Below are 57,671 nucleotides of genomic sequence, written 5' to 3'. Positions count from 1 at the left end.
AACATCGACCAATTGTTCTGCAAGATTGTCTGTTAACATAATCGGATAGCCCGCATGCATGGCTCCACCTTTAATTTGTCGATCTGTTACATAATAATAAGGAAGTTGATGGGCCTTATTCGGCATCGCTTTATCGGGAGATAGTCCAGCTAACTCATCATAATGTAAAACAATTGAATCCCATGTATTCATTAATTCTTCAGGATTTGCCAACTCCTTTATCACTTTCGAAGGAACTACGAGGTTAATCCGATCCGATTTTAATTCCGCAAATGGTGTAGACGGAGCCTTTCGCATCTGGTCCCATTCTTCCTTCGTTGTTTTCCCTAATTCATAATAAGGGGCTTGGACAGCACCGCTTATTTTCACCTTTACTTGTGTATCTTCTTTCGGCTTCATCGGGATCAGATAGATCATACCACCGTATGGACTACTGACCCGGTTAATACCTGGATCAAGTTTTTTATGATGGACAACGAGTGGTACTCGCTTCCATTCGCCCAGTCCTCGTAGATCATCATCATGAGAGCCAATTTGAACGGTTAAATTTTCCGTTCCCTCTGGAACTTCGACCTCAACAACTTCCCCTGGAGTCGCATACAATCCCGTGCTTATCCAGTTTTTACTCGGTAAAGCTCGAGTGTACATTGTGTCCGGAAAATCAAAGTCAACCTCGATCTCTTTTCCATTAACGACTTTCGCATCTTCCGAAACTACGCCTGGAAAATCATCCGCGTAAATTGACTTCGCATTTCCCTCATCAAGTGTAAAATGACTAAATTGAAAATTGTACAAAGCACTTTTGTAAGGGCTCTCTTGTCTTTTCATTGGAAATGATGCCGGTTCCAATGCTTCTGATTCTTGAGTTGCCCACGAATATAAGTCAGATTCAGAGGACAAGCTTTCTAATGCTTCAATCACCACATCTGACAATAATTTCTGCTTCCGATTATCATCTGCATCAGCATCCCCTATTTCGATATCATCAAGCGTGATGCTGCCATTTTCTAATTCCTTAGCTTCATGAAGCCGATTAAGCAAATGCTGGTTGTAAGCATCCTTCTCTGTCATGGTTGTAGGCGTGCTATAAGCAGATACTCCTGAATTCAATAAAGACAAGCCGACTTGATTAAGAAACTTTTGAACAGCAAAATGTTCGCTTAATCTTGCTCCCCTGTAATTACCGATGAGTAATCTTCTTTCAAGTGGCGTATCTCGTGTGATCCCTACTAAAGAGCCGCCATTTTCGATTACTACCGCTGTTCCACCATTTTTGATGTATTGATTTAGAGAAGGAATATCCTCTTCTGCCATCGATCCATCAATAATGGCTACCGTCTCATTCTGAGGATCCAAATTTGCAGCCGCCCAACTATCTACTTTTGTCACCTCAATCGGAAGAGAAGGATTAACTGAAAAACCAGGAACTGTTGTCACCAACCTAATTTTCTTATCCTTAGATTGAAGTGCTTCCTCATAGCGATTTGTGTAATCTTTTCCAACTCCATTGTTTGAGTTGCATTCATCCGTTAACCACAAAAGAATATTTCGGGCGAAAATTCCTTTTTCATTTTCATGGGGTTGAGAAAGATCAAGGTATTGGCCACTTCCGGCAACCACTACACGACCTTTACCGTAATGAGCAGCCGCTACCGCTGAAATGGCCTCGGGTGCCACAACAGGGAAAGATTCTGTTCCAGTCGCTGCCACCCCACCACCTGAATAAACAGGGATACCTTGTAAATCCTGATAGAGTATAGCTAAATCTTCCTGTAGATTTTCTGTTAGTTTGATAGGAACATCCAATGGTGAACCTCCCCTTTTTGTTGCGTCCCCTCGTTTTTCTGCACTAGCGGAAAGGGCAACGGAACTAAATACTAGGAAAACAAGGCAAATTTGCGTAATCCTTTTTATCAACATACATCTTCTCCTTAATAAAAATTTCCCCCTTAAAAGTAAGTGCTCCTATCTATTTTTCAGTAGGGGTTTAAACCTCAATAAACTCATTTCTTAGCAAGTAGTCTATTGCCACTTCTTAATCAATGAATTCGCATTACTTTTTAAGACGTTATAGGCGTATTCCGGAATTTGCTCTTTATCCTTTTGATGATCGAGTAATTGTTTAAAGCCATCCGTATGTTTAATCACCTTTTCCGATTCACCCTTCTTTTCGAAGTGTTCCACAGATTTCAGATGGACAGATAATGGATGATAGACATTTTCAGGTAAATTTGCTTGATAGGAATCAAGTGTGTTCAGAAGCAGTGAGGCCGAAGCATCCTCAACATTTGATTCTCTTAACTCCCAAATTGGTACCTCAGGATCAGGTAAATCCAGAGCATCTACTTTCGCTTGCCCATTGTCCGTGATACTCCAACCCCATTTTTGGAAGAAGGAAACCAAGTTATAACCTGATTGTTTCGATGCCATGTAAAGAAGCATATCTTTCTTTTCTTGATCCGTTGATGGAAGTACCTTTTCATCCATTTCACGATAGGCAATATGCAGATCCGTATAGAAATCCCATCCAAAGGCCAGCTGAAGTTGTTTAAAGAACACAAGTTGGTCCATCAGTTCGAGATCTGTGTATTTTTTAGTTGTGGAAGGATCGGCAACAAATTCCAAAGCCCGATCATAATGGGATTTTCCATCATTACTTTTCTCAATCAGTCTTTGTACATCGGTAAACTTCTCTTGAATATAAAGGGTATAAATATTAACAGAGACTTCGGTAAGGTCTCCCCATTTCCATGGGTTTTGTTGATATTCATGACCCATTTCATGCCAAAATCCCCAGCCTCGTTCCAAGGCTAACTTGGGATCAACCACATGGGATGCGGCTGGATCAATCGGGATCATCATTGGATATCCGGCATGCATATACCCTGCACTGATTTGCACATCTGCAACATAGCGATGTTGCCTGTCCAATCCTTTATGCGGCAGGGGCAATGCTGGATCAATACCAACAAATTCATCATAACTCGCCGTTACTTGATCCCAATGCTCAATTAATTCCGTAGGGTTTTCCATTTCCAATAGTGTTTCTTTAGGTAATGTAAAAATCACATGTTCGCCAATTAATTCTCCCCACGGAGCTGGGTTATTCTTGATCGAACGATGCCACTCCTCATTCGTTGTTTCTCCTTTCACAAAGGTCGGTGAGGCGACAGCACCACTAATATGAATTGGTGCTTTGAATCCTGATTTTGCTGTTTTCGGAATTAGATACACCAATCCGCCGTAAGGACTCTTAATTTGATTCGTACCTGGCTCAAGTTTTTGCTGTAAAGCCACCACCGGCATCCGGCTCCATGATGGTTTTCCAGTTAGAACATCCGTATGTGAACCAACTTGTACATATAAATCTTCGACTCCTTCGGGCACGTTAATTGTGATGACTTCTCCAGCTGGCGCATAAAGTTCTGTACTAATCCAGTTTCCGGGTGGATATCCCATACGAAGATGACTAAGATCTTGATAATCAAAATTAACTGTAATCTCTTTATCTTCAATCACTTCCGCATTCTCGGCTACAGGCCCTGGAAAATGATCGGCATAAGGAGATTTTTCACCATTAGGGTTTAATGATGCCTCATTTACTTGATAAGCCAATAGGGAACTAGAATATGGATAATCACTTTTTACAAATGGCCAATTAATCTCAAATTCTGTTAAATCTTCTTTCATCTGTTCAAGTAAAGGATGTCCCTCTATTAAACTGCCAATTGTTGCACTCACAACTTGGGCAATAATCTCTTTCTTTTTATCGGGACTTGCTCCATCTGAGCCGATGTTAAGTGTGCTGGGATCTAATGTTCCATCCTCAATAGCTTTTGCTTTTTCAATAAGAGTTGGTACAAAATAATTTTGAATTTTTTCTGGTTGCATTTGTGGATAAGTCTCTGTCTTGGTGGTTGCAATAATATTTGTGAGAGAAAGACCTACTTCATTTAGAAATGTTTGTATGCCATAATCTGTAAGTCTTGGGGTACTATTTTCTTTTGCCATCCATTCCTTTGGATGCCCTTCCATTACCCAACCTTTTTCACCGAAGATGACAGCTCCACCTTCCCTAACATAATCTAGTAAAGCCTGTACTTCTTCTACCGAGAGTGGTTGATGAAAGTTATTAACGAAAGCAACTTGATGTTGCGATGGGTTAAGATTTACTGACTGGAAATCAGTTACATATTCTATATGAATCGGTAAATCCTCACTCGCGGGTATTTCCCGATTCGTCACTACCGTGATTTTTCGCTCTCCCTTTAACGCTTTTTCATAGGTTGGATAGGTAGAATCTTCGCGATCCTTTTCTGTCACCCATTTTAAAATATTGGTTAAAACCTTTGTTTTTACAACATCGGCATTGGAAAAGTCAAAGTACTCACTCAGCCCCGCTGCTACTACTCTTCCTTCTCCATATCTGGCCGCTCCAACAAAAGGAACAGAGTCTGGATTAACGGCAACAACAAAAGCATTATCGCCGATCGCGCTTATTCCACCTGAATGTGAACTTGAATAAACAGGAAATCCTTCCAAATCTTCATAAAACATAGCAAGGTCGTTTTGGAGTTGTTCAATCTCCGTATTTAATGACGACCCTTTTTCAAATAATGTTGGAGCTTGAGCTTTCGCATCCGATATCGTAACCGGAGACATGCATCCAACTAAACTTCCAGCCAAAATTACGTTCATCCATTTTTTCCTCAACATAATCCCTCCAATGATTTTTAGTAGGCATGATGTCATAACCAGTTGGAATCAACTTAATGAACGATAAAACTTCTCCATGTCATAATGTCACTACCACTTAAAACTTTATCTACTTATTAAAATGGATACCTCCTTTTCACCTCATGTATTAAAGCGTTTACACAAACTAAATATATTTTAATATGTGTTGCATTGCAATCCTATTGGTAGAAAATGGTAATAAATAACTATGACATTGGCGGCTTTATCCCTATAAAGGCTATTCGTCTTCAGCAGAATAGCCCTTTTTCAATAACTCATTGTCTAGTAATCTTCGCTTTTCCACGGATTTTTTTCAACATATCGGCCGTCATGTTCTCCAAATCATATTTTGCATGAAATCCCCATTCTTCACGCGCCGTAGAATCATCAATGGAATTCGGCCAACTATCAGCAATCGCCTGGCGGGCAGGATCGATCTTGTAATCTAGCACAAATGTGGGGATGTGTTTGCGAATTTCTGCCGCGATCCCTTCTGGTTCAAGACTCATTGCAGCAATATTATAAGCATTACGATGTTTTAACCTTTTCGGATCCGCTTCCATTAATTGCACAACCCCCTGAAGGGCATCAGGCATATACATCATATCCATATAAGTGCCTTTTTCAATAAATGACTCGTATCTCCCTCTCTCAATAGCGGCATGATAAATCTCTACTGCATAATCCGTTGTTCCACCTCCAGGAGGAGCTATACAAGAGATAAGCCCCGGGAAACGTACTCCGCGCGTATCAACTCCATACTTAGCAAAATAATAATCACATAAAAGTTCACCAGCAACCTTGTTGACGCCGTACATGGTGGTTGGCCTTTGGATCGTAGCTTGAGGAGCTTTATCTTTAGGAGTTGACGGACCAAAAGCGCCAATGGAACTTGGTGTAAATAGTTGGATTCCAAGCTCCTTGGCAGTCTCAAGTGCATTGATTAATCCCCCCATATTTAAATGCCATGCAGCCAGCGGATTTTTTTCCGCAGTAGCTGATAGCATTGCTGCTAAATGAATGATCGCATCTACCTTATATCTTTTAGCCAATTGATACATGTTTTCTCCATCTGTTACATCTAAGATTTCAAATGGTTCCAGTACTGCCGCCATCGTCTCATTCCTGCGAATATCTGTAGCAATGACATTGTCTTTTCCGTAAAGATCTCTAAGCAACATCACCAACTCAGTACCGATTTGTCCAAGCGCCCCTGTTACCAATATTTTCTTCATTGGATTTCCCCCTGCTCCAACTTGTTTAGATGATTCCAATTTCCTTGCCAACCTTTTCATAAACAGCTATTGCTTGATCAAGCATTTCCTTCGTATGAGCGGCAGTTGGCATATTCCGAACACGGCCGGTTCCTTTTGGCACAGTTGGGAAAACGATCGATTTTGCGTACACTCCTTCTTCATAAAGCCGTTTACTAAATAGTTGCGTTTTCTTCTCTTCACCTATCACACATGGGGTGATAGGGGTTTCACTATGCCCGATATCAAACCCTAAATCTTTCAATCTCCTTTTCAAATAATCACCATTTTCCCAGAGACGTTCATTTAATTCTTTGCTTTCCATTAATAACTCAATCGCTTTTGTGGCTGCAACAGCATCGGCTGGTGTAACCGCCGTAGAAAACAAGAAGGGACGGGACCGCACCTTTAGCCAGTCAATCAACTCTTTCTTACCGGCGACATATCCCCCAACAACTCCAATCGCTTTCGATAATGTGCCGATCTGGAAATCCACCTTATCTTGTAATCCAAGGTGCTTTACAGTACCAGCTCCATTACCAAGTACACCGGACCCATGAGCATCATCGACATACGTAATGAGATCAAATTCTTCGGCAATATCAACTATTTCTGGTAGCTTAGCGATATCCCCATCCATCGAAAAGACGCCATCCGTTATCACCATGATCTTATTATATTGGCCAGATTCCTTTGCTGCTTGCGCTTTTTGCCGTAAATCACCCATATCAGAATGATTCACGCGAATAATTTTTGCTTTAGATAAGCGACAACCATCTATAATGGAAGCATGATTTAATTCATCTGATAAAATTGCATCATGCTTATCCATCACTGATGAAATCGCTGCCATATTACAGTTAAAACCGGATTGATAGGCAATTGCCGCTTCTGTTCCTTTAAATTCAGCGATCGATTCTTCAAGCTGAGTATGAACGGATAACGTTCCATTAATCGTACGAACCGCTCCAGCGCCTACACCCCATTCTTGAATCGCCTGGATGGCTGCTTCCTTTAATCGCTCATCTGTTGCAAGGCCTAAATAATTATTTGAAGACAAATTGATTAAACTTTTACCGTCTAACTTTATGATTGGGCCATTCGAACTTTCTACCACATCGATATCATTATAAAGACCTTGTTCTCGCAATTCATTCAGATTTCCCTTCAAAAAGGCATGCAAATTTTGACTTGTCATTCCAACCCCTCCATATCGTAATCATTGTTTCCACGTTAGTGCACAAAATACATATGTCCTCACCAAAAACACAAATGGTTCTTGATAATACTGATTTATACACATACTATACCACATCAACTTAAATTGTCCATGAATAGAGGACATTTTTAACAAAAAAAAGAGGGATCATAGTCCCCCTTCATCCCCTGCTGTTGTTTAACCAGCAAATACCATCATTGTTGGGATTTTGCATCCTTGATACGGATCTCCGTTTCCTCCTGCAGCTCTCGCAAAAAGGTGTTAACATCAATATCTGTCGTTAAAAACTCATTTAATTGTTCACCTAAAACCTGTTTCGCTATTTCCTCATATTTAGACCGGCCATCTGGTGCTGGAGGCGCGGGATATTTATAAAGGGATTCCATGTTTTTTTCAGCTAATAAAGGATTACGAATATCTTCAGCCATCGAGAAAAATTGTTCATCGGTATAGACTGATTCCTCTGGATAGCGTATCTTATGGGCCACCTGTTCATTGCTTAATAAAAATTCAATCACTTTGAAAGCCTGTTCCTTGTGTTCACTTGCCGAGGTGACTCCTACCCAATAACCATCCGAAAATGCGGATACATCGCCTTGATCTTTCCATTTGGGAAATGTGACAATATCCCAATTCATTCCTTGTTCCTGTGCTTCAAGCAGACCGGTCCAGTCTAGTCCAAGAAAATACATTGGAACCATGGCTAACGTTTGTTCTGCAATGAATTGATCAATCGCGCCATCCCCATGAAGCGGATCCCCTTGTTGAAATTCATTTACTTTTTTATAAGTCTCTAAAATATCTTTTATCTCCGGAATGGTGGTGAACTGAGGTTCATCTGTATCAGCATTCACTAACGTAATCCCTAAAGGTGGAAATAAATAGCGATCCGGTGATGGCATCACCATTCCCGTATAATAGGTACCGCTTCTTTCTCCTGTGACCTTAGCGGCAAGTTCAATTACCTCATCATACGTCATATCATCTGTTGGATAATCGACACTGAATAAATCAAAAATATCTTTATTATAGTGTAAGGCCGCCTTATTGTGCATATAAGGGATTCCCCATAGTTCCTCTTTACTCTCCGAAAAAGCGCGGATATGATCAAGGAAATTTTGATCAAAACGATCGATATTTTCAAAACCATATTTTTCGATCAACTCTGTCATATCGTACGCAAGATCAACTTCTTTAATGACAGGGATGTAGCGAAAATCAGGGCCCATCACAATATCGGGGATGTTACCACTTGCAAATTGTTCTTCAAAACTATCTTTATATGGCATAATCGGGATGAGCTCCAATGTCACATTGGGAAATGCCTCTTCCACAGGCCCTTTAATGGCCTCGTTGAATACTTCCTCCCCCCGCCAATCATTCATTTTTAGGGTAATCGGTTGATCCATATCAATTTCAGGTAATTCCTCCACCTCCGCACCATCATTCGTATTTGACTCAGACGCATCCGTGGATTCATTGCCTCCTTTACTGCAAGCAGTTCCGAAAAACAATAAGAATAATAGACTAATCATCCAAAGCTTTTTTGTGTGGAAACGACTCATTCTCATGACAAATCTCCCTGTTTTCTAGTTTTCTTATACTTCCCGCCTAACATGACGTCATGACCAGACAACCATGAAAATGCTTTTCTATCGTCCGCCCCCTTTTTCTGTACAATTGTTGTAACCTGCAAGCATAATTTATACAGCGCTTACATCCCAAAAATATTGAAAGTAGTCCTACTATTACACTATGACCTGCCTTTTTCCTTTATGCCATAGACAAACTGAAAAAGGCTGGTTATAGCATTAAGCTCAGGAAACATCCGCCACTTTTGCCTTTTTCTGGTAACGAAAGGTTAGAAACCCATAACTAAAGGCGCCTAATAAAAGTAGGCTGGTTAGCCAATAAAGCCATCTAAGTCCAATAAAGTCTAATACAATAAAGCTAATTAACGGTCCTAAGGCAGAACCGAGATCCACCACCAATGTATAGTAGGTCATCATTTTAACGGAAGTTGGTCCGTTTGCTACGTCTGCTGCTAGAGAATCACTTGTCGTAATAAAAATAGTTGCCACTAATTGAAAAGCAAAGACTAGAATTAAAAAAAGCGGAAACGGTAAAGACAATGGTATGAATGCAAAGAGGACTGCCCCTAGAATATAAGCCAATAAAAGCATAGGCATGCGCCCATTTTTTCCATCTGACCATCTTCCTATTAAAGGGGCCGTAAACGGATCTGTTCCTAATTTAACGGACTGTACAATTCCTGCAACAGCCGCTGCCCCCAAAGAAAAGCCTAAAATGATAAAATTTTGATCCATTTGATATTCCATTAGTTTACTAATCGTTGAAAAATATATTCCATAGACTACCAAGGCAACAAGCAAACCATTGAATAATATTTTTAATTGAGTTTTATTTTTTAGGATCGATCCTTTTTTATCTACGGAACGATTTTTTTCTACTTCACTTAGGGTGTTTGGAACAAAGCGAACTGCAAATGGTAGGGTCAAGATTCCTAATATCGCAAAAACAGTCGTAATCCATTGGATGCCAATCAAGTCTGCAAATAGACCACCAATTAACATCCCAAAGAGTGTGCCCAAGCCCCAAAGCCCATTGTAAAGGCCCATAAATTGCCCTCTTGTCTGGCGATCACTTGAAGAAAGAACGGTTAAATAGCCGCCTAAGCGAAGTAAAGACCAAGAAATCCCCCAAAGAATTCGCATGATTAGTAAAAGCCAAAAACCCTTAAGTGTCCCATATGAATAGGTTGATACAACTGCTAAAATCACCGCAATCAGTACCCCAGTCCGTTTGCTAATTCTTTGGTAACACCAACCTACAACAGAATTAATTGGTAAGCGAATAATCCGGTTTATCGACAAAATAATACCTACCTGCCATAATGCAGTTAATCCAAAAAACTTCCAATAAATAGGCATCACAATTAACAACATTTCATTTCCGAGAACACTAATCGCCGTAATGATGGCAATAATAATGACAGGGGCTTTATTTACGGCTTTTTTGTGCATAAATGTTACTCTCCCTACTGAATTGAATATAGGAGTATTTTAATAGTAAGATATAGCTTTTACAACCTATTCACGGAAAAAGGAGGATTAATCCACTCACCCTTTGCTAGATCTCGGGGCCGAATCATTACTTCACCATCATATACTTGAACATACAACCCTTGGCAACCATTTGAGTCTATTACCTTTTCATGTCCTTGTTCATCTGGGCCATAGGTGTTATAAATAGCACCTGAATTTGCCATAGCAAAGCGACCTTTCACAAACATTTTTGGGAAATGCAGATCCCAATGTGTATGACCTGAAAATAAGATTATCTGCGGATAAGACGATAATAAATCATGTAATTCCCGTGCTTGAAGGACACCATTTTGATAATAGGGTAAATCCGTTCCAGCTAATGTAAATGGAAGAGGCTGATGCAAAAAGACAAAAATAGGTAACTTCATTGTTTTGTATTTTTTTAATGTTTGTTCCAACCAGTCTAACTGTTCCTTACTCAATACAGCCGAATCCTTCGTTGGGGATCCTATTGGCCCCCAGCTTTCTGAACCAAGGAATAGAAAAGGAAAACCTTTGACAATCCTCTCATAATAAAGCTTCTCAAGGCCGGCAAAGTTGAGAAATCGCTCAATGGAAGGACGGTTCCCGTCATTTTTAAAATATTCATGATTCCCGATTGTAAAGAAGGTGTTAGAGGGGTAGAATTCCCCCTCCATCACCTCGCGCACTTTTTGATAGCTTTCTTCTTTCCCATCACTAATCATATCGCCATTCACCACTAGAGCATCTGGAAAGGGATTGATCGCTTTTAGTTTGTGTAAGGCGCTCCGTAATTTTTCATGAGATTTCTTGTCCCCTACTGTTACCTGAAAATCACTGATCACGAAAAATTCCAAAATAGGTGTCCTCATTTTCTTCTCCTATTCGAAAATTGTCATCCCAAAGCTTTGCCGTTATTTACTCTCCTCTAGCAACTCACTGATCACAGGACTTTTCGTAATTTCCATGACTTTTCCACCTGAACGAATCGATTCGGTTGCTGCACAGCCTACGGCCACACTCATTCTTCCCGCAACAGGAGATGTCAGTGGTTGTTTATTGTGTAAAACTAGATTAATGAAGTCTTTGGTAATCTTAGGATCTGCGCCCCCATGACTGCCTTGCTCTTTTTTAATATCATAGGTTTGATCACTAAGTTCATTCCAAGAATTTGATTTTCTTGTTTTTACATATACTTTTCCTTCTAATTCGGAGTTTTCCATTCTCCCTTTTGTGCCAATAAAGACATAGTTTCGTTGATAATCTGGCGTAAAATGGCATTGAAGATAAGAAGCTTTAATACCACCTTCTAGCTCCATGATTAGCATATTGTTATCTTCTACATCAATTTCTTCACGGAAAGCACATTCTGTCAATGTATGAGGACTATATTCGGTACAAGTATCTTTCAAATCACATTCCGGACATGTGAGTGTATTCGGCATATCGCCGCCAAAGAAATCGAGACTTCCGAATGCTGAAACTCTTTTTGTATATTTACCTGTAATCCAATGAATCACATCCAAGTCATGGGAGCCTTTTTGTAATAGCAATGAGGTGGTATTACGGCTCAATCCATGCCAATCATGATAATAGAAATAACCACCAAACCCAACAAAATGTCTGACCCAAACCGCTTTAATATCACCGATAATCCCGGAATCGACAATCCCTTTCATTGTTTGATACATGCTCATATAACGCATATTAAAGCCGACCATCAAATGCTTTCCTGTTTCATTGGCGGTTTCAATGATGCGGTCACAGCCCTCTACGGTAATCGCTAAGGGCTTCTCACAATACACATGTTTCCCCGCCTTCAAAGCAGCTACAGCATGTTCTTCATGTAGAAAATCTGGTGATAGGACTGCGACAGCATCAATATCCTCTTGCTTTAGTAATTCACGATAATCCGTCGTCACAAAGGCATCAGGGTTTATCTCTTTCTTAAAATTAGCCAATCTGTCCTCTGAAATATCTGCTGCAGCCACAACAATCGATTCTCCATTAGGATCATGCCAATTTTTCGCAATCCCACTTCTTAATCCAGCTCCAATAATCCCCATTCTTACTTGTTTCATGTTTTTCACTCCCCTTGTTTTTTTAAAAACTGCATTTGAAACTATATTTAACTCCTTACAGGAGGCCGACCACAAATCATTACACCCTAGCACTGGAGTAGAAATAGCCGCCACTTCTTATCTTCTGCTTGCCACTCGATTTAAAGCCTTTTCAATTGCCTGATTCACTTCTTCTCGTAAATCAAATAGATAGCTAGCCTCTTGGGGATATTTTGTAAAACTAATCTCACCTTGGTACTCTATTTTACTAAGAACTTCTTCTTTTCCTTCTAACTCTGCAAGCCACTGGAAAGCCCGTAAATCCTGCAAGGCTTGATAAAAGACTTTTAATCGAATTGATGGGTACGCTTCTCCCTTTTTCCCAGGATATACAAGAAAGGGATCACCTGAAGGGAAGCCTTTTTTAGCATCTGTAATCTTGTATGGGTCAATAGGTTCCTTGGAAAATTGGCTATTATAAAAGTTATAGCCCCAATGAAGGAATCCTTCGATATCATATTTAAATAATTGTGTCGCTATCACTCTATTTCTTGCAGAGGGCATCGCCATGAACCGATTGCTTACATCTACGTTTTGTGAGCAACAGTAATACGTCCAAAGACCAGGAACTTGGTGATCAATAAAAGGTTGGATATGGTTAGAAGCAACAACTGGCTTCGCAACCACTCCCTTTTCATAAAAGCTATAATTGCTTAAAGCATCAATAACATGAAATCCTTTTAAGTAAGGTGCTACTAATTCTTTTGCTTTTGAATACATCTCAAGGTTTTGACCACCTGGCTCATCCGAAATATGGAAATAAACCTGTTCCTGTTGCCAATTTTCCTTTAAAAAGGCGGTTAATTCTGGTAAAAAGGCTTGTAAAAAAGCCTGATATTCCTCACTATCTGCTTTCACATGCCAACCAAACTTCTTCGTTAATTGTCCATTCTCCTGCACCATTATTTTCGGGGTAAATTCCGCCCCCCATTGGGTAAATAAATGGGCAATCTCAATATATTGAATATGATGGCGCTCACATATTTCCAACCATCTTTTTAAAAGGGAGAAATCAAATGAATACTTTCCGTTCTCATACTCCATTTGTACTAATTGAACGGTTGTTCTTTCTCCCCCTACCTCTGTATCCAGCGGTTGGGTGAAAATGGGGGTCAAAATCATATTAATGCCATATTCCCCGGCTGTTTGAATAAAGTTCTCCACAATGTTCCAATGTTCTTCAGAAAATGCCTCCACCTGATAGTAATCGGCTAAGCAATCGGCATGAAACCATTCCGTATGGATCAGCCTTTGGGCAGGGAGTTCATGAGGAAGAACACGAATTTCAACTGTCTCTTGGTAAAGAGATTGTTGTTCCTCATCTAAAACGGCAATTTTTATCGTCTGATTCCCTACAGCTTGGCTTCCCGGCTGGATATCGATCCAAATAGCATTCCATCCATCTGTTTCTAGTTGTACTTTTTCAGCTGTGACCGGCTCCAACAGATCGGGATATAATCCCGGTTCTATTGATAAATAATTGTCATCATGTCGGTCAGGATATGCCGGTAAATCAGATGGAACTTTTTTCACCTGGCTAAGTTTTATATCCACTGCATCCGCTTCCACTAGGAGCTGAACCGTCTTGTTTTCTAAACCTTCATACTGATAGGCTAATTGGAATGAATATAGCTCTTTTTGAAAGAGACTTATTCTATTTCTCTCCCATACCCGTGGTTGCTTTTTCGGAAAAACCTTTTCCAATGAATCTGTCAATTGGAATTGTAACATATACTTATTTACCCCTTTTCCTCTTGCGTAATTTTGGTTTTTCTTATTAATTCTTGGACAATATGAGGCTGAATTGTCCCTGTCCCTTGTTCCATAGCATTGGCTGTACCACATGCACAAGCCCATTTCAGACATTCTTCAAGTGAATATTTCTTCTGCAAAGCATAAGCCATTCCAGCCAACATGCTGTCGCCAGAGCCAACTGGGTTTACAACCTGTACAGTTGGGATCTCGGCCTTTAGAAAATGATCGTTCCCCACTAGAATAGCTCCTTCTTTTCCAAGTGATACAAGTACATACTGTACACCTTGGCCACAAATCTTTTTAGCGGCGGCGATCATTTCGTCCAACGTTAAATCAGGTTGATTCATATAGTTACAGAGTTCGTCTTTATTCGGCTTAATCAAAAATGGCTTTCCTTCTATACCTTTTTCAAGGGCCTCTCCACTTGTATCTAATAGAATAGGAATATGTACAGCTCGTGCCCATTCACCTATCTCTCGATAATAGGAAGCGGGAATGCCAGAAGCCAAGCTCCCAGATGCAATAATCATGCCCGCTTCACTCATCAGCTGTTTTAAGACCTCCTCGAATTCTTCCTGTTCCTCTTCAGATACAACTGGGCCTTTTTCCATCAACTCTGTTTGTGTTCCTAATTCTTCATCTAGAAAGGCTAGACAAGTTCTTGTCTCACCCTTTATCTCAATAAAAGTATGCTCAAGTTCTTCTTGTCCAAGCTGATCCATAATCCATTTGCCATTATTCCCACCTAAAAATCCTGTACAAACTGGGTTCTCGCCTAACTTTTTTAAGACACGGGATACATTTAGTCCCTTTCCACCTGCTGTTTTTCTTCCAGGCTCTACACGATGCCCGTGTCCAATTTTAAAATGGTCTACTTTATAAGCGATATCTACTGCTGGATTTAAGGTGACCGTTACAATCATTGACTTAACCTACGCTTTCTGTGCACTCTGGCACATCGTTATCTTACTTTCAACCACTTTCTTAAGATCCTCAATCGCTTCACTGAAATATTTACGTGGGTCATTTTCATCCACATGAGCAGATAAATAGTTTCTTAGCCCTGCAACATAAGCATTCTTTAATTCTGTTGCGACATTCACTTTACAAATGCCTAAGTGAATCGTTTCATGGACTAAGGCGTCAGGGATGCCAGAAGCCCCATGAAGAACAAGTGGAATATCCACAACCTCACGAATTTCTTTCAGACGCTCCAAGTCTAATTTTGGCTCTCCCTTATACAAACCATGTGCTGTTCCAATTGCAACTGCTAAAGTATCAATGCCTGTACGCTCCACAAACTCCCTCGCTTGATCAGGGTTGGTATAAATTGCATCCTTCTCATCTACACTCATATCATCCTCGATTCCACTTAAGCGACCTAGTTCAGCTTCCACGAGTACACCCTTCGGCCGAGCATAATCGACCACATCTTGAACGATTTTGATATTCTCTTCAAAGGAATGGTGACTCGCATCAATCATCACCGATCCTACTCCCATATCAATCATTCTTTTAATATCCTCAACATTTTCATGGTGATCCAAATGGACATCAAACGGAATGCTATACTTCTTCTTAGCGGCCTCCATGATTCCGATCAAAAATTCTTCCCCCACATATTTAACTGTTCCAGGTGTTGCGGCCAAAAGCACGGGGGATTGCATTTCCTCTGCTGTTTCCAGTACAGCCTTTGTAATCTCCAAATTATGGACATTAAAGGCAGGAATCGCATATTTCCCTGCTTGTGCTTGCTGAAAAAGATTCATTGTTGATGTTGCCATTTTACAATTCCCCCTCAAAAGGATAAATTTGCACGCCTTGAACAACTCGACTAATCACGCCTGTGGGGGATGGGTTATCCGGTGAAATTCCACTATGAAGTGATTTTTCATAAGCAAATAATTGGGCGAAAATGACAAAGGGTAGTGCAAGGTTAATATCGTCTTTGTCAGATAGTGGGATCGTGACTTGATAATCACTATATTTTTCCACGTCAGCATCTTGACTACCAGAAATAGCGACAATCTTCCCTCTATCTTCTGCCGCATAAATTTCTTTCAAAATATCAAGATCATACTTTCTTGTATACGGATGATTAGATAAATAGACAACGACCATCGTATTAGAACTTAAAATTGATTTTGGTCCATGGCGGAAACCCAAGGAGGTATCAAACATCGTTGGGAAACGCCCTGCTGTTAACTCTAAAAACTTGAGTGCCGATTCCCTGGATAATCCTTCAAATACCCCAGAACCTAAATAAACAATTCGCGAAAAATCCTCTTCTACTAATTTCGGAATGAGGTTGGCGCATATCTCTAACATTTCTTTTCCGGCTGTGGAAACATCCAAGATGGTCTGTTCAAAACCTGGTTTGTTTTCGCTGAATAGATATAAAGCAGTTAAAACCATCGTCGAATAACTACTTGTCATTGCTAATCCCTTATCATTGGATTCTTCTGGAAGAATAAGAACAAGTTGTCGTTCCTTCCCTTGTTCCCTCTTAGCAAGCGCCCCAGCTTGATTACAAGTAATGGTAATCTCATAGAATTCATCCACAAGCTTTTCCGCGAGTTCCACTGCAGCCACACTTTCAGGACTATTACCAGAACGTGCGAAGGAAACTAGAATAGTCGGAATCTCTTTATCTAAAAATAAATAAGGATTGGCTGTTAAATTCGTTGTGGAAATCGCCTCAGCCTCCCACCCTTTATTTCGAATCGCTTGTCTAACATACGGATAAATCGTTTCTCCGATGAATGCGCTTGTACCCGCACCCGTAAAAATCACACGTGCATGCGGATGCCTTTGCCCAATGGCATGGAGAAAGTGCTCCATTTTTTCCTTTTCCTTAGAAAATTGTCTGATTGTTTTAACCCATAGATCAGGTTGTTGCTCAATTTCTCTTCTTGTGTGAGTCAATTCTTTTTGAACTTTACTCAATTCATATCCTTCCTTCCGTGTAATGTTGTCATGACCAGATAATCCTAACACTACTCAGCGTTAAGTCAACTCCACTGAGTAGGTAAATTTGTCGCCTCGAGCGATAGTAGATGTGTATTCTACAACTGTTTCATGCTCAAATGTAAGCCTCTCAATTAATAAACTTGGCTCATTCTGACTGATTTGCAGTAACTCTGCTTCTTCCTGCGTCGTAGGTACTGCTCGGAAGCGTTCATTCGCTTTGGTTAGCTGCACCTGATATAAATCGCGGAATATCGTGTACATCGGTTGTTTTTTCAGTGCTTCTACTTGTAAATCTGGGAACTTTCTCACAGGCAGGTAGGAAGTCTCGTATAGCATAGGTGTGTCATCTGCTAATCTTAAACGTGTAATTTTATATAGCTGCTCTCCTTCTTCTAACTCCATCTTGATTGCTAATTTGCTATCGCAATCAACCTGTTCAAATGCTAAAACCTTTGTAGAAGGTACTTTGTTAATCTTTTTCATTTCTTCAGTAAAACTATAAAACTTTACCAAACTCTGATTAATGATTTTAGGCGAGACGTATGTCCCTTTTCCATGCTGTTTGTAAATGTAATTTTCCTTCTCTAACTCCTGCATGGCTTGCCTAACCGTTGTACGACTGACATTATACATTTCGCATAATTCACGCTCAGAAGGAAGGCGATCATGCTCTTTTAATTCCCCTGAATCTATTCTATCCACAAGAATGTCCATTAATTGATAATACAAGGGCAGCCGGTTGTCTTTCTGCATCATGATTCTCCTTCATTCCCTCACGTCATCTTGTCACTACCAGTATATTCATTTTATCATTGTCTATGAAGGAATGGAAGGGGAAACGCTTTAAATTTTATTTAAAGTCTTCTAGATGTTACTAAACTTTGAGTCTTTCCACACGATACCGACCTTGGAACTGAATTATCGAGCTTTTTCACGGGATTACGCAACCTCGGCACTGAATTACGGAACCATATCCAGAAGGGAGCGTTTTGGTACCCCCTTCTAATAAGACTTCCTATAATGGCAAAGATTGTTCTAATTCATCGTAAATACTGTCTATATGAGAATGATCGAAGCATTTTGAGTACAAGTCTTCTAACTGATCTTGTAATTCCTTTGCTTCTGCCAAATGTTTTTTCCCTTGTTTCATTTGTTCACGATATTTTGCTTCAATATGAGCAATTTCCTCCGCAAAAGCTTCATCTGTTCCCGGTGCTACTGTGAGTTCATACATATCAATGATGACATCTCCGGGGCGATCAGGAAAATATTCATGCGGGGCTGTACTATCAAAAACCGCCCAACCTAGTTCCCTTATTAAGACCATGTCCAGACTTTCTGGATCAAATCCGCATTGATAAATTTCTAAATCATACCCACGTTTTTCTGCTTCCGCAACGACTTTCTTTAATAACGTTGATTTTCCCGTTCCGGCTCGCCCTTTTAAGAAATATCTATTTTGCAAGCCTTCTGTAATGTTATCCACGAAATCAACAGCCCCTACGGGAGTAGCCGCTCCCAAGAAACGTCGCAATATCGTCGATTTTTTCGCAGTAGTTTTTTCCGTATCTGTAAATAAATTAGCAAGAAGATTTTCAGTTACTTGATCAGCTTGCGCGAAGTTCATTTTTCCAATGTAAATACCTTCCCAATCATCATGTATGCGCAGAGCCTTCCCATATGCTTCATAAGCTTTTTCATATTGTTCCTTCATTTTTCTCTGTAATAATTCAATTTCCGGTTGATTGGCTTCTAATTTTGCTGTGCGATCTTCTTGTTCAAGGTCAATCGTTTCCCATTCTGGCCCAACATACTCCTCACCTATGATACGTGGTGGATCCGCGTCGATCATCGCAAATCCTTTCTCCCGAATAATAAAACCTTCAATTTGATCAGGATGATTGGCTCTGTGAATGATTTCAATTAAACCTATATGATTTTTCCATTTATTTAACAACTGCTCCATTATCGCCGATTTTTCATTTTGAGACCTTCCAGTTAATAATAAAACCCGCTCGACATTCACTAAATTCGAATCATAGAGACTGTAGAATCCCTTGGCTGTATTGCCTCCTGCAAAATAGCGCAAAATCTTCCCGCTCATTTCATCATCTCCTATCTGATGAACTTCCTCCACTCTAGCCTATGCGATTATATGCACTTCTGACATACAACATGTTAAGAAAAGCGCAAGGGCTTTTTCATTTCAGGCAAGAATGGCAATAAGGCGGAAATTTGTGTTTATCATGGTACATGCCGTTTCACTGATTGCCTTTATGCCGTATATTGTAATGAATTTCAATTTCTGATCTTATTCAGTTAAATGCTGGGGACTAAGTATCAGCTGGAATGAGAAGTACTCCTGCCGGTACAGTCTTAGCAAGTGATGGAACTCATTTCTCAGCTGCGGATCTGGTCTTCCATCTTCAAGAACGTAAAGAAAGGAGAAAAATAATGTCATCCCATTCTAAGAAAAGAAGCAGTTATCGAGAACCAAAGCCTTACTTGGCTCCATATGTGGCAAGGGGAACAAATAGAGAGCTAACCGCTTCATCTTTACAAAACGAACAAACATTTCCGGCAGCCGCTGAATTGGATATTACCCAGGCAACCTCAGCATTCAGGGCAGTGAGAACTGGGCCGATGCCGTTAACGGCATTAACATTTACAGAAGTTTTATATACGACTGAAAGGCTAGACGTTAACAATGAATATGACACCGCGACTGGTAACTTTATTCCGCAGAATAGCGGCCTATACTCTTTTCACGCAAGCGTTGAGTTTTTCCCTACTACTACAGGTCAACTCTACTTTATTCAGTTATTGCTGAGGGTAAATGATAATCCTGTAGCTGATGCGTTTGATTATTTTCCTAGCAATGAAGGCTATACGAGTGTCTCTGCCATTGTTGATTTACAAGCAGGTGATGTCGTAGATGTCATGGCTAGGAGCGGTGTTGCCGGAACAATTAATAATTTCTCCAACCCAAACCAAGTACGATTTGAGGGAGTTCGAATTAATTAAAGGATTGAATATTTTGGGCTGATTCCAGGGGGAGTCCGCCTATTTTTATTCAGCTCTTTGATAATCGTAGAATTATCGTAGGAGAAGACGTTAAATTTGCTAGCCGCTGGGCGCTGGAGTTAGACAACTCCAACACTCAGGTTTATCCCAAAGAAATTTTTACACTTTCTTACCTTAAAAAAGACGGCATTGTGCTTTCCAATGTCGTCTTTCTTCTTAATCCTCTCTTTTCCTTGAACGAGAAGATCGGCTTTTTTGGATGAATTGGATCGCTTCTCTCGTTTCATCAATTGAAGCAATCGCTTTTTCGTATTGCTGAGAAGCCACACACATAAAGAGAATATCGATTGCATGAAGCTGGCCAATTCTAGAAGAAGTTGCTCCGCTACGGAAAGTCGGCTCCTTCGTCGCCGAAATATATAAACGTATATCCGCCTGTTCTGAGACGATCGATGAGCCATATTTTGTCAGACTAATCGTCGTCGCATCCTGTTTATTAGCCAATTCTAAAATTTTTGCTACTTCATACGTATTCCCCGAGAACGAAATCCCTACGACTACATCATGTTCCTTAGCATTCGCCACAGTCGTCGCCGCCATGTGGACATCGTTGAACGCTGTCGCATTTTTGTTAATTCTAAGAAACTTTTGCTGGGCATCTTCCGCAATAATATAAGAAGCCCCTACACCAAAAAAGTGAACCGTCGGCGCCTTTTCAATCACCGTAATAGCTTTCGATAATTCATCTGCACTTAATAATTCTGCCGTTTCTTTTAATGTTTGGATACTATTCGCCGTCATTTTTTCAATAATCGAATACTTCGATTCATTGGGCTCAATATCACGAAACTCATGGGCGGGTTCCTTTTGTAAATCACCTGCAATGCGCAGTTTCAATTCCTGTAATCCTTTTAAATCAAGGGATTTACATAATCGTATGACTGCCGCACTGCTGGTTGAACTTCTTTTCCCTAATTCACTTGCTGTTAATGAAATAGACTCCCGAGGATTTTCCAACATATAAGTAGCAATCTTTCTTTCTGAAGGAGGCAATTTCGGCAGCATTTCAGATAACATGACTAATCCACCTGTTGCAAATGACATAGACTTCAATCCTAACTCAATTTTTTCATTTATGGGAAAATTCCTCATAACGACCATATATACAAGATCCTACCATTTTCTCTCCTTCTCTTGCAACTACGCTCTCTCCAATCGTAACCACCACTTTGAATCGACCTCTTCCAGATGAAAAGAGAGTATTCGCAAATGGAACTGCTTGGTTTTGGTTCTCAAGAAAGTTTTTATTTATACAGAAGATATGGCTGTCTTTGCTGTTGGAACTGTTCCACTTCAACTTCGCAACTTTCCAGAAACGCTTTTGTTTGACCTTGAAAAATAATATCACGTAGCTTTTTGGTTCCAGCTAATAGATCGAAAAAATACTTACCGTACTGTTGTCTGAATTGAAAATCATGTGGATACATTTCAGCAATCAACTCTATAATCGTTAAGCCCGTTTGCAAAGAGAAAAAAGATTTACGATCAACGATATGCAATTGTACCCCTTCACAAACTTCTCCTTGGTATTTTTGCACATTCGGTACATAAGAAACTGGACGGGCTAAAACGCCAGATAGTTGTTTCTGGTTGAAGGCTTTTGCCAATTGATATCCATCAATATAGGGAGCACCAATATACTCAAATGGCTTCGTCGTTCCTCTTCCTTCCGATATATTAGTCCCTTCAATTAAACATGTGCCTGGATAAAGAATGGTCATATCAATTCCAGTTGTATTCGGGGAAGACGGCACCCAAAACAGGTCGGTTTCATCATAATAAAATTGTCTTTCCCATCCCTCCATTTTAATAACCGTTAAATCACAATCTATTCCCATCTCATGCTTATAGAATTGTGCAATCTCACCGACTGTAAGCCCATGTCGATTCGGTATAGGATAAAGCCCAACAAACGAGCGCACATCTTCCTCTACTAAATTCCCTTCAATGGAAACGCCCGAAATAGGATTCGGACGATCGAGGACAACAAATTCCTTACCATAGTCGGCACATGCCTCCATCACGTAAGCCATCGAGTAAATATACGTGTAATACCTTGACCCAATATCTTGCAGGTCAAACACAATGACATCGACAGGATCAAGCATCTCTTTACTTGGCTTTTTCGATACTCCGTATAGGCTATAGACAGGTAAACCAGTATAAGGATCGATGGAAGATTCTACTTGTTCCCCTTCTTTGGCATCTCCACGAATCCCATGCTCAGGTCCATATAAAGCCGTCAAATGAATGTCTTGGTGTTCATGAAACAAGTCAATGGCTGGAATAAGCTTTTCATTTACTCCTGTTAAATTCGTTAATAAGCCAATACGCTTTCCTTTAAAAGCTTGGTAATCTTTTTCTAAAAATAAGTCTAAGCCAATTTTCATCCTCTCACCACTCTCTTTTAAACCTAGTTTTATAATTCATATCCTGGGATAAAACCACCTTTTCGTACGTTAGTTCCAGTTGGAAACTTTAGCGTTTGCGCATATTGCGTTCGATTTACACACCCACGTACCGTTCCTAACGCTTTATAATAATCATAATAGCGGAAAGAGGAAGAGTTCATAATAAACCAATAGTGGGACAACGCTTCTAAATACGTATCGAATTCCTCTGAAACATCGACATAGATATCAGGTACATACCCTTCCATATCTTCCCAATTCTCACTATGATAAATCCCGTAGTAATGGGGGGGGAGTCCCTCAAGGTCAAAACCAGGAAGACCTGCCTTTAGCTGAGCTGCTTGCACAATTTTGTAACAAAGGGCATGATCAGAATGGATGCTATTTTCCCAATGAGTAATTACCACATTCGGTTTAATCTTTCTTAATAAGGTTGCCACTCGTGTCACAATTTCGTCATTAAAGGTAAGCTCTGCATCCTTATAATCCAACGTAATCGTCTTTACGCCAAGTACTTCCGCAACCTTCTCAGACTCTTTTATTTTTTGCTCACGGTATTCTTCAACCGAGATATGAGGCGGATTTCCTTTCTCCCCCGCTGTTAAATGAACAAAAGTGACTTCATGTCCCGCTTTTGCATATTTATGGGCAATCGCACCTGCTTGAAGTTCTACATCTCCGCAATGGGCTCCTACTAACGCTAGTTTCATAATAATTCCTCCTAAAAGTAATAAAATCTACTGTTCATTGAACTATTTTTCTCATTTAAATACTTTATAACTTGTGATACCTATTTCCCTTTTTTAGTGAACTAACTTCATTAGCAGTTCTTCGCTCAATAGACGTTTTACGCAATTATCGATGATGTTTAGTCAATATTCTTTTTCATGACATGAAAGGTTCGAGTGATTTCAAACCCTGTTTTTTTATAAAGATGACCGGCGGCACTTTTTTCACCCGTCCAAAGAAACCAAGCACCATGCAAGCTTTGTGCTTTCATTTGTTCCAAGCACAGATTCAAAAGAATTTTCCCCAATCCTTTTCCTTGTTCCTCTGGCTCTACTCCAAATGGACCGAATCTATCAGGGACACCCTCGTATCCACCGAAAATGCAAAAGCCTACCACATTTCCACCATTTCTGGCAACAAGAATATGTTCCATCGGCAGACCTTGAAGAACCCCTTCTCTGATTGCACGTCCCCAGTCTGGGTTGAATTTCAGATTTGCAAACTGAATGACTTCATACAGGTCTTTATCTTCAGCAAGCGAAAAAGAATAGCCTTCGTTCTCCCTTTGTTTAATCAATTCTTTGACATTTTCCGGTATTTTGAAATCAACAATATTGCGATCCATGGCAACTGGAGAGTACAGTTTTGAAAATCCTTCTGCTTGCAAAAATTGATACGCCTCGGGATAGGCCTCTTCGTCAATACCAGGCATAATGTAGTTCGGTGCGTAAGAGGCGAAAAACAGCTGCTTCCGTCCATTTTCTTTCAAAAAGTTAGAAGCCTCTTTCATTAGTTGTGCCCCTACGCCAGACTTACGGTATTCTTTATCAACAAAGAAGAATGGGATCCATCCATTATCTGGCTCTAAATCAGTGTCAAACATTGGTAATAATCTTCTGACCGCATAGACGCATCCAATTAATTTGTCATTTTCAAACGCTAACCTCATCCCTTTTGGATCAAAATTTGCATCCAACAGGACGAGATTGCGAAAACGTTTAGGAGTAATAGGATCCTTCCATAAACTTTCATTCCATAATTTGATAATTTTCTTTTCGTCACCAGATTCGTAGTGTCGATATGTGTACATTGTTCATTTCTCCTTTCACAGCATTTTACTAATCTTTGTGTTTGGGATGATTGGACTTGGGAAATGACTAGCTAGGGAAGCAATTTTTCCTTCGACTATCTTTCTTCACTATATAGAGACAGCTTGATGCTTGATAAGCCCAAACTGTCCATAGAATTTTTTTATTTTTCTTTTGCCCAACGATCGTAAGCATCCTGGTGAATTTCTATATATTCATCAATTCCTAGTCCCTCGAGTGTTTCTATATATTTATCCCACCCAGTTTCAATTGATTCTGCTCCAGTGATAAATTTTGCCTCCATCTGTTCAAAGTACGTATCAATATCCGGTTTTAATGTATTGATCCTGTCCTGCTCGTCTTCCGTAAAATACACAAGCGGATACGGCATTTCGGCGTGAGGCAAAAGTTCATTTGCTAGATTTTTATTAATCTCGTGAATCGTTGGATTGTCTTCCTTACCAAAAATCTCCTGACTCAGTACCATCGGGACATTCGTTCCAACTCCCGGAGCATATTGAGAGTTTGTCTCCGTTGTACTTAAACCGTCTTTCGAAAGTAGTTTCCATTTCGTTTTATCCTCATTCCATTCATAAGATTCACCCTCAATTCCAAGTCTCGCTAGAATCGAGCCTTCCTCTGAGTAGGCATAATCCAACCAGCGCATTGTTGCCTCTGGATATTTATTTTCACTTGTAATGGCTGCTCTACCCCTGCGAACTTCTGGCATTTCAATCGTAAGTTTTTTATCATTGACCGAACTTGTCAAAGGTGGTAATGGTGGATACTTTAACGCTTCTGATGAATCTTCAAATCCAAGCATCACAATCGGCCATGTCGAGTAGATTCCCACCTTAGGACCTTTTGCGACAAATTGCTCCCAAGTATGAGAAAACATATCATTATCTAATAATTTTTCGTTATACAGATTATTCATAAAAGTGACATATTCTTTAAATCCCTCTTGCATGAACGCATAATCGACCTTACCATCTTTTTGAAAAATTCCATCTGACTGGATGACGCCAAAGTTCGGAAGAAGTCCAACCCGCAGATCCGCTGGAGAATTGGCCGTTAATGGAATGACTTCCCCCACATTCCCAGGGTCTTTTTCTTTAAAATCCTTTAATAGTTGGTATAAATCGTCGACTGTTTCTGGAGTTTTTGCGCCAATCTTGTCCATCCACGGTTTATTCATCCACATAATTGGAGTTTTCGATTGTGTTGTTGTGTCCAAGCCAGGTAGCGCATAAATATGCCCATCAGGTGCCGTAATGGATGGTTTAATTTCCGGGTGCTCCTCCATTACTTTTTTAAAGTTTGGTGCATATTTATCAATCAAATCTTCCAATGGAATTAACATTTCTTGGGTTCCATAACTTACTTCTTCTGCTGAAGTCAACTCCGCACCGTAAAATACATCTGGTAGTTCCATGCTAGCAAAGGCCAGCTGTTTCTTTTGTTTATAATCATCCGAGGGAGCGGTTTTAAATTCAAAATCAATATTTGTCTTCTCCTTCATTTCTTTGAAAAAGCCCATATCTTTCCAGTCAGGTTGCACAGGTGAACTTTGCCCCATCATCGTTAATGTAATAGGTTCCTTTACAATCGGATAACCTGTTTCATTAAAATTTCCATCTGCATCTTTATCCGCACCCGTTTTAGTTTCATTTTTAGCACACCCCGCTACTAAGGCCATACTGGTTAAAAGTACCGTCAAGTAAAATAACGCTTTTTTCCTTTTCTTCATTTTAATTTTCCCCCATAATATTTTATTGACATACTCCACTCTTGGAGCAATGTTCACCCTTTAACAAACTTCAGACGCTACCCCTTTATAGAACCTATTAGAACACCTTTCAAGAAAAAACGTTGTAGGAAAGGATACACGATTAATAAAGGGGCAGCTGATACAATCATGACAGCATATTTTATAATATCAGCAATCCTTGCATGTTCACTTAAGGCCTCTGCACTCCCACTTTGCATCATCATATCTGCCGTCATTTGTTGTTGAATCAAAATTTTCCTTAAAAATAATTGTAATGGGAATAACTTTTCATCTGAAAGGTAAATCATCGCCCCAAAATATTGATTCCAATGACCAACTCCATAAAATAATGCCATCACTGCAACAATAGGCGCAGACAGTGGTAATACAATTTGGAAAAATGTTCTGAATTGTGAAGCTCCATCCATTTCAGCGGCTTCTTCCAATCCTTTTGGGATCGTCACTTTAAAGAAAGTCATGGTGACAATAATATTCCACATCGCAGCAGCACTCGGAATCACCAATGACCAAATCGTGTTGACCATACCTAAATCTCTGACAAGCAAGTAAGTAGGAATTAATCCGCCTTCAAAAAACATCGTGAACACAAATAATGCCATGATGACTTTTTTTCCAATCAATTCTTGCCTAGAGAGTGCATAAGCTGCCGGTAATGTAACAGCTAAATTAATAAAGGTGCCTAACAATGTATAAAAAATGGTATTGCGATACCCGATCCAAATGTCGGTATTTTGAAATACACGCCGAAAACCCTCAAAGGTGATCCCTTTTGGCCATAACCACATTTGTCCAGAGTTTACAAAAGAAGGATCACTAATGGATGCGCTAATAATATAAATTAGTGGATACAGAATAATAATTATAAAAAACCAAACTAGGACCTTATTGCAAATATCAAAGATTCGATCTGACTTTGTTTGTTTAATTTCCATATCGATGCTCCTTTACCATAGGCTTGTCCCCGTTTTTCTAGCCAGCCTATTAAAGGTTATGAGAATAATAAAATTAATAACTGAATTAAATAAACCAACTGCTGTGGAATAACTATACTGTCCATTTAACAAACCTGCTTCATACACATAGGTTTGAATCACCTGGGAAGATTCCAGATTCAGTGGATTTTGCATTAATAGAATTTTTTCAAAACCAACAGACATAAAGTTACCCATATTTAAGATTAATAGAATGATAATTGTCGGTAGGATCCATGGAATATTAATATGCCTTATCCGCTGAAGTCTGGATGCACCATCTACTTTTGCTGCTTCATGCAGTTCTGTATCTACACCTGCGAGCGCTGCCAAATAAATGATTGCTCCCCACCCAAGATTTTGCCATTCATTAGAAAAGACAAAGATGGTTTTAAACCATGATGGTTCTGTCATGAAACTAATCGGTTCAAACCCTAAAAATTGGATAATGTTGTTCACAATCCCGGTGACTGGGTTGAGAAAGGCAATAATCATACCCACAAAAACGACGACTGATATAAAATGGGGTGCATACGTAATCGTTTGCGCTATTTTTTTAAATTTGCCTTCCCTAAGTTCATTTAAAGATAAGGCGACAATGATCGAAATTGGAAATAGCAATAATTGATATAAACTGATCCCTAATGTGTTCTTTATAAGATCCCAAAAGTAATGGGAATTGAAAAATCTCGTAAAATGTTCTAATCCAACCCATTCACTACCTAATATCCCTTTTGATGCGACGAATTTTTTAAAAGCAATTTGCAATCCATACATGGGATAATACTTAAAGACTAGGAAATACAGTAAAGCTGGGGCTAATAAAACGTACAATTGCCAATTTCTCTTTATTTTCCTTCGCTTCAGCCCATTTTTCTTTGGAATTGGGCCTACCGCAGTCATTTCATTCCCATTCAAACGGTGCTGTTGATTCATCTGTTTGTTGACAACTCCTTTCTCTTTTATATTGGATTAGCGACCAATCCTATAAATATTTTATTGATTTTCACGACGATCCTCCTCGTCTGAATAAACTAATTTCATATCCTAAATAACAACTGAGCCCATTTCCGACTCCGAATTTACCAATACCCTGTTTGTCAACAAAATACTTTTTTGTAAAAATCATCTCCTTCTTTATTACAGGCCAAAAGACTACAGTTATACGCTTACACAAAAAAAAGCTATCAACTAAGACTTGTCTATTAAATATCTAATTAAAGAATAACATAATCAGATAAGAAATGAAATATAATTTTGGTTTTTTATATATTTTTATGTTTTTTCATAACATTGCCGTATATTGTTTTCATGCTTAAGTCTGTTGATACACCAATAATTGGAATACAAACCACCATTCAAAAGTTTGAGCTTCTTATTCATAGTAAAAAAGTAACCACTTGACTGAATTTTCAATTCAGTAGTGAATTAATATTTTATTTGTATTATACTTTAATAGAAATTAAAATTCAAAAGGCAGGTGAGAACTAATTTATATAGAAAAATGGTGCGTTCATTCTTCCGTCATGTTAAAAGCGGGAATGAATAATAAGACTAGATTACAAGGAGAGGAAGTAGAATGAAAAGTAGCTTTTCGATCTTTACCTTATTTGTAGTTATTCTAGGCAGTATTATAGGATCATTTACTAAGGAATCACTCGCAATGAAGACGGATGAGAGCTCGGCATCCTATATTGATGTAACGACAATAACGGAAGATGGCAATACCGTAAAGGGTTCTCCAATGATTACAGCTGTTCCAGATCCTAACAAAGGACCTGTTAAAAGTGTCACATTTTATGCAAAGGCAAAAAATGAACCGGAGGATAATTATTATCCCTATATTACGCAATACTCTAATTTCTCGTGGAGTTGGCCGACAGGAAATCCCTGGGTTCCCGATGGAAAATATCATTTAAAAATGGTCATAAATTACTCCTCAGAGGAAGTAGAATCCATTACAAGGGAAATTATTGTCGATAATTATAGTGAGCCGAACGCACCAGCCTCTCCAAATGAATTAACTGTTCCATCTAGAACAACTTCTAGTGCAACCTTGTCATGGGTAGCATCCACTACAGTCCCTGTTTATAAATACATGATCTATCAGGATGGGAAACATGTAGCTGAAACAACAGAGACCTCTTATACCGTTGATGGATTATCAGCAGGTGAAAAATATACCTTTCAAATCAAAATAAAGGATATTTATGATAACATCTCACTCGATGAAAGCTCTGTCACCATTATCATTCCGTCAGATAACGAAAATGTTGATCCTTTACCTGTTATTGGTACAGTGGAGGCATCCGGTCCAAAAGGAGAAACACCGGGAAGTGACGGCTATTCTGGATTGATACAGTTAAGTGTAACAGCTAATGAAAACGTGCAAAGCGTAGAGTTTCTTGGAAAAATGTTGAATGATCCGGAATCAGCTTATCAAAAATTTCCAAAAGCAAATAAAGAAGGAGATACATTTTCTGTCCCTTGGGATACGACATCCTATCCTGAAGGAAACGCTATAATTAAAGCAATTGCCACGGATTCTGCCGGCCAGGAGAAGACAGTTACTAGTGTTTTTCTTGTAGACAATGTCTCCGATTTTGATACGGATCCAAGTTGGGAACCAGCAGATAGCCCACCTGCAAACCGGATTGTTGGCTATTTGGCTGGCTGGTCTACCTCTGGGTCTTTTAATATATTAAGAGATTTAGATGCAAGTCGATTAACCCATCTCAATTATGCATTTGCAGTGATCGGGACCGACCTTAAGCTGAAAGTGGAAAATCCGATTCAAGATGAAAAAAACTTTAAAGATCTTGCTTTGTTAAAGAAAGAATATCCACATCTAAAAACAATGATTTCAGTTGGTGGTTGGGGTGGTTCAGGAAATTTCTCTGAAGCAGCAGCGAACGAGGAATCGAGAACTATTTTTGCAGAAAGTGCTGTTGACTTCATGATCGAAAATGGTTTTGACGGAATTGACCTTGATTGGGAATATCCGGTTACAGGTGGGGGTCCTGGGACTTCGCCAAATCCGGCAGACCGCGACAACTTTCCACTATTATTAGAAGAGCTGCGTGAAAAATTGGACGAGCAAGGTGAAAAGGATGACAAACACTACTCTCTAACAATCGCAGGTGGCGCCACTGCAGCCTTTGCTGACAATACGCAACTTGGAGTATCACACAAATATTTAGATTATGTGCAAATTATGACGTATGATATTCATGGGACATGGGAGACAAATGCTGATTTTACAGCGCCACTATTTGACGATGAAGGAAAAACGTATAGTGTTGACAAAGCCATTCAGGCATATCTGGATTCTGGAGTTCCTGCTGACAAACTTGTGATGGGTATGCCGTTTTACGGTTATACATACAATGTGACATCAGCAGAAAATAATGGACTACGCCAACCTGTCAATGGAAGTGGTTCTATCACGTATAACAAAATAGTAAAAGATGATCTATTAAACAATGGTTATGAACGTTATTGGGATGATGGCACACAAGTACCTTATTTATTCAACAAAGATGAATTAATATTCATTAGCCATGAAGATGAACAGTCAATCGGGGTAAAGTCCGAATATATTAAAGACCGTGGATTAGGTGGGGCCATGATCTGGGAGCTAAGTCAGGATCATGGAAACAACCTGTTAGCAACCGCCTACAATGTATTAAAAGATCCCATATCGGACAAAACCGTAGCTGATTTGTTGAAACTTGTTGAGCAATTCGAGAGAGATGGAGAATTCGCAAAGGAGGAGCCTCCCCACCATTTAAAGGTCCATTTAACTGCAGTGGAAGTTTTTGAAAAGAAGGAAGATCCTCAAAAGGTAGTCAAACACTTGGAAAGCTTTAAACTGTTACTTGATCATCAGAAGGAAAACAAATCGATTTCTGAAAGAGCCTATAATAGACTCAAAGCCGAAACTGAATCTATTATAATGAAGTGGCAATAAGGTAAAACTTCAAGTGGGGGTTCTTTAATCCCCCACTGATTGGAAAATGATCTTAGGCTAAAGACGCTCCCCCCTCACGTCTTCACCTAATTGTTTTATTGTTCGTTGACCAATACGGTATTCTTCTCGACTTGATCGTTCATCTTTTGATCGTTTAATTGGAGATTATTCGTTGCATTCAAAACAAAGACAGCTAACATCCCAATATATAGTAGAAAGAAGCCAATCACCGTTAATGATAATAATGCTGTCACAGAAAGGATTTGAATAAATAAACCAATCGTATATCCTTTATACTGCATAAAATGCTTGATTGATTGATTCATGGCAGCAAAGGTACCCAAATCCTCGATCACAAGAAATGGAATGGCATACACTTGCGTCGCTAAAAAGGTTAAACAGAAATAAGTTTGAAAGGTTGCAAAGATAAAAATAAAATAACTATCATTGATTTTTAGGTAATACCACCATTCAGATATGGGAATGAGGACGGCAAGTAAGAAAAAGCCGCCTAATAGTAAGGCTCGCTTATAATAACGAAAGAAAAAACGGACAAACAAGGCAAGCGACGCCTTGTTTTTCGTTAATAGATGATGAATGACGGCATAAACGGCTACCGTAACCGGTACAAAAGTAAGCGCAAAAAAGACAATAGCCAAATGATAGGGAAGGATAAAAAGCACGGGGACGAGAAATAAAGACCAACCTATACTAACGCCCATGACCGTTAAAATATTGATAAAAATCTGATGCCCTGTCTTTTTTAGTAGCTTGCTAATCGATAGCATAAAGATCACCCTTCCTAGAATTGCTTAAATCCTTTGCTGTGTTTCCGGATCAAACAACTGCATTTTCTTTAAGTTAAAATATAAATCGGTTTGGGTAAGTGGTTTATATTTCGCATCTGCACTTACTCGGCCAGTTAATTGTTCATCTCCAATATCAAAATAGATAAGCAATTCTGCTCCTAAATGCTCGACCACTTTTAAATTCGCTTTCACTACATTCTCAGTTGGAACGGTCGCCATAAGTTGTGTCGCTAGAATATCTTCCGGACGAATCCCTAAGATCACTTCTTTTCCATCGTATTTCTTGTAACCTACTAATTTCTCATTAGGTACGGTAAATGTATGTGTCGCTGTATGGAGTTGATTGCCCTGCAAACGCGCCTTGACAAAATTCATAGGCGGTGAGCCGATAAATCCAGCTACAAACATATTGTTGGGATTTTCATATAACTCTTCAGGTGTGGCAATTTGTTGAATTTCCCCGGCATTCATGACCACAATCCGTTGTCCCAGTGTCATAGCTTCTACCTGATCGTGCGTCACATAAATAATCGTCGCCCCTAATCGTTTATGCAGTTCCGATAGTTCTACTCTCATTTGCACCCGTAGCTTCGCATCCAGATTACTAAGGGGCTCATCAAACAGGAAAACACTTGGATTTCGAACAATGGCACGCCCCACTGCGATTCTTTGTTTTTGTCCACCACTTAACTCTCGTGGTTTCCGATCTAGTAGATTCTCAATGCTAAGGATTGAGGCAGCTTCTGTAATTTTCTTTTCTATTTCCGCCTTCGGAGTTTTTAAATTTTTCAAACCGAATGCTAGATTTTCTCTGATCGTCATATGCGGATAAAGAGCATAATCTTGGAATACCATGGCAATATCTCGATCCTTCGGATGGACTTTATTCACCAAACGCTCGCCGATATATATATCGCCGCTTGTTTGCCGCTCTAAGCCGGCAACCATACGAAGGGAGGTTGTCTTTCCACAGCCGGACGGACCGACAAACACTAAAAATTCCTTATCATGTACAACAAAGTTGGCATCATTGACCGCCAATACTTTTCCTTTATTCGCATCTTCAAATTCCTTTACGATATTTTCAAATTTCACTTCAGCCATTGTTTTAACCCTCCTATCCTTTCACAGCTCCAATGGTAATTCCCTGTAAGAAATATTTTTGTAATGCTAGGAAAACAATGATCATGGGGACAGCACTGCATACGGCACCCGCCATCATCGCTCCATAATCCTGCAAATTTTCGAACCGAAAACTCGTCAATCCCACTTGAAGCGTTCTCATACTATTTGTGTTTGTAACTAAAAATGGCCAAAAAAAGTTATTCCAATGAGCTACAAAAGTAAAGATACCTAAAACCGCAAGGCCTGGTTTAGAAATCGGCAAAATGATTTTCCAAAAAATCCCGAATTCACTACAGGCGTCAATTCTTCCTGCATCAATCAAAGAGCTTGGTAGGGAGCCCATAAATTGTCTCATTAGAAAAATACTGCCGACTGCCACCATTCCAGGTACGATAATACCAAAATAAGTGTTCTCCATTTGAAAACTATCGACAACGAGAATATATAACGGAATCAGCGTGACTTGCCCAGGAATCATCATCGATGATAATAAGACCCAAAAAATCGCATTTCTACCTGGGAAGCGCAACTTCGAAAATGCGTATCCTGCTAGAGAAGCAAAAAACACATTAATCACTGTACTGACCGTAGCAATAATTGTACTATTTAAAAACCAACGTCCTAGACCACCAACCTGAAAAATTCTCTTATATGCATCCAAGGTAGGATTTTTAGGAATAAGTTCCGGTGGTACCGATGTAATAGCCGATGAATCTTTAAATGAAGAAGAAATCATCCATAGCAATGGAACAAATGTAAACACGGCCCACAGAACAAGTAATAGATAGATAATGGTGAGGCCGATACGCTTCCAAATCTTTCTTTGTAAATCCTTTTTTTCGTCCAGTCTTACTTGATATTGGGATTCTGTTGCGGGTTTCAACTCCATCTTTATCCCCCCTAGTATTCAACATCGCTGGCCATGTATTTAAACTGCAATACAGATATCACAATAATGATAAAGCCTAAAATAAAAGCTTCTGCTGCAGCAAGGCCAAACTGATAATATTCAAAAGCATGCTGATAAATAAGAAAAGCAATGGTCGTTGTCGCAAAGTTCGGTCCCCCTTGTGTCATTACATAGGTTGCTTCAAAAACTTGGAAAGAACCGATCACACCTGTGATGAGCATATAAAGGGTTGTAGGCTTTAATAAAGGCCAGGTGATATTCTTTAGCTTCGACCACCAGCTTGCCGCATCAATATCCGCCGCTTCATATAGTGACCTTGGAATCCCTCCCATGGCCGCTAAATATAAAATGACTCCACTTCCATGTCCCCCAATATAAGTCATTAACATAAGAGAAAATAAAGCCGACTTGGAACTTGCTAACCATAATTGATGATCAAATCCAAAACACCCCAACACAATATTGACAAGTCCTGATTGGGTTGGATCAAACATCCACAACCAGATCAAGGACATGGTAATTCCTGATGTAACAGCTGGTAAATAGAAGGATGCCTTAAAAAAAGTTTGCGATTTTTGGTTGAGCGGAAAAATCATTAAAGAAAGAAAAAACGTGATAATAATATTAACAGGGACTGTTCCTAATGTATAAATGGTCGTGTTTTTCATGGCCTTCCAGAAAATTTCATTTTTCAAAAGATACTTGTAGTTATCCAGTCCAATAAATTTCGATTCCATAATCCCGTATTCTTGGAAACTCATCACAAACGCTGTGATAAGGGGGTATACTGTAAAAATAAGAAATAGCAGTACAGGTAAGGCGATAAAGGCATAACACCAACCATAATCTTTTATAAATTGTTTAAAACTTCCCCATGACCCATTAGGCCTAGACTTCATCACGGAAGTGGCCATTACTTCATCTCCTTTCTAAGCAAAAGCGCAAGCGCCTGTTAAGCGAGTACAAATTTATTGATAAAGGATGAACAGCTAAGTGCGCGACGTCCTTTCGCCTCGTCTGCACTAGTAAGTCCTTGTACTTCGCGACGCTGTTCTGACCCACATCCTGTGGGCCTCCGTTTTTTCCGGCAAAGTTGTTCTGACTCCTATTTCCTGAAATATAGAATTATCTACCTCCAAACGGTAGATAATTCTATATTGTGCTAACAGCTTCTATTCAAGAAGTTGATCGGCTACTTTCGTCCACTGTTCCACCGCTTCTTCTGGTGTTAATTCACCTGATATAAATCCTTGGAATTTCGGTGTAATGCCATCATTTTTAAGTTGTGCGTATTTTTGTGCTAGATCTGGATCTAGCTTGGCTCCTGGGACCACATAATCCAATGTTCTTTGGATAAATTGACCATTCTCTGTTTCAAGTTGGAGCAAGTCTGCATACATTTCCTGACCTGATTTTCTAGCAGGTGGGATAAACATCGTTGCTGCCGCAATGCTCGATTTCGTTCCTGTTAAATGTTTTAATACTTTGGCTGCGTTTTCAGTATGCTCATCACCTTTGTATTTTTTCTGCTTGAATAACCACATTCCACCACCGCCACCAGTTGCGACTTCCTTCTCTCCTTCATTATGCGGGAATGGCAGTAAGACAAAATCAATTTTTTCTCCATCTATTTTTCCTGCATCGATTTCTTCATTACGGTTGTCATTAAAGCGAACTTGATAAGGACCTGTACGCCCATAAATGCCTACCTCAATATCGCCAAACATATCAATAACCTTTTGGGCATCAAAACCTGCTGTTTCCTTTGGCATGACGCCTTCATCCATCATCTTTTTCATAAAATTCATTGTTTCGATTGCTTTATCGCCATCCCAATGGAATTTTCCATCTTCATCAACAGTACGTAAAACTCCATTATTTCTCATCAGATGTTCATAGGTTTCTGTATCACCAGCAGTAGCAAAACCATAGATTTTTTTACCATCTTTGTTTTTCATTTTTGAAATCTTTTCAGCAATTTCGTAAAATTCTTGCCACGTCCAACCATCTTTCATAATTTTATCGACATCCGCTCCAGCTTCTTCCATTAATTTGCGATTTCCACCCCAAGTATGAATAGAAATCCACTGGGAAATGGCCCAAAGCTTATCATCTGTCGAAAAATTATCGATGGCGAATTGCTCCATATCTTCCAAATCTTCATCCGTCATATAATCATCAAGAGGGACAGCTAATCCTGTGTCAATAAATTTTGTCTCCATCACAGAGAAAAAGATATCCGGAGGATTACCAGAGTTTAAGGCGACATCAAATTTCTTCGGCCCCTCTTCCCAAGACAGTATTTCATGCTCTACTTTAATATCTGGATTTTCTTCTTCTACTTCTTTAATCAGTTCGATTAAATCATCTTCATAGCTTTGTTGTCCTGTCTCCTCATTTTCACGATAATGGGGATAAGTCCAAACAGTAATGACATCTTTTTTTCCTTTTTTCTTGCCTCCACCGCCAGATCCGTCTGCCTCTTTCCCACTACAGCCTGACACGATTAACAGTAATGCTACAATTAAAATTGAGAACTTTTTCATTTTCCTCCCCCTTGCATTTCGTTTCGTATTCCATTCTGATTCACTACTGCTCCCTCACCCCCTTTGATGACAGGTAAGAATGAATGAAGTTGTGCAGTCTAGGTCTTAATCGAAGAATGCCATTCTGATTTTTTGCATGCACCCGATTTGTTAATAAAATAACCGTTATATTTAACTGTGGATCGAACCAAATGCTCGTTCCAGTGTATCCTGTATGCCCATATGCATAAGGAGATAAGAGATCCCCACTCGCTAATGTTCCTTCACTTTGTAATTGCCAACCTAATCCTCTTCCCTCTTGGTCATATGGGGTAAAGTTCTTTCTAGCTAACTCTAGAACTGAATTCGATAAGATCCTTTTACGGTTGTAAACCCCTTCATTTTCGATCATGGAAGCAAATTTCATTAAATCATTAAGCGTAGAGAAGAGCCCAGCATGCCCGCTCACTCCACCCATCGCTTCCGCATTGTCATCATGAACCATTCCATATTTAAAATCACGGAGTTCATCAGAATATGTCGTTGCAGCAAACCGGTCCTTAGGAAAGGGCAAATTAAAGCCCGTTTCCTTCATATCTAGTGGCTTAAAAATATGTTCATCTACAAAACTAGCAAAAGATTGTTGGCTGATCTCTTCAATGATTTTAGCTAATAATATGAAGCCTAGATCACTATAAATAACCCTTTTCCCAGGTTCTTCTACTAAGGTCTCATTACATATTCTTTCGATAATTTGCTCCTTTGATATTTTTTCTAGATAAAACCTTCGATGAGCAGCCAAACCAGAAGTATGTGTTAATAAATGCTGGATCCTGACCTCTTCCTTCTCGTTTTCCCCAAAGCGTGGAAGGAAATAAGAAACCCGGTCCTTTAAATGAAATGCCCCTTCACCTAATAGCTTTAATATTGCCGGAAGTGTTGCGACTACCTTTGTTAAAGAAGCAAGATCATAAATTGTTGCTTCTTTAACTGGTTGTGGTGCTGGATGCAAAGTCCGTGAGCCGATACTCTCCTTCACAATCGTTTGGCTATTTCTAGAAATCGATATGGCGGCCCCAGGGATATTGGCTTCAGCGATTTCTCTTTCTAAGAAGGTTAAAACCTTTTCTCTTAATTGTTCATCTAGCGTATTAAGCATTTGATTGTTGTGCAAGTTCAATCGCCTTCCTTACAAAGCCTTTTGCTTGATCTATATAGGCAACAGCCTCTTCATATGAGACTTCAGCCTCTAACATGACGATGGCTGGCTTCACCTTTAAATTTGTTTCTTCCAATGCCTTTTTCGCTTCTTCAAATGTCTTCCCAGTAATGGTCATCAGCATGGTTCGCGCTCTATCTACTAACTTACTATTCGTTGGTTGGACATCAATCATAAGATTCTCATAGGCTTTCCCCATTTTAATCATCGAAACCGTCGTGAACATATTCAGCACCATCTTATGAGCCGTGGCTGCCTTTAATCTTGTAGATCCCGTCAACACCTCTGGTCCGACTACCACTTCAATGGAGTAGTCTGCCAGTTTTCCAATCGGTGTATCATGATTAGAAGTAAGTCCAATCGTTTTTACACCAATCGATCGAGCATATTCAAGTGCCCCAATCACATAGGGCGTTCTGCCACTTGCTGCAATTCCAACTACGATATCCTTCGTGGTTAGCTTCCTTTCTTTTAAATCTTGCGCTCCGCCTTCAGGATCATCCTCTGCCCCCTCTACCGCGACAAACATCGCCTGGTTGCCCCCCGCAATAATCCCTTGCACCATTTCTGTAGGAGTGTAAAAGGTCGGTGGGCACTCTGCTGCGTCTAAGACTCCTAACCTTCCACTCGTACCTGCTCCAATATAGAACAGGCGTCCACCTTGTTGTAAAGCATGATGGATTTGATCTGTTGCTTCCGCAATCGAAGGCACGACAGATTGGATCGCTTCAATGACCTTTTCATCTTCCTCATTCATAAGTTGAATCATTTGCAGGGTAGACATTTGATCAATATCCTTTGAGTTTTCATTTACCTGCTCTGTTATTAATTCCGAAAGTTTTATTTCCATTTCAACACGCCTCTCCTAATGTCTCGGGGTTGTTTAATGGCTCCCTTAACTCTTTATTCATTCCAAGTTTTGTAATCTTATTTCGACTAGTTCCGTCCAATCTTTTGCAGTAAGAGCTAACTTTACAATACCATGAGTGAAATTAAAATTCAATATAATTCAGTGTATATTGTATGATCGTTTCAAAGAAAACCTATTTTACTTATTCAAACTTATCCCCAAGTGATGGAACCTAGGACAACAGGTTTCGAGGCACCTGTCGCTTTAGGTACATTTGCAGGATGATGATGAATCGTTTCATTGCCAAGAATGGCAAAAGCAATCGCCTCTTTCGCCTCTGAGGAAAATCCAAGATCCTCCTGTGTACGAATCACCACTCCTGGTAAAAGCCTCTGCAGAAATTGCAGTAAAGTCTTATTTAAACTTCCTCCACCCCCTACAATCATTTCATCAATTGGGAACTTAGGAAAAATAAATCTCTCATAGGCATCTGCAATTGATTTTGCTGTGAAATAAGTTACCGTTGCGATTACATCATTCGCTTCTAACTGCTGATGATCTTGGATAATTTTTTCGGCAAATGAGCGACCAAATCGTTCCCGCCCTGTTGACTTAGGCGGTTGTTTAGTGAAGAAATCCATCTCCATCCAAGTGTCTACCAATGAATGTTGTACTTGGCCTAAAGCGGCCCACTTCCCCCCATCGTCAAAAGGTTGACCCTTTATAATTTGACAAACCTCGTCAATCACCATATTTCCGGGACCTGTGTCAAAGGCTAATAGATCATCCAATTTTCCCCTTTTTGGAATGGCTGTTACATTGCCAATTCCACCAATATTTTGCAAGGCGACTCCCTTTTCATCACTTCGGTATAGAAGATAATCGGTATAAGGAACAAGTGGGGCTCCTTCTCCACCTGCTGCCATATCCATAGAGCGAAAATTGGCGATCACGGACACCCCAGTCTCATAAGCGATCACTGCCGGCTCGCCAATTTGCAAGGTCGATCGCTCATATATGTCCCCTCCATGGGGCAAATGGTAAACGGTCTGTCCATGTGAAGCGATAAAATCTAGTTTTTCCAATGGAAGATGAGCTTGTTTGCATACTTCCTTCACAGCTTTTGCCAATAAATAGCCTAGTCGAAAATTTAACTGACAAACGAGGGAGACATTTGAACGATCGGGATCCATGCATTGAAAAATAGTCTCCTTGTCTTTCTTGGAAAAAGTCATCGTAATAAAATGGAGTAATTCAACTTCTGTCTCAAGTCCCGCCCCATTGATTCGCACAAGCGCTGCATCAATCCCATCAATCGATGTGCCCGACATGAGTCCAACCGCTAATTTAGACATAAAATCCACCTCCTACCCCTCTGTTATATAATGAGATGCTAGGGGAAATGCACCCGTTGCAGAGATGTTTGTTTGATCTCTGATCCACTCGATCTCGCCGACCAATGAAGATAGAACTCTTTCAAATTCAGATTGAACATACATATTCTTTTCTAGAAGCGAGCCTTTACTCGCAACCTTTAGAGGAAGATCCAATTGCAATTTTTGACATAAGAGCGCTGTTTGTTTCGCCAATTCTTCTCCTGCCTGGTAAAAGTATTTCCTTGCCTCGTGATTCCCTTTTTCGGCCTCATTAAAAATCGAGATTGATAATGCGGCGATTTCACCTTTATTTGCCTGGTAAATAAATTCCTTGATCTCTTCCGCTCTCTTCGCACCAATTTCACGTAGTAAAGCTTGTGATAAGGGAGAATGTGGGCTATTGTGATCCGCTTCTTCAGTTATTTGTCGAAAGGCTTGCATCACAACATGGTATGAGCTTCCTTCGTCACCAAGAAGATGCCCCCATCCCCCCGTATATCCTTCCTTTTCTCCTTTACGGCCGTAAGAGATCGAGCCCGTTCCTGCAATCGTTAGAATCCCATTCTCATCACCCAATATCGCATGATAAGCTAAGATCGCATCATTCACTAGAATAATTGGAAGGGTGGTTCTCTCCTGCAAATAGCGCTCAAGTTTCGATCGATGATTTTTCGCCTCAATCCCCGCAATCCCTGCAACAATGACTTTACACCTTTCTCCATATGTACTATTAAGACACTCTGTAATCGCTTTCCATAAATGGTTAGAAGCTTTCTGAAAATCTACTTGCATATTTCCAAATCCTGTTTCCACTGAAAAAAGAATATTTTTTTGCTGATCCATAATAATCGCGTTTGTTTTCGTCCCACCTGCATCTATTCCGATAATGTAGGTCATAAGCAATCTCCTTCAGCAAGCAATTTTACATTTCAAATCTATGAATACGTATATAAAATTATATTTCAAATCTATTTTAATATGACCAACTTTTTATTTCAAGCTCTTTTAATATGATTCTTTTAAAATGTTGGCCGAACCAAAAGCGCAAGCGCCCGTTTAGCGACGTACAAACTTTTTTAGGGGCCTGACGAGATAAAGGAAACACCATGAGCTTGAAAAGCGAATGGATGTTGACTTATCGTAGGAGGGCACCGAAAGTTTGCTAGTCGCTGGGCGCTGGAGCCAGACGTCAATACCCACTTTTAGAATTTATCCACAAGCTAGAATTTTATAGTACGCTAAGCAATAAAAAAAGCAATAAAATGGTTTGACCCATTTTATTGCTTTCTTCATTCGCCCACTTCATCCAATTTTTTATTCCACTTGCGCAACTCCAATTCTATTTCAGCAAGTTGTTTTTCCAAAGGATGCAAGTTCCCCTTCACATACTCAAGTTTCTCTAAATCATGCTGTAATCGGACATAATCCGCCTTTAAATCCTCAATTTTATAGATGATTTCTTTTTTATGCATATGATCACCTTCTCCTCTTAGACTCATTTTATCACAATTTTTCTATTTAATTGGATGCACGAGTAGTTTCTCCAACATACACATCCCGACCTGCTCCTAGTCCTGACAAGATGGTTCCTACCGCAACAAGAAGGAGGAATGATAATGGTAAGGTCCATGATTGGGTATAATCAAATAGTATACCGATCAATATTGGACTAATGGCGGCCAATAAGTAGCCGACCGACTGAGCCATCCCTGATAATTGAGCAGCCTGTGTAGAATCAGCTGCACGCAAACTAAATAACGTGAGAGCCAAACTGATACATGCACCTTGGGCAATTCCCAAGAGCAACACACAAGCAGAGAGAAATATAGTACTACCGCCGATTAACAAGCCAATAAGACTAACAATATAAAAAATCCCGACAACCATGACAATCGGACGCTGATTTTTCATTTTGCCTGCCAACACAGGGGTCACAAAGTTAGCCGGTAAGCTGCAAAATTGCATAAAGCTTAGCATCCAACCTGATGCAGCAATGCTAAAGCCTTTATTGACTAATATCTCCGGAAGCCAAGTGATAGGACCATAAAATAGGATTGATTGGAGTCCAAGAAAAAGGGTCACTTGCCAAGCGATCGGAGAACGAAACATGCTTGTGATCGATAAACCTGCCGGCTGCAACCCATGTTTTCCCGCAAATTTCAGCACTTGTGGGAACCAGATTATCGCTGCAATCAGGGCCATCATCCCCCACACAAGCAATGCTTTATGCCACCCGAGCCCAAGACCTTTGGCTAAAGGAATGCTTAAGCCCGAAGCGGTCGCTGCACATAGTCCCATTGAGGTGGAATAAATACTCGTCATAATTCCCACTTTATAAGGGTAACGTTGTTTGACGATCGCAGGCAATAAAACATTGCAGATCGCAATGCCAATTCCAATCAACGCCGTACCAAGAAAAAGAAGATTTAAATTTCCAGACGAGCGAATGAGGGCCCCTATTAACAATACCAACAAGCTTACAAAAATAGTCGCTTCATTCCCCCACCTTTTTCCGATAATGGGCGCAATGATCGAAAATAAAGCAAATGCAAGCAACGGTAAAGTCGTAATCATTCCAGCTACCCCATTGGATATGTCGAAATCCGCTCGTATCGTGCCAATCAAGGGACCGACCGATGTAATCGCTGGCCGCAAATTAAAGGCGATAAAAATAATACCGAGAATTAAAAGTAAACTTTGCATAGAAGATTCTCGACCCAAATCCTTATGATTCATCCCAACAAAACCTCTTTCTTTATAGAAAAATGCAAGCTGACTCCACTTGCAACCCATTTTAATAGAACAATTTTAACAAAGATCAAACATTTGTAAGAAAAGATTTATTCTTATACGATAACATAGATAAGGCTTATTTTTGAATAATTAAGATAAAAATGTTGATAGAGGTGATCATGTGAGAGCAATTTTAGTTGAAGAGAAAGATCAATCATTATATATTGGGGATTTTGAAAAACCGACAATTGGCCCCAATGAAATGCTTGTCAAAGTAAAGGCCACTGCTTTAAACCGAGCTGATTTATTACAAAAACGGGGTTTGTATCCACCACCATTAGGGGCTTCCCCGATTTTAGGCCTTGAAATGAGCGGCATTGTCGAGGAGCTTGGGGCTAAAGTTACTGGTTGGAAAAAAGGGGATCGTGTTTGTGCTCTACTTCCTGGGGGAGGCTATGCCGAATATGTTTCCATCCCCGCCGATATGGGTATGCGTATTCCCGAACAACTTTCCTTCGAACAAGCGGCCGCCATCCCTGAAGTTTTCCTCACTGCTTATTTAAATATGTTTTGGCTAGGAGACTTGCAACCTGGGCAAACGATTCTGATTCATGCTGGGGCAAGCGGGGTAGGAACAGCTGCTATTCAACTAGCTAAAGAAATAGGAGCCAAAATTATTGTAACAGCGGGAACACCCGAAAAAAGAGAGCTATGTCTTTCTTTAGGAGCTGATTATGCGATTGATTATAAAGCGGGACCATTTTCGCAAAAAGTAGAGGACGCTACAGATGGCCAAGGTGTTCATCTCATTCTTGATTTCATCGGGGCAAGCTATTGGGAAGAAAATATTCGCTCTTTACAATTCGATGGTAAACTCATAATTATTGGAACAATGGGAGGCGCAAAGGTTAAAGAGGTTGACCTTGGGAAGCTCTTATCAAAAAGAATTCAAATCATTGGGACAGCTTTACGAACACAGACGCCGGAAAAGAAAAGCCAATTAACACAAGACTTTTCCAGCTTCGCATTAGATAAATTTGCCTCTGGAGACATGCAACCGATCCTAGATTCTACTTGGGATTGGAAAGACGCCAATCAGGCCCATGCCCATATGGAACAAAATCGAAATGCAGGAAAGATTGTGTTACGAGTAAATCCTTAATCAGAAGCTTATATTCTCCATTTTAGGTTAACCGAGTTATAAAGATCATGATGATCACTACAGTGTTGCTATGCCGTACACAAGCAAGGAGAGAATATAATGAAAATAACCGAACTTGATGCACAGCAATTAGGAAGAGTACTCATTCAAACATCTATGATCGCTATTCATCAGGGAGATAAGAATTTGCAGGAAACGATACTTGAACTAGATTCCTTTTTTAAAAATGCAAAGGAGTGGGAATTTGCAAAAGACCTTTTTACCTGTCGCACAGATGAAATAGCAGATAAATGGTATGGCGGCAAAGGCGATATTATCGGATTTTACTTTCAAGAAAAATAATTCGCCCTTTATATCTTGAATTTTCTTCTCGACCATGATTCCCATACTATCGCTTAAAATTACTTGATCCTTATCATCTGCAGAAACCTCTTTTTTTCCCTCCAATGTTTTGAATCTTCTTTAATAGCTAAAGCTAATAGGAGATATGAACAGAGGAATGAGTGGAAATGAATGTGGTTTTAAATGTATTTAAGCGATTTTTCTTAGAGCGGTTCCATGATGAATCAGCGTTAATGGCGTATTATTTTATGTTGGCCATTTTCCCGTTTTTGGTATTTTCTTTTGCCATTATTAGCCTGCTCCCTGTCCAGTCGGAAGATGTGCTCACTATATTAGAACCTTATATTCCAAAAGGTAGCTTCAGTTTAATTGAAGATAACATCATGGGCATTGTCGGTAGAAATCAGACAAAACTCGCTTCTTTTAGCTTACTTGCAGCTTTTTGGATCGCTTCTATGGCTGTTCAGGCGCTTGTTCGCTCGATGAATGAGGCCTATCGTGTAATCCGCGAGGAATCTTTCTTCCTAGCCTTAGGAAAAGACCTGATTTTAACGGCAGGGTTGATGATCACCTTAACTGTTTCTCTATTGATCCCAATTGGAGAAGAAATCAGCCGAGTCTTCTTGGTTGCCCACCTACCATCAGCATTTTACCACTGGTGGGCAGTTGTGAAATGGGGAATTGGTTCCATCTATTTACTATTCTTTTTTCTCCTTTTATATAAGACCGTGCCGAGTTCTAAAATTCGTTTTTCTCATGCTCTACCCGGGGCCATTTTCTCCACTATTGGATGGCAAACTGTCACGATTGGCTTTACCTATTATGTCAGCTATTTCGCCAGTTATACAAAGCTTTATGGCTATATGGCCAATATGATTGTCCTAATGATTTGGTTTTATTTTACCGCTGCTGTGCTGTTAATAGGCGGCCTCATCAATGCCTCTTGGATCGATAAACATGCATAAGCTTATTGTAATAAAAAAATCCCCGGATGTCTCATCTTTGAGAATCCAGGGATTTTTTATATTTGCAAACTTTGTTTTGGTTGATTATAGACATCTTCGTCTAATTCGCCGGTCATTTTTCCTGTCAGTACTCCTGCCGTCATACTTCCACTTACATTTAAGGCAGTTCTTCCCATGTCAATTAAGGGCTCAACCGAAATTAAGAGACCGACGATTCCAATTGGTAAATCCATAGCCGAGAGAACAAGTAACGCAGCAAATGTGGCTCCTCCCCCTACTCCGGCTACTCCAAATGAACTGATCGCTACAATCAAAATCAATGTCCCGATAAATACAGGGTCAAGGGGATTAACGCCTGCTGTAGGGGCAACCATGATGGCTAACATAGCAGGATAAATACCCGCACAACCATTTTGTCCGATCGATAATCCAAAGGAACCGGCAAAATTAGCGATCCCTTCCGAGACACCTAATGCTTGATTTTGTGTCTTAATGTTTAAAGGTAATGTCCCGGCACTTGAACGAGAAGTAAAGGCGAATGTTAAAACCGGCATCACCTTTTTAATATAGGTAATGGGATTCTTGCCAACTAATAAGAGTAAAAGCATGTGTACAATAAACATCACAATGATCGCCACATAAGAGGCAACCACAAATTTACCTAGTTTGACAATCGCTGAATAATCACTTGTTGCGGTTACTTTTGCCATCAAAGCTAAAACCCCATACGGTGTTAAACGAAGGATCAGGGTAACCATCCTCATCACAATCGTGTAAATCGTTTCAATAATCTTTGCGAAAAATTCACCGTGCTCCGGCTCTTTTCTTCTTACACCCAAATAAGCTATTCCGATAATAGCGGCAAATATCACCACTGCAATCGTAGAAGTGGGTCTTGCTCCTGTTAACTCCATAAATGGATTCTGTGGGAATAAGCTAATAATTTGTTGTGGGATCGTCATATCTTCTACGTCTCCCACCGTTTGTTCTAACTGTGTATTTCTTTCCGATTCTGCCTCCCCAGCCTCAAGCTCAATGCCTTCCAAGTTAAACCCTAATGATGTTACAATTCCAATCGCTGCCGCAATCGCCGTTGTCCCAATTAAAATTCCAATCACTAAGGCGCTAATTTTTCCCAAGTTACTTGTTAGCTTTAATTTTGTAAAAGCTGACACAATCGAAATAAACACAAGCGGCATGACAATCATTTTCAGAAAAGATATATAACCACTACCTACAATATCAAACCATTCAATCGAATGCTTTGTCACATTCGAATCTGTCCCAAATACAAGGTGAATATAAAGTCCAAGAACAATCCCTAGGCCTAATGCAGAAAAAACACGTTTTGAAAAAGAAAGATGCTTCTTTTGCATATAAAATAAAAGCCCTATTAAAAGTAGGAGTAGGATAATATTGGCAATCACCCACAAGGTATTCATCAAATGACTCCTTTCCTAAGCAGGTATAGATCCTCCATAATATATTCCCACATTTTCGGATTCATAACCAAGATTGTGGATTGAAATAAGAAAGCTTTCCTTCTTCTGCTTGTAACAAGACAGGTACCCCAAAAGGCAAAGTAATCGCAGGTTCACAATGTCCCGCCCTTACATTCATTACTGTTGGCTTTCCAAATGGAGCAATAATTCTTCGAAATACATCTTTTACTTGAAAACTGTTCAGGTTGCTCGATTGGCAATCAGTCCAGCTCCCTAATAGAATTCCTTCCGTCTCATCAAACTTTCCGGCTAAAGCTAACTGTGTCAGCATTCGATCAATTCGATAAGGCTCTTCCCCTACATCTTCTAAAAATAAGATTTTCCCTTTGGTATTGATTTCAAAGGGCGTACCTAGCAAGCTGGTGATAAGAGCTAAATTTCCTCCTGTTAAGATTCCTTCCGCCTTTCCAGGTACAAGGCATTCCATAATTTCTCCAGGAGGATTTTCTATTCTTCCACTAGAATGGGCGTTTGTTAAAACCGAGAGCAACGATTGAATTGTAAAGTCAGATGCGGAAATCAGATCTGATGCAGGCATGGGACCATGAATGGTCACAAGATCACTTTTCTGTTGTAAAGCAATATGTAAGGCTGTGATGTCACTATAACCAATTAGCATTTTTGGATGATTGGCAATCATATCGAAGTCAAGAAAAGGAAGGATTTGCATGGCTCCATACCCACCTCGCAAACAAAATATCGCGTCAATGTTGGGATCGGCAAACATCTGATTCAGTTCATTCGCACGCATGATGGCAGGACCTGCCAAATAGCCACCCTCATTTTGATAACAAGTCAATCCCACTTTTACTTGGAAACCAAGATTTTTTAAAACAGCAATCCCCTTATTTAATTTTCCTTCATCTGTTGGGCCAGCTGGAGCCGTCAGACCGATTTTATCTCCCACTCCCAATCGCTTTCTTATTTCCATTCTGTGCACTCCTTTGTTTATTGCTCCTATCTTCATAGTATTCTTTTTTGCCTTATCCATGCTCTAACTTTGTCTTTAGCGAATGTTAATCGGGCCCAAAATTGAAGAGAATCGGGCGGAAGTTGAGGATTATCGGGCCAACCTTACCCCTAATTGGGCGAAGAATACCAATAATCGGGCCGGATTCACACTTAATAGGGCCGTAGCAACTTATTCCTCAAAGTTTTAATACAAAGTAGATATCTTGTCGTTCTACCTTTACCTATGACCTTGAGGTTTAGTTCGGAGAGAAACTTTTTAACAACGGAGCTAGATGGTATCCGCAAAAATTCCCGACATTCCCGATTTGTAATTTCAGATCCAACTAAGTAATAATAATCAATTAACGCATGAATTGGGGCGGTATCATCTACTTTTTGACACCTTTGACAGATCCATACCCTTTTTTTCACAATAGAAAAGCTTTTGCACCCCTCACAATATACCCCCGATAAGAGCTCAGCTTTATCCACTTTATATTTCTTCATAACGTCAGGATTGTCTGGTGTATGGAGGTTTATTAGCAACTGTGATAGTTGAAGCATGTCTTTCCTGGTAAAGATTCTTTTTGGATGCTGTCGATAAAAATTGTCGACCCTTTGTCTAATGGCATCCGGGCGAATAACCTGTTTTGCAACAGCGGGATAATTGGGATTAGGTAAAATAATGGATGATTGATGGGTGAATACCACAATTGAAGCAGTCGGAGGAATCGGAAAAGAAAAACTGCGAAGTAATCTCATTAAATGAAAGAGCTGGTTACTTACTTGTTGAATGGGGTTAGAAAATGATTCCGTGATTTCCGGCAACTCTCTTATCAATTGATTTTCTTCAATTAAAATGCGACCTTTTAAATTTTTAGCTTCTAAAAGAAGAATCGTTTCAGGAGATAAAAGCAAAAAGTCAATCTGGTAGTAGGAACCATCTGGCAGAGGTAAACGAAGACTTTGAAAAATAAAAAGTTCTTCATGAGGGATATGAGAAAGGTAATAATCAAGTGACTGCTCACCATAAATACCTGCATTGCAACGAGCCAACTGGGCTTCCACTTGATACCAACTAGGATGACTTTTTAGCAATCGCCGCAATAAAGACGTAAGTTTTTCTTTTTCAATCGAAACTCCTCTTTTCTTTTTAATTCTACTCAAAATACCACCTTCTTTAAGATATTTATTTACCATGTCCTACTTCGACAAAAAGTGGAGAAGTCCTTTATTTTAGAAACGAAATTTCCAAAGATTGGGCCGAGCGTGGACGTAATCGGGCGGAAGTTGAAGACTATCGGGCCAACCTTACCCCTAATCGGGCGAAGAATACCAATAATCGGGCCGTGTTTTTTTTATTTCTGCAAAGATGACAATCCCCCTTCACTTTCGTTAAAATAGTGAAAAGGAGAATTTTTAACCCAGGAGAGGGTAATATGCTATTAAATGAATCGATGCAGTATATAAAAAGAATCAAGATTCTTAATGACCGGATTCCATCTTTATCTACATATCCTTTTGATTTACCTGTTGTACAAGCATTAGATGAACTTACTTTTCATCCACAGGTTACTTATCTCATTGGCGAAAATGGCATGGGGAAATCAACCTTATTAGAGGCGATAGCGATTGCGTATGGATTTAATCCTGAAGGCGGGAGTTTTAATTTCAATTTCTCCACTTATGATTCCCATTCACCACTTGAACAATATTTACGTTTGAGCAAAGGCGCGTACAAACCAAAGGATGGATTTTTCCTGAGAGCCGAAACCTATTATAACGTCGCTTCTAATATCGAGGAATTGGACAGCGAGCCACTAGGTGGAAGAAAAATTATCGATCAGTTTGGTGGTGTTTCTCTACATGAACAATCTCATGGAGAATCCTTTTTCGCGACATTTTTAAACCGTTTTCGAGGACAAGGCATTTATCTTTTAGATGAACCCGAAGCCGCCTTATCCCCTTTACGGCAATTATCCATGTTAGCGCGTATGCATGAGCTTGTGGAACAAGATTCCCAATTTATCATTGCCACTCATTCTCCTTTACTGATGGCTTATCCTCACGCTACGATTTATGAATTTTCCGAGGATGGAATCAAAGAAACAACCTTAGAAGAAACGAATCACTATCTTTTATTCAAACAATTCTTTGAGGACAAAGATAGGCTTTTACATCATTTGTTTTTATAGGGGATGTTCAAAAAGTCCGGTAAAAATGACACTTCGAATTTCTTCGTTGGCTTATTTCTGCGCTGCTCATGTATCAGGAAAAAAAAGATCTTCTGCTAAAACCGCCCACGTCCTGTGGGCAACGCAGAAGTCAGTACTTCCTGTACAAGTCCGCTCCTTGGAAAAGAAAACCACTTTTCCGGCGTGCGATGCGGATTCAGGGAAGCTTTCCTTGTGCTCGAAACTGCGCCGCCTCGAACTTTCGACGCACAGGATGTGCTAGTGTCGGCGTTGCTGACAGGACGTCAGCGTAGTCGCCGACGGGTCCTTTTTATCCTCCTTTTTGAACACGTACTAATAGGTGGCCCACCCGAATTTTGTCGAAAGAAGGTTATGAAGTATGAATGTGACCATTATTGGTTTAACTGTTGTATTAATTCTTGTTTTGCTTTTACCATTTACTGTGAAAACCGTTGAAGAAAATCTTGAGGCTTTTTTATTTTTAATGGGACTAGCTGCTGCATTTATAAGTCAAGTCCTTGATCGGTCTTTATTTTTCAAGGCTTTAGAAGATCCGATACATATTACTTTGGCCGTTTTAATTGCAGGTTTATTGTTCCGTTGGTTACAAACACCGATTGAAAAGGGCATTTTAGGATTAAATAGAGCTATTCCAAGCCGACTATTTTTAGCCCTTGTTGTGATCATTCTTGGATTAGTCTCAAGTATCATTACAGCGATCATAGCCGCTATCGTACTCGTCGTGATCGTGAGTGTACTCCGACTTGATCGCCAATCGGAAATTCGTTTTGTTGTATTAGCCTGCTTCTCCATAGGATTAGGATCCGCCTTAACTCCGTTAGGAGAACCTTTATCCACCATTGCGACAAGCAAGCTTGGTGAGGATTTCTTTTTCTTGATGCGTTTGATTGGATCTGATGTCATTCCAGCTGTATTGATCTTTGGAATTCTTGCAGCTGTGTTAGTCAAGCCACAGAAAGATCAAACTGGCCTTTCTAGTTCTCTCGAGCCAGAAAGCTATGGAGAAATCATTATCCGTGCTATAAAAATTTATCTTTTTGTCATGGGCCTTACTCTACTTGGAGCTGGATTTGAGCCTTTTATTGAAAAATATTTACTCGGACTTAGCCCACTATTGCTTTATTGGATTAATATGATTTCAGCTGTCCTAGATAATGCTACATTAGCCGCGGCAGAAATTAGTCCGCTTATGGAAGCTCCGACGATTAAAGCGATTTTGCTTGGGCTGATGATTAGTGGCGGCATGCTCATTCCTGGAAACATCCCGAATATTATCTCTGCGGGAAAACTTAATATTACAAGCCGCGAATGGGCCCGCTTCGGTGTTCCAATTGGACTGGCCGCCATGCTTGTTTATTTTATTATCATTTTAATTTTTGGGTAAAAAAGGAGGTGGTCCTAGTAGAGACCACCTTTTCCATTAACCCTTGAAAAAATTAGCAATAGATTCAAATAAATTTTTAAAAAACTTGCTAACACTATCCCAGAAACCTTCATCTCCGACAACATCTTGAAGTTTATTTTTAATATCCTTTGAAATATCTTCTAGTTGCTGTTTCACATTTCCAAAGTCAATGTCTAAAGAACGCATTTTTTCGAATAAATCGATGAGTAATTGCCGATCTTCCGGACTTAATTGAATTTCCATTTTACTTAATTGCTCTTCGACAATTTGCTCTACTTCTTCTTTTGTTACCGGATTTTGCTCAGCGATTTGTTTTTTAATTTCGGTTAAAAGTTCACCGACTTTTTCATCATTTAACCCTTCTTTATCCGCAAGCTCAGTGGCGATATCGAGCTCTTCATTCGCTACTTCCATTCTTCCTTTGTCCAATGTTTGTCCACGAGATTCATAAGCCTTATAAATCCCAACCAATGCAGAGTGACCTGTAACCTTCACAGGAGAAGCGACTTCCACAATCGCATTTTCCACACCTGCTGTGAGCATCGCATTCGCATACATTTCTTCCGTTACTTCTGTAATATTTTCTGGAGTTACCCTTTTAATGACTAGACCTTTTCCTTTATCTTGTAACGTGATTTTCGCAGAGGAAAACATTCTTGAATTCGGATTACCATCGATCAAACGAGCCAAATCATCTGCTGTGACAATGATTTCCTCGACATTTTCGGGATTTTTCACATTCAAAATCTTTCTTACTTCCTCTTTTTGGGAATCAGTTAGTGTTTCACCATAAACAACAATAGGAAGTCCAAGTTTCTCATCAATCACTTCCTCCTCATCATTTGCAGCTAGCACTGGACTTGCTGTATAAAGCAAACACCCCAATGCTAGTAATAAAACAAGGAATTTTTTCATTTTGGATTTCATCTTATTCCCTCGCTTTCGCCCCCATAGGGATGATCCTATTTCTTAGGTGGTAGTTTTTCCAAATAATCGATCGCCTCTTGCAAGGTTTTTACTGGAACGATCTTAACTTTATAGCCTTCTTTCTCAGCCTCATCCAATACATCTTTTTCGTTTGAATCATAAGGATGAATATCCGCCGGGCAGAAGAAAATATCCATCCCCGCTTTTTCAACAGCGGTAATTTTTTCGCGAATCCCACCGATTTGTCCAACATTTCCATCCATGTCAATTTCGCCTGTCCCCGCTATTTCATATCCTTTCGTAAGATGTTTTTGAGAAATCTGGTTATAAATTTCCAAGGAAAACATTAACCCCGCAGATGGACCACCGATATCACCAGCATCAATGCTAATTTGCCGTGATGGGGTAATCGTAAATTCATTTTCAGAAACAATACCAAGTCCCGCTTGATTCGTACTATCGGTTAGTGGAACTAGCTTAATCTTTTCTCTTCGCATTGATCCTTCTCGCTCAAATTGTAACTCGACGATCTCTCCTGCCTTTTTATGTGATAAATAATCAAGGAAGCCTTGCGCGTCTTCTACTTCCTGATTATCTATTTGCTGGATCACATCACCAATTTCAAGTTTCCCTTTCGCATCGGTATCCTCTCGAATATCACGTACGAAAACACCGGTTGGCTTTATTTCCACCTTTTCTCCAGCAGCACGTAACCCAGCTGCGAAAGCGTGGTTTTGCGAGCTTTCCATCATATGATTTAACAGACGATTATATTCATCATCCGACATATCTCCCCGCACTTCTTTCACCTTGCGCATATCTGTATGAGGAGCAAACCATCCGTAAGCTAAATAATAAATATTACTCGCTCTCATGGATAACACGGTCGTAAGATGTAAATTTCCTGTGGGATCTTTTTCTCCGCCTTCCACAGTTACTTTAGATCCCAGCTCTTCTACTGATCCGGGTTGATACAAATAATATGGGGTCGGGATAAAGAGTGAAATGATCACCAAAACCAGGATAATCGTAAGACTTCTCGTTTTCATTCGCTTTGTAAAAGCTGAATTCATATGTCGTTTCCCTTACTTTCTATAGATGCATCCATATTTCACATGCTCCTTCCCGTTTATTGAAATATTGAAGAAAGTAGCTAAGTAATATTAAACTTCATTCATTAGTCTTTCCAACTCTAATGGTTCTATATAGACTCCATCTTTATATGCTCGCATATTCCCACCGGAAATTTCATCAATTAACATGATCTCTCCTGTTTCTGTCTTACCAAATTCAAGTTTAATATCATACAATTCGATCCCTTTGTTTTGAAGTTCTTCTTTCACTACATCGCTGATTTGTTTTGTTAGTGCTTTTAACTGGGCATATTCAGTTAATGATAGAATACCTAACAAATCAAGCGCATCCGCACTAATTGGAGGATCTTGACGTTCATCGTCTTTTAATGTAACTTCCACAAAACCATCTAGATCTTGGCCTTCCTTTGCATACTTCCCATATCGTTTCATAAAACTACCCGTTGCTTTATAACGACATATCACTTCCAATCCATCTCCAAAGATTGTAGCAGGTTTTACAATCATCTCCGCATCATCCAAATGGGCATCGACATAATGGGTTGGAATTTCTTTCTCCCGGAGGACCTCAAAAAAGTACTTTGTCAGTTTTAGGCCTGCTTTACCAGCTCCCTCAATTTGCAAGCCTACCGTATTCGCTCCTGGATCAAACACACCATCTTCTCCTGTTACATCGTCTTTAAATTTCAACAGAAAATGGCCATTTTCTAACGCGTACACATCTTTTGTTTTACCACGATATTTTAAGTTCATTCCCCTTTTTCCTTTCCACATGGAGTTTGATATAAGTATAGCAAAAGCTAGTCTTCTTTGTCTTTTTAAGAGATGTTCAAAAAGTTTTACGAAATTCGTTTTAACAAAGCCTTAGTTGGGTATAAAACTCAGTACGGATATTTATGCATTATTGATAACCACTTAAACGATCAAAGAAAGCGCGGATAAATTTATAAAAAAGTAGTTCCGTGGGCATGAGTGCTCGGTCTTTGGGAATAATAACCCCGACTGTGCGGGTCACTCTTGGTTCATCGATTTCTACTTTGGCGGTGGCTCTTGGCAAGCTATCGATTAACGTAATTTCAGGAAGTAATGTCACACCAAGACCCGCTGATACAAGACCTTTAATGGCATCAATATCCATACCTTCAAACCCAACCTGAGGCTCAAATCCATGTTGTTTACAGGCATTTACGACCAAATCACGTAAAATATAACCTTGTGGAGATAAAATAAAGGCATCATTTCGTAAATCGTCTAAAGAAATGGATTTTCTTTTCGCTAAAGGATGATTAGATGGTAAGAGCGCGACAAGGTTTTCTAAAAAGAGGATTTCGCTTTTCACACGATGGTCCTCCTTGGGAACAGGACCTAAGAGGGCCATATCAATGTCACCTCTTATCACACTGTCAATTAAATAATAATAAGCTCCTTGGTGAAGTTGAAAGTTAACATCAGGATAATCTTTTCTAAAGGCAGACACAACAGATGGTAATAAATAGGCGGAAAGGCTACTTGGAAATCCGATACGGACCGTTCCCTTTTTAGGGTCGAGATTTTCTTCAATTTCTCTTTTCGCTTGTTCGATTACATCCATAGCCTGTTCCATTTTTTTTAGGAACATTTGTCCAATATGTGTCAGTCGAATATTTCTGCCTTCTCTTATAAAAAGGTTCACACCAAGTTCCGTTTCTAAATTTACGATTTGCCGACTAACTGCTGATTGCGCAACATGCAAGGCATCAGCTGCATCTGTCATATGTTCACGCTTGGCAACTTCAATAAAATATTGAATCTGTCTTAATTCCAACCGCACCACCCTTTTCTGCATTCATCTCAATCTGGTATCATTATTATCTAATATCTATATTGTTTAGATTGATTATAAAAGATAAAATATTCTTTAACAACATCTCTAGTTCGAGTTTGTCTTTATTATGTAATACAAACCCCTTATTGAACGTAGTAAAGGAGTGGAAAAAATGGCGATGGTGATGAATATGAATGAAACGAATCAAAAAATACAATCTGCAAAAAATTATATCGATCATGTATACGAGACTGTAGTAAAACGCGACCCCCACGAAGAAGAATTTCTTCAAGCAGTTAAAGAAATCTTTCAATCACTAACCCCAGTATTTGCGAAAAATTCCAAATATATCGAGCACAATATTCTAGAGAGAGTAGTTGAGCCCGAAAGATTCATTTCATTTCGAGTACCATGGGTAGATGATCAAGGAAAGGTACAAGTCAATCGCGGTTTTCGGGTTCAGTTCAATAGTGCGATTGGTCCTTACAAAGGGGGGCTACGCTTTCATCCTTCCGTTAATGCTAGTATTATAAAATTTTTAGGTTTTGAACAAATCTTTAAAAACGCATTAACTGGTCAAGCAATTGGAGGAGGAAAAGGCGGCTCGGATTTCGATCCTAAAGGAAAATCAGATGCGGAAATTATGCGCTTTACACAAAGCTTTATGACAGAACTTTCTCGATACATTGGTTCTGATGTCGATGTTCCTGCTGGAGACATCGGTGTAGGTGCTCGTGAAATTGGCTACATGTTCGGCCAGTATAAACGCTTGCGTGGACATTTTGATGCAGGTGTGCTAACTGGAAAAAGTGTAGATTATGGTGGCAGCCTTGGCCGTACCGAAGCAACTGGCTATGGTACCGTTTATTTTGTGGAAGAAATGCTCCGTGACCAAGATCTAAGCTTTTCCGGGAGCACGGTCGTTGTTTCTGGATCAGGGAATGTTTCCATTTATGCGATTGAAAAAGCACAAGAATATGGCGCTAAGGTTATCGCATGTAGTGATTCTAACGGATATATTTATGATGAAACCGGCATTTGCCTCGATACCTTGAAAAGACTAAAAGAAGTCGAAAGATGCCGAATTTGTGAGTATGTAAAAGAACACCCTCATGCCGAGTATCATGAAGGTAGTGAAGGGATCTGGACTCTTCCTTGTGATATCGCCCTTCCATGTGCAACACAAAATGAAATTAACGAGCAATCTGCGAAGATTCTTGTATCTAATGGCGTAAAAGCTGTTGGAGAAGGTGCGAATATGCCATCTAATCTTGCGGCTATTGATGTATTTTTAGAAAACAAGATTTTATTTGCTCCAGGAAAAGCTGCGAATGCTGGTGGAGTTGCTGTTTCTGCGCTTGAAATGGCTCAGAATAGCTCGCGTACTCCATGGTCACTTGAAAAAGTGGATGCAAAATTAAAAGAAATCATGGTCGATATTTACCAAAACAGCATGCGTGCATCAGAAGAATACGGCCATCCCGGTAACCTCGTTGTCGGTTCTAATATTGCCGGCTTTGTAAAAGTTGCAGATGCCATGATCATGCAAGGTGTGATCTAAATTAAAGAGATCCCTATCCATCTCGATAGGGATCTCTTTGTTTGGGTAGTGTTTGGATTCAGTGCCAGTAACTAGCAAACTTTCGGTGTCTTACTTGATTTATTGCCTGCTACCATAAATATGTTGAAGTTCACCTATTTCTTTATCCATTGCAACTAAATCAACCTCAAATCCCATATCCTCCAACATCTGCTGATCAGCCAACCCAGCATTACCTGCTGTCGTCAAATAGTCACCGATGAAGATCGAATTTGCTGGATACAAACCAAGTGGCTGTAGGCTTCTTAAATTGACCTCTCTTCCCCCGGAAATTCGAATTTCCTTACTTGGATTGATAAAGCGAAACAGACAAAGAACTTTAAGACAGTAACGCGGATTTAATTCGTCCGTTCCCTCTAATGGTGTCCCTTCTATCGCATGTAAAAAATTAACGGGAATGGAATCCGCATCAAGTTGTTTTAAACTACGTGCCATATCGATTATATCCTCCAATGTTTCCTTCATGCCAACAATGACACCAGAGCATGGAGAAATGCCTGCCTGTTTAATGGTTTCAACCGTCTCTACTCGATCTTCATATGTATGGGAAGTGGTAATAGTGGGATGATGAGAGCTAGACGTATTGATATTGTGATTGTAACGGTCAACTCCAGCTTCTTTTAGTCTTGTTGCTTGCTCTCCATTCAAAATCCCTAAGCATGCACACACTGTCATCTGCTCGTATGTCTGCTTAATTTCCTTGACTGCATCCACAACAATATCCAACTCCCGATTGGCTGGTCCTCGTCCACTCGCCACAATACAATACGTCCCTGCCTTTAATCCATGGGCTCTCCTAGCTCCCGCTACGATCTCCTCTTTTTTCATCATTGAATATTTTTCAACGGGCGCTTTTGATATAATCGATTGGGCACAATAGCCACAATTCTCCGGACATAAGCCAGATTTTGTATTCATAATCATATTTAATTTTACTTTTTTTCCAAAATAGTGCTTCCGAATCTGATATG

Annotated in this window: 48 protein-coding genes (2 of these 48 running past the window's edge); 8 read left to right on the top strand and 40 right to left on the bottom strand. The window is 39.8% G+C overall.

The window, feature by feature from the left end; genetic code table 11:
• The 14 genes from KI363_RS03215 to KI363_RS03150 all read right to left on the bottom strand — a co-directional run.
• Window positions 1–1,920, bottom strand: partial view of a M60 family metallopeptidase gene (locus KI363_RS03215; RefSeq protein ID WP_212965483.1) — the 5' portion only. It extends 1,572 nt beyond the left edge of the window; 1,920 of the gene's 3,492 nt are visible here — the first part of the coding sequence; its start codon is at window positions 1,918–1,920; its stop codon lies beyond the left edge, outside the window.
• 102 nt (window positions 1,921–2,022) lie between these two features.
• Window positions 2,023–4,713 (bottom strand): M60 family metallopeptidase, encoded by a 2,691-nt coding sequence (locus KI363_RS03210; protein WP_212965482.1) that lies wholly within the window; start codon window positions 4,711–4,713, stop codon window positions 2,023–2,025.
• A 299-nt stretch (window positions 4,714–5,012) separates the two neighbouring features.
• The gene (locus tag KI363_RS03205) at window positions 5,013–5,972 is read right to left on the bottom strand and encodes an L-threonine 3-dehydrogenase (RefSeq protein WP_212965481.1); all 960 of its coding nucleotides are present in this window, start codon (window positions 5,970–5,972) and stop codon (window positions 5,013–5,015) included.
• A 25-nt stretch (window positions 5,973–5,997) separates the two neighbouring features.
• Window positions 5,998–7,188 (bottom strand): glycine C-acetyltransferase, encoded by a 1,191-nt coding sequence (locus KI363_RS03200; RefSeq protein WP_212965480.1) that lies wholly within the window; start codon window positions 7,186–7,188, stop codon window positions 5,998–6,000.
• 215 nt (window positions 7,189–7,403) lie between these two features.
• Complete coding sequence (locus KI363_RS03195; protein WP_212965479.1) at window positions 7,404–8,780, bottom strand: ABC transporter substrate-binding protein; 1,377 nt, start codon at window positions 8,778–8,780, stop codon at window positions 7,404–7,406.
• A 246-nt stretch (window positions 8,781–9,026) separates the two neighbouring features.
• Window positions 9,027–10,253 (bottom strand): MFS transporter, encoded by a 1,227-nt coding sequence (locus KI363_RS03190; protein WP_158320639.1) that lies wholly within the window; start codon window positions 10,251–10,253, stop codon window positions 9,027–9,029.
• Between the two features lie 59 nt (window positions 10,254–10,312).
• Window positions 10,313–11,167 carry a metallophosphoesterase family protein gene (locus KI363_RS03185; protein ID WP_158320637.1) on the bottom strand — a complete coding sequence of 285 codons (855 nt, stop codon included), beginning with the start codon at window positions 11,165–11,167 and terminating at the stop codon, window positions 10,313–10,315.
• Window positions 11,168–11,209: 42 nt separating this feature from the next.
• Window positions 11,210–12,376 carry a Gfo/Idh/MocA family protein gene (locus tag KI363_RS03180; RefSeq protein WP_158320635.1) on the bottom strand — a complete coding sequence of 389 codons (1,167 nt, stop codon included), beginning with the start codon at window positions 12,374–12,376 and terminating at the stop codon, window positions 11,210–11,212.
• Window positions 12,377–12,493: 117 nt separating this feature from the next.
• Window positions 12,494–14,146 (bottom strand): DUF4091 domain-containing protein, encoded by a 1,653-nt coding sequence (locus KI363_RS03175; RefSeq protein WP_212965478.1) that lies wholly within the window; start codon window positions 14,144–14,146, stop codon window positions 12,494–12,496.
• An 8-nt stretch (window positions 14,147–14,154) separates the two neighbouring features.
• Window positions 14,155–15,093: a 1-phosphofructokinase gene (gene pfkB / locus KI363_RS03170; RefSeq protein WP_212965477.1), complete on the bottom strand. Its 939-nt coding sequence runs from the start codon at window positions 15,091–15,093 to the stop codon at window positions 14,155–14,157.
• A 9-nt stretch (window positions 15,094–15,102) separates the two neighbouring features.
• The gene (gatY, locus tag KI363_RS03165) at window positions 15,103–15,954 is read right to left on the bottom strand and encodes a tagatose-bisphosphate aldolase subunit GatY (protein WP_212965476.1); all 852 of its coding nucleotides are present in this window, start codon (window positions 15,952–15,954) and stop codon (window positions 15,103–15,105) included.
• A gap of 1 nt (window position 15,955) precedes the next feature.
• The gene (locus KI363_RS03160) at window positions 15,956–17,116 is read right to left on the bottom strand and encodes an SIS domain-containing protein (RefSeq protein WP_212965475.1); all 1,161 of its coding nucleotides are present in this window, start codon (window positions 17,114–17,116) and stop codon (window positions 15,956–15,958) included.
• Between the two features lie 60 nt (window positions 17,117–17,176).
• The gene (locus KI363_RS03155; RefSeq protein WP_246516728.1) at window positions 17,177–17,893 is read right to left on the bottom strand and encodes a GntR family transcriptional regulator; all 717 of its coding nucleotides are present in this window, start codon (window positions 17,891–17,893) and stop codon (window positions 17,177–17,179) included.
• Between the two features lie 262 nt (window positions 17,894–18,155).
• A complete protein-coding gene (locus KI363_RS03150; RefSeq protein WP_212965474.1) occupies window positions 18,156–19,244 on the bottom strand; it encodes a hypothetical protein in 1,089 nt (362 codons plus the stop codon).
• A 350-nt stretch (window positions 19,245–19,594) separates the two neighbouring features.
• Here KI363_RS03150 and KI363_RS03145 point away from each other — a divergent pair, with 350 nt between their 5' ends.
• Window positions 19,595–20,164 carry a C1q-like domain-containing protein gene (locus KI363_RS03145; protein ID WP_212965473.1) on the top strand — a complete coding sequence of 190 codons (570 nt, stop codon included), beginning with the start codon at window positions 19,595–19,597 and terminating at the stop codon, window positions 20,162–20,164.
• Window positions 20,165–20,380: 216 nt separating this feature from the next.
• Here KI363_RS03145 and KI363_RS03140 read toward each other — a convergent pair whose 3' ends face one another.
• From KI363_RS03140 to KI363_RS03110, 7 genes are all read right to left on the bottom strand, one after another.
• Window positions 20,381–21,268, bottom strand: a complete 888-nt coding sequence (locus KI363_RS03140; RefSeq protein ID WP_191967331.1) for a MurR/RpiR family transcriptional regulator — start codon at window positions 21,266–21,268, stop codon at window positions 20,381–20,383.
• A 200-nt stretch (window positions 21,269–21,468) separates the two neighbouring features.
• The gene (locus KI363_RS03135; RefSeq protein WP_158320627.1) at window positions 21,469–22,614 is read right to left on the bottom strand and encodes an exo-beta-N-acetylmuramidase NamZ family protein; all 1,146 of its coding nucleotides are present in this window, start codon (window positions 22,612–22,614) and stop codon (window positions 21,469–21,471) included.
• Window positions 22,615–22,643: 29 nt separating this feature from the next.
• Entirely contained in the window at window positions 22,644–23,345 is a 702-nt protein-coding gene (locus KI363_RS03130) for a PIG-L deacetylase family protein (protein ID WP_158320626.1), read from the bottom strand.
• A gap of 158 nt (window positions 23,346–23,503) precedes the next feature.
• Window positions 23,504–24,454, bottom strand: a complete 951-nt coding sequence (locus KI363_RS03125) for a GNAT family N-acetyltransferase (RefSeq protein ID WP_158320625.1) — start codon at window positions 24,452–24,454, stop codon at window positions 23,504–23,506.
• A gap of 161 nt (window positions 24,455–24,615) precedes the next feature.
• Entirely contained in the window at window positions 24,616–26,202 is a 1,587-nt protein-coding gene (locus tag KI363_RS03120; protein WP_212965472.1) for an extracellular solute-binding protein, read from the bottom strand.
• 77 nt (window positions 26,203–26,279) lie between these two features.
• A complete protein-coding gene (locus KI363_RS03115) occupies window positions 26,280–27,176 on the bottom strand; it encodes a carbohydrate ABC transporter permease (RefSeq protein WP_373306708.1) in 897 nt (298 codons plus the stop codon).
• Window positions 27,177–27,188: 12 nt separating this feature from the next.
• A complete protein-coding gene (locus tag KI363_RS03110) occupies window positions 27,189–28,118 on the bottom strand; it encodes an ABC transporter permease (RefSeq protein ID WP_158320778.1) in 930 nt (309 codons plus the stop codon).
• 676 nt (window positions 28,119–28,794) lie between these two features.
• Between KI363_RS03110 and KI363_RS03105 the strand changes: the two genes are divergently transcribed.
• Window positions 28,795–31,185 carry a glycosyl hydrolase family 18 protein gene (locus tag KI363_RS03105; protein WP_212965471.1) on the top strand — a complete coding sequence of 797 codons (2,391 nt, stop codon included), beginning with the start codon at window positions 28,795–28,797 and terminating at the stop codon, window positions 31,183–31,185.
• A gap of 95 nt (window positions 31,186–31,280) precedes the next feature.
• On the opposite strand, the gene KI363_RS03100 is transcribed toward KI363_RS03105, so the two are convergent.
• The 11 genes from KI363_RS03100 to KI363_RS03050 all read right to left on the bottom strand — a co-directional run bounded on the left by KI363_RS03100 (window position 31,281) and on the right by KI363_RS03050 (window position 42,735).
• Window positions 31,281–31,973, bottom strand: coding sequence for a hypothetical protein (locus KI363_RS03100; RefSeq protein ID WP_158320621.1), 693 nt, complete (start codon window positions 31,971–31,973; stop codon window positions 31,281–31,283).
• A gap of 24 nt (window positions 31,974–31,997) precedes the next feature.
• Complete coding sequence (locus KI363_RS03095; protein WP_158320620.1) at window positions 31,998–33,098, bottom strand: ABC transporter ATP-binding protein; 1,101 nt, start codon at window positions 33,096–33,098, stop codon at window positions 31,998–32,000.
• Window positions 33,099–33,111: 13 nt separating this feature from the next.
• A complete protein-coding gene (locus KI363_RS03090; RefSeq protein WP_158320619.1) occupies window positions 33,112–34,008 on the bottom strand; it encodes a carbohydrate ABC transporter permease in 897 nt (298 codons plus the stop codon).
• An 11-nt stretch (window positions 34,009–34,019) separates the two neighbouring features.
• Complete coding sequence (locus KI363_RS03085; RefSeq protein ID WP_212965470.1) at window positions 34,020–34,943, bottom strand: carbohydrate ABC transporter permease; 924 nt, start codon at window positions 34,941–34,943, stop codon at window positions 34,020–34,022.
• A gap of 258 nt (window positions 34,944–35,201) precedes the next feature.
• A complete protein-coding gene (locus KI363_RS03080) occupies window positions 35,202–36,575 on the bottom strand; it encodes an ABC transporter substrate-binding protein (protein ID WP_158320617.1) in 1,374 nt (457 codons plus the stop codon).
• A gap of 43 nt (window positions 36,576–36,618) precedes the next feature.
• Window positions 36,619–37,728 carry a serine hydrolase domain-containing protein gene (locus tag KI363_RS03075; protein WP_246516727.1) on the bottom strand — a complete coding sequence of 370 codons (1,110 nt, stop codon included), beginning with the start codon at window positions 37,726–37,728 and terminating at the stop codon, window positions 36,619–36,621.
• On the bottom strand, window positions 37,706–38,623 hold the full coding sequence (gene murQ / locus KI363_RS03070; protein ID WP_212965469.1) for an N-acetylmuramic acid 6-phosphate etherase: 918 nt from the start codon (window positions 38,621–38,623) through the stop codon (window positions 37,706–37,708). The genes KI363_RS03075 and murQ overlap by 23 nt, the downstream gene beginning before the upstream one ends.
• Before the next feature lie 212 nt (window positions 38,624–38,835).
• Window positions 38,836–39,978 carry an anhydro-N-acetylmuramic acid kinase AnmK gene (anmK, locus tag KI363_RS03065; RefSeq protein WP_212965468.1) on the bottom strand — a complete coding sequence of 381 codons (1,143 nt, stop codon included), beginning with the start codon at window positions 39,976–39,978 and terminating at the stop codon, window positions 38,836–38,838.
• A gap of 12 nt (window positions 39,979–39,990) precedes the next feature.
• On the bottom strand, window positions 39,991–40,896 hold the full coding sequence (locus KI363_RS03060; protein WP_212965467.1) for a BadF/BadG/BcrA/BcrD ATPase family protein: 906 nt from the start codon (window positions 40,894–40,896) through the stop codon (window positions 39,991–39,993).
• 392 nt (window positions 40,897–41,288) lie between these two features.
• Window positions 41,289–41,471 carry an SE1832 family protein gene (locus tag KI363_RS03055; protein ID WP_212965466.1) on the bottom strand — a complete coding sequence of 61 codons (183 nt, stop codon included), beginning with the start codon at window positions 41,469–41,471 and terminating at the stop codon, window positions 41,289–41,291.
• Window positions 41,472–41,517: 46 nt separating this feature from the next.
• Window positions 41,518–42,735, bottom strand: coding sequence for a CynX/NimT family MFS transporter (locus tag KI363_RS03050; protein ID WP_212965465.1), 1,218 nt, complete (start codon window positions 42,733–42,735; stop codon window positions 41,518–41,520).
• 178 nt (window positions 42,736–42,913) lie between these two features.
• Between KI363_RS03050 and KI363_RS03045 the strand changes: the two genes are divergently transcribed.
• The 3 genes from KI363_RS03045 (at window position 42,914) to KI363_RS03035 (ending at window position 45,201) form a co-directional block, all read left to right on the top strand.
• A complete protein-coding gene (locus KI363_RS03045; RefSeq protein WP_158322046.1) occupies window positions 42,914–43,894 on the top strand; it encodes an NAD(P)H-quinone oxidoreductase in 981 nt (326 codons plus the stop codon).
• 99 nt (window positions 43,895–43,993) lie between these two features.
• On the top strand, window positions 43,994–44,236 hold the full coding sequence (locus KI363_RS03040; RefSeq protein ID WP_158322045.1) for a hypothetical protein: 243 nt from the start codon (window positions 43,994–43,996) through the stop codon (window positions 44,234–44,236).
• 167 nt (window positions 44,237–44,403) lie between these two features.
• The gene (locus KI363_RS03035) at window positions 44,404–45,201 is read left to right on the top strand and encodes a YihY/virulence factor BrkB family protein (protein WP_158322044.1); all 798 of its coding nucleotides are present in this window, start codon (window positions 44,404–44,406) and stop codon (window positions 45,199–45,201) included.
• A gap of 56 nt (window positions 45,202–45,257) precedes the next feature.
• Here KI363_RS03035 and KI363_RS03030 read toward each other — a convergent pair whose 3' ends face one another.
• The 3 genes from KI363_RS03030 to KI363_RS03020 form a co-directional block, all read right to left on the bottom strand.
• Window positions 45,258–46,643: an L-cystine transporter gene (locus KI363_RS03030; protein ID WP_212965464.1), complete on the bottom strand. Its 1,386-nt coding sequence runs from the start codon at window positions 46,641–46,643 to the stop codon at window positions 45,258–45,260.
• A gap of 61 nt (window positions 46,644–46,704) precedes the next feature.
• On the bottom strand, window positions 46,705–47,634 hold the full coding sequence (locus tag KI363_RS03025) for a S66 peptidase family protein (RefSeq protein WP_158322042.1): 930 nt from the start codon (window positions 47,632–47,634) through the stop codon (window positions 46,705–46,707).
• Window positions 47,635–47,825: 191 nt separating this feature from the next.
• On the bottom strand, window positions 47,826–48,821 hold the full coding sequence (locus KI363_RS03020; protein ID WP_191967446.1) for a nuclease-related domain-containing protein: 996 nt from the start codon (window positions 48,819–48,821) through the stop codon (window positions 47,826–47,828).
• A 272-nt stretch (window positions 48,822–49,093) separates the two neighbouring features.
• On the opposite strand from KI363_RS03020, the gene KI363_RS03015 reads away from it, so the two are divergent.
• Both KI363_RS03015 and KI363_RS03010 read left to right on the top strand, forming a co-directional pair.
• Entirely contained in the window at window positions 49,094–49,849 is a 756-nt protein-coding gene (locus tag KI363_RS03015) for an AAA family ATPase (RefSeq protein WP_212965463.1), read from the top strand.
• Between the two features lie 379 nt (window positions 49,850–50,228).
• Entirely contained in the window at window positions 50,229–51,254 is a 1,026-nt protein-coding gene (locus tag KI363_RS03010; RefSeq protein ID WP_212965462.1) for a DUF1646 family protein, read from the top strand.
• A gap of 36 nt (window positions 51,255–51,290) precedes the next feature.
• Here KI363_RS03010 and KI363_RS03005 read toward each other — a convergent pair whose 3' ends face one another.
• The 4 genes from KI363_RS03005 to gltC all read right to left on the bottom strand — a co-directional run bounded on the left by KI363_RS03005 (window position 51,291) and on the right by gltC (window position 55,100).
• A complete protein-coding gene (locus KI363_RS03005) occupies window positions 51,291–52,202 on the bottom strand; it encodes a DUF1002 domain-containing protein (RefSeq protein WP_212965461.1) in 912 nt (303 codons plus the stop codon).
• A 35-nt stretch (window positions 52,203–52,237) separates the two neighbouring features.
• Window positions 52,238–53,275, bottom strand: coding sequence for a SepM family pheromone-processing serine protease (locus KI363_RS03000; protein ID WP_212965460.1), 1,038 nt, complete (start codon window positions 53,273–53,275; stop codon window positions 52,238–52,240).
• A gap of 90 nt (window positions 53,276–53,365) precedes the next feature.
• On the bottom strand, window positions 53,366–54,049 hold the full coding sequence (locus tag KI363_RS02995) for a phosphoribosylaminoimidazolesuccinocarboxamide synthase (RefSeq protein ID WP_158322036.1): 684 nt from the start codon (window positions 54,047–54,049) through the stop codon (window positions 53,366–53,368).
• Between the two features lie 148 nt (window positions 54,050–54,197).
• Window positions 54,198–55,100 carry a glutamate biosynthesis transcriptional regulator GltC gene (gene gltC / locus KI363_RS02990; RefSeq protein ID WP_212965459.1) on the bottom strand — a complete coding sequence of 301 codons (903 nt, stop codon included), beginning with the start codon at window positions 55,098–55,100 and terminating at the stop codon, window positions 54,198–54,200.
• 178 nt (window positions 55,101–55,278) lie between these two features.
• Between gltC and gdhA the strand changes: the two genes are divergently transcribed.
• Entirely contained in the window at window positions 55,279–56,661 is a 1,383-nt protein-coding gene (gene gdhA / locus KI363_RS02985; RefSeq protein WP_373306712.1) for an NADP-specific glutamate dehydrogenase, read from the top strand.
• A 99-nt stretch (window positions 56,662–56,760) separates the two neighbouring features.
• Here the strand turns inward: gdhA and bioB are convergent, their stop codons facing one another.
• On the bottom strand, window positions 56,761–57,671 hold the 3' portion of the coding sequence (gene bioB, locus KI363_RS02980; protein WP_212965497.1) for a biotin synthase BioB. The gene runs 118 nt beyond the window's last position; the window shows 911 of its 1,029 coding nt (coding positions 119–1,029); its start codon lies off the right edge, out of view; its stop codon occupies window positions 56,761–56,763.

This window comes from Lederbergia ruris (assembly GCF_018332955.1).
GTDB classification, from domain to species: domain Bacteria; phylum Bacillota; class Bacilli; order Bacillales; family Bacillaceae_C; genus Lederbergia; species Lederbergia ruris.
This window is presented reverse-complemented; position numbering and strand designations above follow the sequence as displayed.

Bases quoted from the DNA above. Each gene is read 5' to 3' on its own strand.
- KI363_RS03205 (WP_212965481.1), bottom strand. From the start codon at position 5,972: ATGAAGAAAATATTGGTAACAGGGGCGCTTGGACAAATCGGTACTGAG.
- KI363_RS03200 (WP_212965480.1), bottom strand. From the start codon at position 7,188: ATGACAAGTCAAAATTTGCATGCCTTTTTGAAGGGAAATCTGAATGAA.
- KI363_RS03195 (WP_212965479.1), bottom strand. From the start codon at position 8,780: ATGAGAATGAGTCGTTTCCACACAAAAAAGCTTTGGATGATTAGTCTA.
- KI363_RS03190 (WP_158320639.1), bottom strand. From the start codon at position 10,253: ATGCACAAAAAAGCCGTAAATAAAGCCCCTGTCATTATTATTGCCATC.
- KI363_RS03185 (WP_158320637.1), bottom strand. From the start codon at position 11,167: ATGAGGACACCTATTTTGGAATTTTTCGTGATCAGTGATTTTCAGGTA.
- KI363_RS03180 (WP_158320635.1), bottom strand. From the start codon at position 12,376: ATGAAACAAGTAAGAATGGGGATTATTGGAGCTGGATTAAGAAGTGGG.
- KI363_RS03175 (WP_212965478.1), bottom strand. From the start codon at position 14,146: ATGTTACAATTCCAATTGACAGATTCATTGGAAAAGGTTTTTCCGAAA.
- pfkB (WP_212965477.1), bottom strand. From the start codon at position 15,093: ATGATTGTAACGGTCACCTTAAATCCAGCAGTAGATATCGCTTATAAA.
- gatY (WP_212965476.1), bottom strand. From the start codon at position 15,954: ATGGCAACATCAACAATGAATCTTTTTCAGCAAGCACAAGCAGGGAAA.
- KI363_RS03155 (WP_246516728.1), bottom strand. From the start codon at position 17,893: ATGCAGAAAGACAACCGGCTGCCCTTGTATTATCAATTAATGGACATT.
- KI363_RS03150 (WP_212965474.1), bottom strand. From the start codon at position 19,244: ATGAGCGGGAAGATTTTGCGCTATTTTGCAGGAGGCAATACAGCCAAG.
- KI363_RS03145 (WP_212965473.1), top strand. From the start codon at position 19,595: ATGTCATCCCATTCTAAGAAAAGAAGCAGTTATCGAGAACCAAAGCCT.
- KI363_RS03140 (WP_191967331.1), bottom strand. From the start codon at position 21,268: ATGTCATTTGCAACAGGTGGATTAGTCATGTTATCTGAAATGCTGCCG.
- KI363_RS03135 (WP_158320627.1), bottom strand. From the start codon at position 22,614: ATGAAAATTGGCTTAGACTTATTTTTAGAAAAAGATTACCAAGCTTTT.
- KI363_RS03130 (WP_158320626.1), bottom strand. From the start codon at position 23,345: ATGAAACTAGCGTTAGTAGGAGCCCATTGCGGAGATGTAGAACTTCAA.
- KI363_RS03125 (WP_158320625.1), bottom strand. From the start codon at position 24,454: ATGTACACATATCGACACTACGAATCTGGTGACGAAAAGAAAATTATC.
- KI363_RS03120 (WP_212965472.1), bottom strand. From the start codon at position 26,202: ATGAAGAAAAGGAAAAAAGCGTTATTTTACTTGACGGTACTTTTAACC.
- KI363_RS03115 (WP_373306708.1), bottom strand. From the start codon at position 27,176: ATGGAAATTAAACAAACAAAGTCAGATCGAATCTTTGATATTTGCAAT.
- KI363_RS03110 (WP_158320778.1), bottom strand. From the start codon at position 28,118: ATGACTGCGGTAGGCCCAATTCCAAAGAAAAATGGGCTGAAGCGAAGG.
- KI363_RS03105 (WP_212965471.1), top strand. From the start codon at position 28,795: ATGAAAAGTAGCTTTTCGATCTTTACCTTATTTGTAGTTATTCTAGGC.
- KI363_RS03100 (WP_158320621.1), bottom strand. From the start codon at position 31,973: ATGCTATCGATTAGCAAGCTACTAAAAAAGACAGGGCATCAGATTTTT.
- KI363_RS03095 (WP_158320620.1), bottom strand. From the start codon at position 33,098: ATGGCTGAAGTGAAATTTGAAAATATCGTAAAGGAATTTGAAGATGCG.
- KI363_RS03090 (WP_158320619.1), bottom strand. From the start codon at position 34,008: ATGGAGTTGAAACCCGCAACAGAATCCCAATATCAAGTAAGACTGGAC.
- KI363_RS03085 (WP_212965470.1), bottom strand. From the start codon at position 34,943: ATGGCCACTTCCGTGATGAAGTCTAGGCCTAATGGGTCATGGGGAAGT.
- KI363_RS03080 (WP_158320617.1), bottom strand. From the start codon at position 36,575: ATGAAAAAGTTCTCAATTTTAATTGTAGCATTACTGTTAATCGTGTCA.
- murQ (WP_212965469.1), bottom strand. From the start codon at position 38,623: ATGGAAATAAAACTTTCGGAATTAATAACAGAGCAGGTAAATGAAAAC.
- anmK (WP_212965468.1), bottom strand. From the start codon at position 39,978: ATGTCTAAATTAGCGGTTGGACTCATGTCGGGCACATCGATTGATGGG.
- KI363_RS03060 (WP_212965467.1), bottom strand. From the start codon at position 40,896: ATGACCTACATTATCGGAATAGATGCAGGTGGGACGAAAACAAACGCG.
- KI363_RS03055 (WP_212965466.1), bottom strand. From the start codon at position 41,471: ATGCATAAAAAAGAAATCATCTATAAAATTGAGGATTTAAAGGCGGAT.
- KI363_RS03050 (WP_212965465.1), bottom strand. From the start codon at position 42,735: ATGAATCATAAGGATTTGGGTCGAGAATCTTCTATGCAAAGTTTACTT.
- KI363_RS03040 (WP_158322045.1), top strand. From the start codon at position 43,994: ATGAAAATAACCGAACTTGATGCACAGCAATTAGGAAGAGTACTCATT.
- KI363_RS03035 (WP_158322044.1), top strand. From the start codon at position 44,404: ATGAATGTGGTTTTAAATGTATTTAAGCGATTTTTCTTAGAGCGGTTC.
- KI363_RS03030 (WP_212965464.1), bottom strand. From the start codon at position 46,643: ATGAATACCTTGTGGGTGATTGCCAATATTATCCTACTCCTACTTTTA.
- KI363_RS03025 (WP_158322042.1), bottom strand. From the start codon at position 47,634: ATGGAAATAAGAAAGCGATTGGGAGTGGGAGATAAAATCGGTCTGACG.
- KI363_RS03015 (WP_212965463.1), top strand. From the start codon at position 49,094: ATGCTATTAAATGAATCGATGCAGTATATAAAAAGAATCAAGATTCTT.
- KI363_RS03010 (WP_212965462.1), top strand. From the start codon at position 50,229: ATGAATGTGACCATTATTGGTTTAACTGTTGTATTAATTCTTGTTTTG.
- KI363_RS03005 (WP_212965461.1), bottom strand. From the start codon at position 52,202: ATGAAATCCAAAATGAAAAAATTCCTTGTTTTATTACTAGCATTGGGG.
- KI363_RS03000 (WP_212965460.1), bottom strand. From the start codon at position 53,275: ATGAATTCAGCTTTTACAAAGCGAATGAAAACGAGAAGTCTTACGATT.
- KI363_RS02995 (WP_158322036.1), bottom strand. From the start codon at position 54,049: ATGAACTTAAAATATCGTGGTAAAACAAAAGATGTGTACGCGTTAGAA.
- gdhA (WP_373306712.1), top strand. From the start codon at position 55,279: ATGGTGATGAATATGAATGAAACGAATCAAAAAATACAATCTGCAAAA.